At 54.9% G+C, this 57671-nt stretch carries 54 protein-coding genes and 4 tRNA genes (1 of these 58 running past the window's edge); 15 read left to right on the top strand and 43 right to left on the bottom strand.

What is annotated here, in order from left to right:
* Positions 1–334: 334 nt before the first annotated feature.
* Genes hemG through pepQ form a run of 4 tightly spaced genes read right to left on the bottom strand, consistent with a single transcriptional unit; the run spans position 335 to position 4327 of the window.
* Positions 335–877 carry a menaquinone-dependent protoporphyrinogen IX dehydrogenase gene (gene hemG, locus RW65_RS02165; protein ID WP_039055013.1) on the bottom strand — a complete coding sequence of 181 codons (543 nt, stop codon included), beginning with the start codon at positions 875–877 and terminating at the stop codon, positions 335–337.
* A gap of 11 nt (positions 878–888) precedes the next feature.
* A complete protein-coding gene (gene trkH, locus RW65_RS02170; protein WP_039055014.1) occupies positions 889–2340 on the bottom strand; it encodes a Trk system potassium transporter TrkH in 1452 nt (483 codons plus the stop codon).
* Between the two features lie 41 nt (positions 2341–2381).
* Complete coding sequence (locus RW65_RS02175; protein WP_039055015.1) at positions 2382–2996, bottom strand: IMPACT family protein; 615 nt, start codon at positions 2994–2996, stop codon at positions 2382–2384.
* Positions 2996–4327 (bottom strand): Xaa-Pro dipeptidase, encoded by a 1332-nt coding sequence (gene pepQ, locus RW65_RS02180; RefSeq protein WP_039055016.1) that lies wholly within the window; start codon positions 4325–4327, stop codon positions 2996–2998. Before pepQ ends, RW65_RS02175 begins: the two co-directional genes overlap by 1 nt.
* Before the next feature lie 189 nt (positions 4328–4516).
* Here pepQ and fadB point away from each other — a divergent pair, with 189 nt between their 5' ends.
* Together fadB and fadA are read left to right on the top strand one after the other, a co-directional pair.
* A complete protein-coding gene (fadB, locus tag RW65_RS02185) occupies positions 4517–6706 on the top strand; it encodes a fatty acid oxidation complex subunit alpha FadB (protein ID WP_039055017.1) in 2190 nt (729 codons plus the stop codon).
* 9 nt (positions 6707–6715) lie between these two features.
* Complete coding sequence (fadA, locus tag RW65_RS02190; RefSeq protein WP_039055018.1) at positions 6716–7879, top strand: acetyl-CoA C-acyltransferase FadA; 1164 nt, start codon at positions 6716–6718, stop codon at positions 7877–7879.
* A 184-nt stretch (positions 7880–8063) separates the two neighbouring features.
* On the opposite strand, the gene fre is transcribed toward fadA, so the two are convergent.
* Both fre and ubiD read right to left on the bottom strand, forming a co-directional pair.
* Complete coding sequence (gene fre / locus RW65_RS02195; protein WP_039055019.1) at positions 8064–8765, bottom strand: NAD(P)H-flavin reductase; 702 nt, start codon at positions 8763–8765, stop codon at positions 8064–8066.
* Positions 8762–10270, bottom strand: coding sequence for a 4-hydroxy-3-polyprenylbenzoate decarboxylase (gene ubiD, locus RW65_RS02200; RefSeq protein ID WP_197058857.1), 1509 nt, complete (start codon positions 10268–10270; stop codon positions 8762–8764). Before ubiD ends, fre begins: the two co-directional genes overlap by 4 nt.
* 170 nt (positions 10271–10440) lie before the next feature.
* Between ubiD and rfaH the strand changes: the two genes are divergently transcribed.
* Positions 10441–10929, top strand: coding sequence for a transcription/translation regulatory transformer protein RfaH (gene rfaH, locus RW65_RS02205; protein WP_039055021.1), 489 nt, complete (start codon positions 10441–10443; stop codon positions 10927–10929).
* 9 nt (positions 10930–10938) lie between these two features.
* Here rfaH and tatD read toward each other — a convergent pair whose 3' ends face one another.
* The 9 genes from tatD to udp all read right to left on the bottom strand — a co-directional run bounded on the left by tatD (position 10939) and on the right by udp (position 18869).
* Positions 10939–11721, bottom strand: a complete 783-nt coding sequence (gene tatD / locus RW65_RS02210; RefSeq protein WP_197058856.1) for a 3'-5' ssDNA/RNA exonuclease TatD — start codon at positions 11719–11721, stop codon at positions 10939–10941.
* 42 nt (positions 11722–11763) lie between these two features.
* Positions 11764–12528 (bottom strand): Sec-independent protein translocase subunit TatC, encoded by a 765-nt coding sequence (tatC, locus tag RW65_RS02215; protein WP_039055023.1) that lies wholly within the window; start codon positions 12526–12528, stop codon positions 11764–11766.
* 2 nt (positions 12529–12530) lie between these two features.
* The gene (tatB, locus tag RW65_RS02220; protein WP_039055024.1) at positions 12531–13055 is read right to left on the bottom strand and encodes a Sec-independent protein translocase protein TatB; all 525 of its coding nucleotides are present in this window, start codon (positions 13053–13055) and stop codon (positions 12531–12533) included.
* 3 nt (positions 13056–13058) lie between these two features.
* Complete coding sequence (gene tatA, locus RW65_RS02225) at positions 13059–13322, bottom strand: Sec-independent protein translocase subunit TatA (protein ID WP_039055025.1); 264 nt, start codon at positions 13320–13322, stop codon at positions 13059–13061.
* A 118-nt stretch (positions 13323–13440) separates the two neighbouring features.
* The gene (gene ubiB, locus RW65_RS02230; protein WP_039055026.1) at positions 13441–15081 is read right to left on the bottom strand and encodes a ubiquinone biosynthesis regulatory protein kinase UbiB; all 1641 of its coding nucleotides are present in this window, start codon (positions 15079–15081) and stop codon (positions 13441–13443) included.
* Positions 15078–15683 (bottom strand): ubiquinone biosynthesis protein UbiJ, encoded by a 606-nt coding sequence (gene ubiJ, locus RW65_RS02235; RefSeq protein ID WP_039055027.1) that lies wholly within the window; start codon positions 15681–15683, stop codon positions 15078–15080. Before ubiJ ends, ubiB begins: the two co-directional genes overlap by 4 nt.
* 11 nt (positions 15684–15694) lie before the next feature.
* Entirely contained in the window at positions 15695–16450 is a 756-nt protein-coding gene (ubiE, locus tag RW65_RS02240; protein ID WP_039055030.1) for a bifunctional demethylmenaquinone methyltransferase/2-methoxy-6-polyprenyl-1,4-benzoquinol methylase UbiE, read from the bottom strand.
* A gap of 66 nt (positions 16451–16516) precedes the next feature.
* The gene (gene rmuC / locus RW65_RS02245) at positions 16517–17974 is read right to left on the bottom strand and encodes a DNA recombination protein RmuC (RefSeq protein ID WP_039055031.1); all 1458 of its coding nucleotides are present in this window, start codon (positions 17972–17974) and stop codon (positions 16517–16519) included.
* Between the two features lie 133 nt (positions 17975–18107).
* A complete protein-coding gene (udp, locus tag RW65_RS02250) occupies positions 18108–18869 on the bottom strand; it encodes a uridine phosphorylase (RefSeq protein WP_039055032.1) in 762 nt (253 codons plus the stop codon).
* Positions 18870–19128: 259 nt separating this feature from the next.
* On the opposite strand from udp, the gene RW65_RS02255 reads away from it, so the two are divergent.
* Positions 19129–19935: a dienelactone hydrolase family protein gene (locus RW65_RS02255; protein ID WP_039055033.1), complete on the top strand. Its 807-nt coding sequence runs from the start codon at positions 19129–19131 to the stop codon at positions 19933–19935.
* 31 nt (positions 19936–19966) lie between these two features.
* Here the strand turns inward: RW65_RS02255 and RW65_RS02260 are convergent, their stop codons facing one another.
* The 4 genes from RW65_RS02260 to metE all read right to left on the bottom strand — a co-directional run bounded on the left by RW65_RS02260 (position 19967) and on the right by metE (position 26068).
* On the bottom strand, positions 19967–20995 hold the full coding sequence (locus RW65_RS02260; protein WP_039055034.1) for an ABC transporter ATP-binding protein: 1029 nt from the start codon (positions 20993–20995) through the stop codon (positions 19967–19969).
* Positions 20983–22695 carry an ABC transporter permease gene (locus tag RW65_RS02265; RefSeq protein WP_052250262.1) on the bottom strand — a complete coding sequence of 571 codons (1713 nt, stop codon included), beginning with the start codon at positions 22693–22695 and terminating at the stop codon, positions 20983–20985. The genes RW65_RS02260 and RW65_RS02265 overlap by 13 nt, the downstream gene beginning before the upstream one ends.
* Before the next feature lie 3 nt (positions 22696–22698).
* Positions 22699–23676 carry an ABC transporter substrate-binding protein gene (locus RW65_RS02270; protein ID WP_039055035.1) on the bottom strand — a complete coding sequence of 326 codons (978 nt, stop codon included), beginning with the start codon at positions 23674–23676 and terminating at the stop codon, positions 22699–22701.
* A gap of 130 nt (positions 23677–23806) precedes the next feature.
* Positions 23807–26068 (bottom strand): 5-methyltetrahydropteroyltriglutamate--homocysteine S-methyltransferase, encoded by a 2262-nt coding sequence (gene metE / locus RW65_RS02275; RefSeq protein ID WP_039055036.1) that lies wholly within the window; start codon positions 26066–26068, stop codon positions 23807–23809.
* 236 nt (positions 26069–26304) lie between these two features.
* On the opposite strand from metE, the gene metR reads away from it, so the two are divergent.
* Complete coding sequence (gene metR / locus RW65_RS21525) at positions 26305–27261, top strand: HTH-type transcriptional regulator MetR (protein WP_072037682.1); 957 nt, start codon at positions 26305–26307, stop codon at positions 27259–27261.
* Here metR and RW65_RS02285 read toward each other — a convergent pair.
* The 3 genes from RW65_RS02285 to pldB all read right to left on the bottom strand — a co-directional run bounded on the left by RW65_RS02285 (position 27146) and on the right by pldB (position 29968).
* Entirely contained in the window at positions 27146–28045 is a 900-nt protein-coding gene (locus RW65_RS02285; RefSeq protein WP_039055037.1) for a carboxylate/amino acid/amine transporter, read from the bottom strand. The genes metR and RW65_RS02285 overlap by 116 nt on opposite strands.
* A 104-nt stretch (positions 28046–28149) precedes the next feature.
* On the bottom strand, positions 28150–28950 hold the full coding sequence (gene yigL / locus RW65_RS02290; protein ID WP_039055038.1) for a sugar/pyridoxal phosphate phosphatase YigL: 801 nt from the start codon (positions 28948–28950) through the stop codon (positions 28150–28152).
* Between the two features lie 25 nt (positions 28951–28975).
* Complete coding sequence (pldB, locus tag RW65_RS02295; RefSeq protein ID WP_039055039.1) at positions 28976–29968, bottom strand: lysophospholipase L2; 993 nt, start codon at positions 29966–29968, stop codon at positions 28976–28978.
* Between the two features lie 110 nt (positions 29969–30078).
* On the opposite strand from pldB, the gene rhtB reads away from it, so the two are divergent.
* On the top strand, positions 30079–30699 hold the full coding sequence (gene rhtB, locus RW65_RS02300; protein WP_039055040.1) for a homoserine/homoserine lactone efflux protein: 621 nt from the start codon (positions 30079–30081) through the stop codon (positions 30697–30699).
* Positions 30700–30733: 34 nt separating this feature from the next.
* Here the strand turns inward: rhtB and rhtC are convergent, their stop codons facing one another.
* The 3 genes from rhtC to pldA form a co-directional block, all read right to left on the bottom strand.
* The gene (rhtC, locus tag RW65_RS02305) at positions 30734–31354 is read right to left on the bottom strand and encodes a threonine export protein RhtC (protein WP_039055042.1); all 621 of its coding nucleotides are present in this window, start codon (positions 31352–31354) and stop codon (positions 30734–30736) included.
* A 61-nt stretch (positions 31355–31415) separates the two neighbouring features.
* Complete coding sequence (recQ, locus tag RW65_RS02310; RefSeq protein ID WP_039055043.1) at positions 31416–33242, bottom strand: ATP-dependent DNA helicase RecQ; 1827 nt, start codon at positions 33240–33242, stop codon at positions 31416–31418.
* A 66-nt stretch (positions 33243–33308) separates the two neighbouring features.
* Positions 33309–34178 (bottom strand): phospholipase A, encoded by an 870-nt coding sequence (gene pldA / locus RW65_RS02315; protein WP_039055090.1) that lies wholly within the window; start codon positions 34176–34178, stop codon positions 33309–33311.
* Positions 34179–34337: 159 nt separating this feature from the next.
* Here pldA and yigI point away from each other — a divergent pair, with 159 nt between their 5' ends.
* The 4 genes from yigI to RW65_RS02335 all read left to right on the top strand — a co-directional run bounded on the left by yigI (position 34338) and on the right by RW65_RS02335 (position 36704).
* Positions 34338–34805 carry an acyl-CoA thioesterase YigI gene (gene yigI, locus RW65_RS02320; RefSeq protein ID WP_039055044.1) on the top strand — a complete coding sequence of 156 codons (468 nt, stop codon included), beginning with the start codon at positions 34338–34340 and terminating at the stop codon, positions 34803–34805.
* A gap of 55 nt (positions 34806–34860) precedes the next feature.
* Positions 34861–35757, top strand: coding sequence for an EamA family transporter RarD (rarD, locus tag RW65_RS02325; protein ID WP_039055045.1), 897 nt, complete (start codon positions 34861–34863; stop codon positions 35755–35757).
* An 88-nt stretch (positions 35758–35845) separates the two neighbouring features.
* Positions 35846–36319 (top strand): hypothetical protein, encoded by a 474-nt coding sequence (locus RW65_RS02330; RefSeq protein ID WP_231564349.1) that lies wholly within the window; start codon positions 35846–35848, stop codon positions 36317–36319.
* On the top strand, positions 36312–36704 hold the full coding sequence (locus tag RW65_RS02335; RefSeq protein WP_039055046.1) for a DUF2628 domain-containing protein: 393 nt from the start codon (positions 36312–36314) through the stop codon (positions 36702–36704). The genes RW65_RS02330 and RW65_RS02335 overlap by 8 nt, the downstream gene beginning before the upstream one ends.
* A gap of 38 nt (positions 36705–36742) precedes the next feature.
* Here RW65_RS02335 and corA read toward each other — a convergent pair whose 3' ends face one another.
* The 8 genes from corA to lptM all read right to left on the bottom strand — a co-directional run bounded on the left by corA (position 36743) and on the right by lptM (position 43647).
* Positions 36743–37693: a magnesium/cobalt transporter CorA gene (corA, locus tag RW65_RS02340; RefSeq protein WP_039055048.1), complete on the bottom strand. Its 951-nt coding sequence runs from the start codon at positions 37691–37693 to the stop codon at positions 36743–36745.
* A 153-nt stretch (positions 37694–37846) separates the two neighbouring features.
* Complete coding sequence (gene ysgD, locus RW65_RS23190; RefSeq protein ID WP_353598695.1) at positions 37847–37954, bottom strand: YsgD/CorL family protein; 108 nt, start codon at positions 37952–37954, stop codon at positions 37847–37849.
* 97 nt (positions 37955–38051) lie between these two features.
* Complete coding sequence (gene uvrD / locus RW65_RS02345; RefSeq protein ID WP_039055049.1) at positions 38052–40214, bottom strand: DNA helicase II; 2163 nt, start codon at positions 40212–40214, stop codon at positions 38052–38054.
* Between the two features lie 49 nt (positions 40215–40263).
* Entirely contained in the window at positions 40264–40980 is a 717-nt protein-coding gene (gene yigB / locus RW65_RS02350; RefSeq protein ID WP_039055050.1) for a 5-amino-6-(5-phospho-D-ribitylamino)uracil phosphatase YigB, read from the bottom strand.
* Complete coding sequence (xerC, locus tag RW65_RS02355) at positions 40980–41882, bottom strand: tyrosine recombinase XerC (protein ID WP_039055051.1); 903 nt, start codon at positions 41880–41882, stop codon at positions 40980–40982. Before xerC ends, yigB begins: the two co-directional genes overlap by 1 nt.
* Positions 41879–42586: a DUF484 domain-containing protein gene (locus tag RW65_RS02360; protein WP_039055052.1), complete on the bottom strand. Its 708-nt coding sequence runs from the start codon at positions 42584–42586 to the stop codon at positions 41879–41881. The genes xerC and RW65_RS02360 overlap by 4 nt, the downstream gene beginning before the upstream one ends.
* A complete protein-coding gene (gene dapF / locus RW65_RS02365; RefSeq protein ID WP_039055053.1) occupies positions 42583–43407 on the bottom strand; it encodes a diaminopimelate epimerase in 825 nt (274 codons plus the stop codon). The genes RW65_RS02360 and dapF overlap by 4 nt, the downstream gene beginning before the upstream one ends.
* 36 nt (positions 43408–43443) lie before the next feature.
* On the bottom strand, positions 43444–43647 hold the full coding sequence (gene lptM / locus RW65_RS02370; protein WP_039055054.1) for an LPS translocon maturation chaperone LptM: 204 nt from the start codon (positions 43645–43647) through the stop codon (positions 43444–43446).
* 137 nt (positions 43648–43784) lie between these two features.
* On the opposite strand from lptM, the gene cyaY reads away from it, so the two are divergent.
* Positions 43785–44105, top strand: coding sequence for an iron donor protein CyaY (cyaY, locus tag RW65_RS02375; RefSeq protein WP_039055055.1), 321 nt, complete (start codon positions 43785–43787; stop codon positions 44103–44105).
* 33 nt (positions 44106–44138) lie between these two features.
* Here the strand turns inward: cyaY and cyaA are convergent, their stop codons facing one another.
* Positions 44139–46682 (bottom strand): class I adenylate cyclase, encoded by a 2544-nt coding sequence (gene cyaA, locus RW65_RS02380; RefSeq protein WP_039055056.1) that lies wholly within the window; start codon positions 46680–46682, stop codon positions 44139–44141.
* A 311-nt stretch (positions 46683–46993) separates the two neighbouring features.
* Between cyaA and hemC the strand changes: the two genes are divergently transcribed.
* The 4 genes from hemC to hemY are packed head-to-tail and all read left to right on the top strand — an operon-like array spanning position 46994 to position 51047.
* Positions 46994–47935: a hydroxymethylbilane synthase gene (gene hemC / locus RW65_RS02385; protein WP_039055058.1), complete on the top strand. Its 942-nt coding sequence runs from the start codon at positions 46994–46996 to the stop codon at positions 47933–47935.
* Entirely contained in the window at positions 47932–48672 is a 741-nt protein-coding gene (gene hemD, locus RW65_RS02390; RefSeq protein WP_039055059.1) for a uroporphyrinogen-III synthase, read from the top strand. The genes hemC and hemD overlap by 4 nt, the downstream gene beginning before the upstream one ends.
* Positions 48673–48693: 21 nt before the next feature.
* On the top strand, positions 48694–49848 hold the full coding sequence (gene hemX, locus RW65_RS02395; RefSeq protein WP_039055060.1) for a uroporphyrinogen-III C-methyltransferase: 1155 nt from the start codon (positions 48694–48696) through the stop codon (positions 49846–49848).
* 2 nt (positions 49849–49850) lie between these two features.
* The gene (hemY, locus tag RW65_RS02400; protein WP_039055061.1) at positions 49851–51047 is read left to right on the top strand and encodes a protoheme IX biogenesis protein HemY; all 1197 of its coding nucleotides are present in this window, start codon (positions 49851–49853) and stop codon (positions 51045–51047) included.
* Between the two features lie 605 nt (positions 51048–51652).
* Here hemY and RW65_RS02405 read toward each other — a convergent pair.
* The 9 genes from RW65_RS02405 to wzxE form a co-directional block, all read right to left on the bottom strand.
* Positions 51653–51729: transfer RNA gene (locus tag RW65_RS02405), tRNA-Pro, on the bottom strand.
* A 38-nt stretch (positions 51730–51767) separates the two neighbouring features.
* Positions 51768–51854: transfer RNA gene (locus RW65_RS02410), tRNA-Leu, on the bottom strand.
* A gap of 28 nt (positions 51855–51882) precedes the next feature.
* Positions 51883–51958 (bottom strand) — tRNA-His (locus tag RW65_RS02415).
* A gap of 69 nt (positions 51959–52027) precedes the next feature.
* Positions 52028–52104 (bottom strand) — tRNA-Arg (locus RW65_RS02420).
* Between the two features lie 103 nt (positions 52105–52207).
* Positions 52208–53593, bottom strand: a complete 1386-nt coding sequence (gene thrP, locus RW65_RS02425; RefSeq protein WP_039055062.1) for a bifunctional threonine/serine APC transporter ThrP — start codon at positions 53591–53593, stop codon at positions 52208–52210.
* 256 nt (positions 53594–53849) lie between these two features.
* On the bottom strand, positions 53850–54590 hold the full coding sequence (wecG, locus tag RW65_RS02430; protein WP_039055063.1) for a lipopolysaccharide N-acetylmannosaminouronosyltransferase: 741 nt from the start codon (positions 54588–54590) through the stop codon (positions 53850–53852).
* Between the two features lie 12 nt (positions 54591–54602).
* A complete protein-coding gene (gene wzyE / locus RW65_RS02435; RefSeq protein ID WP_039055064.1) occupies positions 54603–55955 on the bottom strand; it encodes an ECA oligosaccharide polymerase in 1353 nt (450 codons plus the stop codon).
* Positions 55952–57031, bottom strand: coding sequence for a TDP-N-acetylfucosamine:lipid II N-acetylfucosaminyltransferase (locus tag RW65_RS02440; protein WP_039055065.1), 1080 nt, complete (start codon positions 57029–57031; stop codon positions 55952–55954). Before RW65_RS02440 ends, wzyE begins: the two co-directional genes overlap by 4 nt.
* A protein-coding gene (gene wzxE / locus RW65_RS02445; protein ID WP_039055066.1) for a lipid III flippase WzxE crosses the window boundary here: on the bottom strand, positions 57028–57671 show its 3' portion. It continues 607 nt past the right edge of the window; only the last 644 of its 1251 coding nucleotides appear in the window; its start codon lies beyond the right edge, outside the window; the stop codon is at positions 57028–57030. Before wzxE ends, RW65_RS02440 begins: the two co-directional genes overlap by 4 nt.

Genomic DNA, 57671 nt, shown 5'->3' on the forward strand with positions numbered 1-57671 from the left:
ACTTCGTAATGAATTACGTGTTCACTCTTGAGACTTGGTATTCATTTAGCGTCCGAAGACGTTTAAGAATCCAGTCATCTGAGTGCCCACACAGATTGTCTGATAAATTGTTAAAGAGCAGTGCCGCTGCGTTTTTTGCTGCGGCGCGGGTTGCGTATATTACGTTTTCCCGCCGTGAAGTCAACTGTTTATTTTCAGATTTCTTCACCTGACCGGCCGGTTTGTTTGCCGTTGTGCCGTGTCAGTGGAGGCGCATTATAGGGAGTTAATTCCGGCTGACAAGCATAAATTTAAAAAAAATTACCGTTCGCTTAATTTTACGGCGCAACGGTCGCTAATCGGCCAAAGTGCGCTTTAACTGAGCGATTTCGCGGGCAAAAACCGCCACCTGCTGCCAGTCGGTATACACCACTTCCTTACTGGAATCCGTTTCACCGCCGGTCATCTTCATAATCAGTTGAATCATCAGGCGGTCATACCAGCGGTAATGGGGATAGCGCAACGCACCGGCAAACACCGCACAGTGATCGGGTTGCCAGGGTGAGGAGAGTAAAAATTTGCGCGTATAGCTATTCGTTTGCGGCGAACTCTTCTCGGGTTTACGCGCCACCAGGTTAACAGAGTAGAACGCACTCGGCCGCGCATTTAGCTGTTGCAGATGCTTTTTTACGAAATCATTCAGCGCCGGGTGATAATGGCCATAACGAATAGACGCACCAATCACCACGCGTTCATAATTTTCCCATGCTATATCCGGCGTGCGATTTAGGTTCACCACATCCGCATACAGGCCAAGCTCTTTCAGTTCAGAAGCCAGGTAAGAGGCAATTTCCCGCGTTTGCCCATCCCTGGTTGAAAATAGAATTAATGTTTTCACGTAACGCTCCCTTACTCGCGCCAGAAGGTCGGGGTAAACAGGACCAACAGCGTAAAGACCTCAAGACGACCAAACAACATGTTCGCAATAAGGATCCACTTCGCCACCGGGTTCATACTGGCGAAGTTGTCAGCCACCACCCCCAGCCCCGGCCCGAGGTTATTCAGCGTGGCGACTACCGAGGCGAAAGCCGAAAAATCATCGACGCCGGTAGCGATAATCGCCAGCATGCTAACAATAAACACCAGCGCGTAAGCGGAGAAGAATCCCCACACGGCTTCAAGAATCCGCTCCGGCAGTGCGCGATTACCCAGTTTAATGCTGTATACCGCATTCGGATGCACCAGACGTTTTAGCTCGCGATTACCCTGCTTGAAAAGCAGCAGGATGCGGATCACCTTCAGACCACCGCCGGTAGAACCGGCGCAGCCGCCGATAAACGCCGAGCACAAGAGCAGTACCGGTAAAAACAGCGGCCAGCGGGAAATACTGTCCGTGGTAAAGCCAGCGGTCGTCGCCATTGATACCACCTGGAAGAAAGCCTGATTTAAGGTGGTCATTGCCGAGTTGTAGACATTGTGGAACCACAGCACCGCGGTGCAGATCACCACCAGCGTCAGCTGCACGCCAATAAACATTCTGAATTCAGGATCGCGCGAATACACTTTCAGGCTGCGCCCGCTCAGTAATGAGAAGTGCAGGCCGTAGTTACAGCCGGAGATCAGCAAGAAAATCGCAATAATGGTGTTGATGGTCGGGCTATCGAAGTAGCCCACGCTGGCATCATGGGTTGAGAAACCGCCAATAGCGATGGTCGCGAAGCTATGGCCGATCGCGTCAAATGCGGGCATCCCGGCGAACCACAACGCCAGCGCACAGGCGACGGTCAGCAAGACATAAATAAGCCACAGGGTTTTGGCCGTTTCGGCTATACGTGGGCGCATTTTGTTGTCTTTCAGCGGGCCGGGCATCTCGGCGCGGTACAGCTGCATGCCACCGACGCCCAGAATCGGCAGTATCGCCACCGCCAATACGATGATCCCCATCCCGCCGAACCACTGCAGCATCTGCCGGTAAAAGAGAATGGCATGGGGCAGTGAATCCAGACCAACGAGGGTTGTCGCCCCGGTTGTGGTCAGGCCAGAGAAGGATTCAAAAAAGGCATCCGTTACCGTCAGGTTTGGGCTTTCGGAGAAGATAAACGGCAGCGCACCCACGCTCCCCAGCACCGTCCAGAACAGGACGACAATCAAAAAGCCTTCGCGGGATTTCAGCTCTTTTTTCTCGCGGCGGTTCGGCCACCACAGCATGGAGCCAATGGCCAGCGCAGCGAGAAAGGTTTGGGTGAAAGCTCGCCCGGCGCCATCACGGTATATAAGGGCAACCAGTCCGGGTAAGATCATCGTTCCGGAAAACAGGATAACCAGCAGTCCAACGATTCGGGTTATGGCGCGAAATTGCATCTCTGCCGCTTCCTTAGGTGTTCATAAAATCAGGTGGGGGATTATTCTTCAGTTTTTAACAATTGCAATGCGCCACGACTAAAATCAGCAAGCCTTGCTGAAAAAGCGTCCAGTCTGCTGTAAGGAAGCGCCACCCGCAGATGTACGGAAGCCTGATATTCGCTGGCGACAATTTTCCCCTCAAATTGTCCCAACAGCGTTTCCACTCCGGCCAGCTGCGCGTAATCGCACCACAAAGTATATTCGGTTAATGGCATTTTGCGGGTCGTGGTTAGCAGGCTTAACGCCTGCTGCACACCGCCGCCATAGGCTTTTACTAAACCGCCCGTTCCCAGTAGCACCCCGCCATAATAACGCACCACTACAGCAGTGATTTCACCCACACCGCTGCCCATCAGCTGTGAGAGGATCGGTTTACCTGCCGTACCCGCCGGCTCACCATCATCAGAAAAGCCCAGCTGCTGCGAATCATCAGGCGCACCGGCAACCCACGCCACACAATGATGGCGCGCGTCCGGATGCTCAGCCCGAACGGTGTCGACAAAGGCTTTTGCCGCGTCAACGCCGTCGGTATGCGCCAGCAAGGTGATAAAGCGGCTCTTTTTGATCTCCTCGCTAAAGGTGACCGGTGCCGCCGGGATCGGCCAGCTCTCCATTACGCGAGCTTCTGATCCCGCGTCATGTTTTCAATGCCGTTTTCGTGGATCACCACGTTATCTTCGATACGGATACCGCCAAACGGTTTCAACGCGTCAATTTTCTGCCAGTTGAAGTGTTTGCTGAGCGGGCCATCGCGCCAGGTTGCCAGTAACGACTCGATAAAGTAGATACCCGGCTCAATTGTCACCACCATACGCGGCTCCATCACGCGGGTGCAGCGCAGGTAGGGATATTTCGACGGCGCAGCCAGATGCGTGCCGCGGTCATCCTGCATAAAACCGGCGACGTCATGGACCTGTAAACCCAGCGGGTGACCTATACCGTGCGGCATAAACGGTCCGGTAATGTCCTGTTCGACCATCGCCTCTTCACTGATATCGGTGATGATTTGATGGCGACGCAGCAGTTTCGCAATCCGCTGATGGAACTGTACATGGTACTCAACGTAATTGACGCCCGCTTTCATAGTGTCGATCAGCGCCAGCTGTTCTTCATTAACGTCTTTCACCAGCTGCGCATAATCCGTATCGCTGTTCGCCGCCCAGGTGCGCGTCAGGTCAGCGGCATAACCGTTATATTCAGCTCCCGCGTCCAATAGAAAACTACGCATTTCCGCCGGTGCGCGATGATCAAGCTTCGTGTAATGCAGTACCGCGGCGTGTTCGTTCAGCGCCACAATATTCCCGTAGGGAACATCAGTGTCGCGGTGACCGGTAGCGGTCAGGTACGCCAGGTTGATATCGAACTCGCTCATCCCCGACTGGAAAGCTTCATGAGCCGCACGATGACCCATTACCGCTGTTTTCTGCGCTTCACGCATACAGGCCAGTTCATAATCGGTTTTATAGGCGCGGTAATAGTGTAAGAAGTCGATCACCTCTTTCGGGTTGATATTGCTCGCGGCAATATCGAGGCTTAACGCACGCTGTGGAACCGGCCCAATATAGGCGATGTTGCCGCGGGCGGCGGGCAGCTGGCTGCCAATATCGTCCGCTTTCGGTAGCGCAATAACCTCGACCTCTTCGGTCCAGAAACTGGTCGGCAACGGCTCGACGTTGTGCCAGTAATCAACGGGCAAATAAAACCACAGCTTCGGTTTATTCACGCCATCCACCAGCAGCCAGCAGTTCGCGACCTGCGTGACCGGTACCCAGGCTTTGAATTGCGGGTTCACTTTAAACGGATAAGCATGGTCATCAAGAAAGACATTCAACAGTTCGCCGGAATGAATAAGTAACGCGTCAAGTTGACAACGCGCTAAGACATCCCGGGTACGCTCCTGCAAAGTAACAATATGATTTTTATAAAGTTCAGCCAGCGAGTCCATCGTTTTTCCTTCTGTTTCTTGTGACCTCAAGTTTTCGCATCTTAGCACACCTGCCCATAACTGAGTGATTTCCGCCGAGCGTGATCGGCGCTGCATTTTTTTAATGACTTATTTGCAATTTATTAACATAAAAACCACACTCCGCTTCATCTGGTACGACCAGATCACCGTTGGATTCAGGAGACTGACATGCTCTACAAAGGCAATAACCTGTACCTCGACTGGCTGGAAGACGGCATCGCCGAACTGGTGTTCGATGCGCCTGGCTCAGTTAATAAGCTTGATACCGCCACCGTTGCCAGCCTCGGCGAAGCGCTGGACGTGCTGGAAAAGCAATCGGATTTAAAAGGGCTGCTGCTGCGCTCAGAAAAAGCGGCCTTTATTGTCGGCGCCGATATCACCGAATTCCTCTCCCTGTTCCTGGTACCAGAAGAACAGTTGAGCCAATGGTTGCACTTTGCCAATAGCGTCTTTAACCGTCTGGAAGATCTGCCGGTCCCCACCCTTTCCGCAGTGAATGGCTATGCCCTCGGCGGCGGTTGTGAATGCGTGCTGGCAACAGATTACCGCTTAGCCACGCCAGATCTGCGCATTGGTCTGCCGGAAACCAAACTGGGCATTATGCCAGGCTTTGGCGGCTCGGTGCGTATGCCGCGTCTGCTGGGCGCCGATAGCGCGCTGGAGATTATTGCCGCCGGTAAAGATGTTAATGCGGAACAGGCGCTGAAAATCGGTCTGGTTGACGGCATCGTCAAGGCAGAAAAACTGCGTGACGGCGCAATAGCCGTTCTGCGTCAGGCGATTAATGGCGATCTTGACTGGAAAGCAAAGCGCCAGCCGAAGCTGGAACCGTTGAAGCTGAGTAAAATCGAAGCCACGATGAGTTTCACCATTGCGAAAAGCATGGTGATGCAAACGGCCGGGAAACACTATCCGGCACCGATTACCGCGGTGAAAACCATTGAAGCGGCAGCGAAATTTGGCCGTGAAGAGGCGCTAAAACTGGAAAACCAGAGCTTCGTCCCCCTGGCGCATACCAATGAAGCCCGCGCGCTGGTCGGCATTTTCCTCAACGACCAGTACGTCAAAGCGCAGGCGAAGAAACTCACCAAAAATATTGAAACGCCGAAACATGCGGCGGTGCTGGGCGCAGGCATTATGGGCGGCGGTATCGCTTACCAGTCCGCCTGGAAAGGCGTGCCGGTATTAATGAAAGATATCAACGAGAAATCTCTCGCGCTGGGCATCAACGAAGCGGGCAAGCTACTAAACAAACAGCTGGAACGCGGCAAGATCGATGGCCTGAAGCTGGCGAATGTTATCGCAACCATCCAGCCAACCCTGGAATACGCTGGTTTTGAGCGCGTCGATGTGGTGGTTGAAGCGGTTGTTGAAAACCCGAAAGTGAAAAAGGCGGTACTGGCAGAAACGGAAGAGAAAGTGCGGACGGATACGGTGCTGGCTTCCAATACCTCCACCATTCCTATCAGCGAGCTGGCAAGCGTACTGAAGCGCCCGGAGAATTTCTGCGGCATGCATTTCTTTAACCCGGTGCACCGTATGCCGCTGGTTGAAGTCATTCGCGGCGAGAAAACCTCCGAAAGCACCATTGCGAAAGTGGTCGCCTGGGCGAGCAAAATGGGCAAAACGCCGATTGTTGTTAACGACTGTCCGGGTTTCTTCGTTAACCGTGTGCTGTTCCCTTACTTCGCCGGTTTTAGCCAGTTGCTGCGCGACGGTGCGGATTTCCGCAAAGTCGACAAAGTAATGGAAAAACAGTTCGGCTGGCCGATGGGCCCGGCTTATCTGCTTGATGTGGTCGGCATTGATACCGCGCATCACGCTCAGGCGGTGATGGCGGCAGGCTTCCCGCAACGCATGCAGAAAGATTACCGCGATGCGATTGACGCTCTGTTCGATGCTAATCGCTTTGGGCAGAAAAATGGCCTTGGTTTCTGGCGTTATAAAGAAGACAGCAAAGGCAAGCCGAAGAAGGAAGAGGACAGCGCGGTCGACGGCATGCTGGCAGAAATCAGCAAAGGTAAACAGGATTTCAGCGACGAGGAGATTATCGCGCGCATGATGATCCCGATGGTCAATGAAGTGGTGCGTTGCCTGGAAGAAGGCATTATCGCAAGCCCGGCAGAAGCCGATATGGCGCTGGTCTACGGCCTTGGTTTCCCTCCGTTCCACGGTGGCGCGTTCCGCTGGCTGGATACTGTCGGCAGCGCGAAATATCTCGATATGGCACAGCAGTATCAGCATCTTGGCCCGCTGTATGAAGTTCCGGCCGGGCTGCGTGAAAAAGCGCGCCATAACGAACCTTACTACCCTGCGGTTGAACCTGCGCGCCCGGTGGGCGATTTGAAAACGGCTTAAGGAGTCACAATGGAACAGGTTGTCATTGTCGATGCGATTCGTACCCCGATGGGCCGTTCAAAAGGCGGCGCATTCCGTCATGTGCGGGCAGAAGATCTCTCCGCGCACCTGATGCGTAGCCTGCTGGCGCGCAACCCGGCGCTGGACGCGACCGCTATCGACGACATTTACTGGGGCTGCGTGCAGCAGACCCTGGAACAGGGCTTTAACATTGCCCGTAACGCCGCGCTGCTGGCGGAGATCCCCCACTCGGTGCCCGCCGTGACGGTTAACCGTCTGTGCGGATCTTCAATGCAGGCGCTGCACGATGCTGCGCGCATGATCATGACCGGCGACGCGCAGGTCTGTCTGGTTGGCGGTGTGGAACATATGGGCCATGTGCCAATGAGCCACGGCGTGGATTTTCATCCGGGTATGAGCCGTAACGTAGCGAAAGCGGCGGGTATGATGGGGCTGACGGCGGAAATGTTATCGCGTATGCACGGCATCAGCCGTGAAATGCAGGATACCTTTGCTGCGCGTTCACATGCCCGCGCCTGGGCGGCAACGCAATCCGGCGCATTTAAAAATGAGATCATCCCCACCGGCGGTCATGACGCGGACGGGGTGTTGAAGCAGTTTAACTACGACGAAGTTATCCGCCCGGAAACCACCGTCGAAGCGCTGTCAACGCTGCGCCCGGCTTTTGATCCGGTCAGCGGCACCGTCACTGCCGGTACCTCATCCGCCCTGTCCGATGGCGCATCCGCCATGCTGGTAATGAGCGAAAGCCGCGCCCGCGAACTGGGCCTTACGCCGCGTGCGCGCATTCGTTCTATGGCGGTTGTTGGCTGCGATCCGTCAATCATGGGTTATGGCCCGGTACCAGCGTCCCAACTGGCGCTGAAAAAAGCCGGGTTATCTGCCAGCGATATCGATCTGTTCGAGATGAATGAAGCTTTTGCCGCGCAGATCCTGCCGTGTATTAAAAACCTGGGCTTGATGGAGCAGATCGACGAGAAGATCAACCTCAATGGCGGCGCGATAGCCCTCGGCCATCCGCTGGGCTGCTCCGGAACACGTATCAGCACCACGCTTTTGAATCTGATGGAACGCAAAGATGCACAGTTTGGTCTGGCAACCATGTGCATTGGTTTAGGTCAGGGGATCGCGACGGTGTTTGAGCGCGTGTAACGCGTGAGGTGAGTTAAAGACTGGGCCGGTAATCGCATCATTCCCCGACGGCATAAACGGTACTGCCGTCGGGGAGCGCATCAGCCAGTGCAGCAATATCCGCCCTGGCGAAGTGAAAAGTTAGTTGCCGTTCTTCCCGCCTGTCAGGGGCGGGCTTTTTAATGCGGTTTGGAAACGACGGCGATTAGATAAACGCGAACGCATCGCCAAACAGGCGATCCTCACGCGCACCGCGCTCATTACAGAACAGATCGCGGGCGATTTTTGCCATTTCGAAACGGCCTGCAATATAAATATCGTGTTCGGCCAGCGAACCAAAATCCTGCAACACCGCAGCCAGCACCGTGCCTGAACGCCCGCGCCACTCCGCTTCCGGCTGTTCGACCACCGGCACCACCCGCAGATGCGGATGATCTACCGACAGCGCTTCAAGCTCGGCCAAATCGTAAAGATGCTTCTCTTCCCGGCCGCCCCAATAAATGGTGATATCGCGATGAGGGTTTTGCTTAAGCGAGGTCAACAGAATAGAGCGAACATATGAGAAGCCCGTGCCGCCAGCAATCAGCACTATTGGACGCTCTTCATCATCACGCAGCCAGGCATCGCCGTGGGGAATATCGATAACGATTTCCCGGTCTTTCAGAATGCGATCCATCACCGCCATGGCGTAGAGATTCAGCTCGGAGGCGCCAATATGCAGTTCAATAAAATCGTGCTGATCCGGCGTGGAAGCCATAGAGAATGGGCGCTTGTCTCGCTCATCCATCACCACCATCAGGTACTGGCCCGCGCGGAAAGAAAAAGCCGCTTCCGGCACTAAACGGACACGATATACGGTATCAGTGATGGCATCTACGGAGGTCACTTTACAGCTTAAGGTTGTCATGCGCTCTCTCTGTCGGGTCTATTTTCGTCATTCAGTATGGCCAAATCATCCCAGATGGCGTCGATTCTCGCCGTCACTTCCGGGTCTTTCTTAATAGGGCGGCCCCATTCACGCTGGGTTTCCCCCGGCCATTTGTTAGTGGCATCCAGTCCCATTTTGGAGCCCAGCCCGGAAACCGGCGAGGCAAAATCCAGGTAATCAATAGGCGTATTTTCTACCAGCACCGTATCCCTTGCCGGATCCATGCGGGTGGTGATCGCCCAAATCACATCGTTCCAGTCGCGCGCGTTGACATCGTCATCGCACACGATAACAAACTTGGTGTACATAAACTGACGCAGGAAAGACCAGACACCCATCATTACGCGCTTAGCATGGCCCGCGTACTGTTTCTTGATGGTGACCACCGCCAGGCGATAAGAGCAGCCTTCCGGCGGCAGATAAAAATCAACGATTTCGGGAAACTGCTTTTGCAGAATAGGCACGAACACTTCGTTGAGCGCCACCCCAAGCACCGCAGGCTCATCCGGCGGGCGGCCGGTATATGTGGAGTGATAAATCGCATCTTCACGCTGCGTAATATGGGTAACGGTGAACACCGGGAAACTATCGACTTCATTGTAATAGCCGGTGTGATCGCCATAGGGCCCTTCCGGCGCCATCTCACCCGGCTCAATATAGCCTTCCAGCACGATTTCTGCACTGGCGGGAACTTCAAGATCGTTCGATACGCACTTCACTACTTCCGTTTTCGTCCCGCGCAGAAGCCCGGCGAAAGCATATTCAGAAAGGGTATCCGGCACCGGCGTTACCGCGCCAAGAATGGTTGCCGGATCGGCACCCAGCGCCACTGCGACGGGGAAACGTTCCCCCGGATGCGCCGCCTGCCACTCCTGAAAATCCAGCGCGCCGCCACGATGGGAAAGCCAGCGCATGATTAATTTATTTTTACCGATCAGCTGTTGGCGATAAATCCCGAGGTTTTGGCGCTCTTTGTGCGGCCCGCGCGTCACGGTTAAGCCCCAGGTGATCAACGGCGCAGCATCTTCCGGCCAGCACTGCATAATCGGGATTTTGCGCAGATCGACCGCGTCGCCCTGCACCACTTTTTGCTGGCATGGCGCGCCACGCAGCCGTTTGGTTGGCATGTTCAGCACTTGCTTGAACTGCGGCAGCTTATCGAAGAGATCGCGGAATCCTTTTGGCGGTTCGGGTTCTTTCAGAAACGCCAGCAGCTTACCCACTTCACGCAGGGCGCTGACATCCTCCTGCCCCATTCCGAGCGCAACCCGTTTCGGCGTGCCAAATAAATTGCACAGCACCGGCATGGTGTAACCTTTCGGATTTTCGAATAGCAACGCCGGGCCGCCCGCACGCAGGGTACGATCGGCTATTTCCGTCATTTCCAGATAAGGGTCAACCGGCAGAGTGATGCGCTTCAGCTCGCCCTGCTGTTCAAGCAGCGTCAGGAAGTCGCGTAGGTCGTTGTATTTCATGCGGTCTATTATCGCCTCCAGGTAAGGGGCATATTATACGGTGTTCGCCGGGCGGTTGCTGTATTTTTGTTAAATCCGCGTGAATTACAACGCCATCTTTAGCCACGAGTTATAATCAACTTAGCCATCACGCTGCGGTTTTGATATTCTTGCGCCCGAACTTACGGAAATGAGTGTTTATGCGATCCTGGTATCTTCTTTACTGCAAACGTGGCCAGCTTCAGCGCGCCCAGGAACATTTAGAACGCCAGACGGTCAGCTGTCTGACGCCTATGATCGCACTCGAAAAAATGGTGCGCGGCAAGCGCACAACGGTCAGCGAGCCGCTGTTCCCAAACTATCTGTTTGTCGAGTTTGATCCCGAGGTTATTCACACTACCACCGTTAATGCCACGCGTGGCGTTAGCCATTTCGTCCGCTTTGGTATGCATCCAGCCACCGTGCCGCAATCCGTTATTCAGCAGCTTTCGCTCTATCAGCCGGAAGGCATTACCGATCCTGACACGCCCTATCCTGGCGATGATGTGGTGATAACCGAAGGCGCCCTCGAAGGGATTCAGGCTATTTTTAAAGAGCCGGACGGCGAAGCGCGTTCCATGCTGTTATTACACCTGCTCAATAAGCAGGTGCTACAAAGCGTCAAAAATACGGACTTCCGCAAGGCCTGATTCGCCGCGTTAAAAATTCACACCAAATAACTGCCGCACGTTGCGATCCGTCACGGTACTTAGCCATTGGGCATCTTCGCCGCGAAGCTTCGCAACGGTGGCAAGAATATGCCCTAACACGGCAGGTTCATTACGCCGTGATGTAGGTTTTGGCTGTAGATCCCGCGGCAAAAGATACGGCGCATCGGTTTCAATCAACAGCCGTTCAGCGGGAATAATCGGCACCACTTCGCGCAACTCCAGCCCGCGTCGCTCATCACACACCCAGCCGGTGATACCAAGGTAGAGACCGCGTTCGAGGCACTCCCGCGCTTCCTGCGCCGAGCCGGTAAAGCAGTGCAGCACCGCGCCGGGCAGTTTATCCAGCCACGGATCGAGCAGCGCCAGGAAGCGTGGATGTGCATCGCGGCAGTGTAAAAATACCGGCATATTGAGCTCGGCGGCCAGCGCCAGTTGCGCCTCAAAAGCGTACTCCTGCTCCTGCGGCGTTGAGAAGTTACGGTTGAAATCCAGCCCGCATTCGCCCACGGCGACCACCTCTTTTGTGGCGGCTAACAGGCGGATCGCCTGCGCGGTTTCCTCCGTCCAGCCGCTGCTGTCGTGAGGATGCACCCCAGCCGTCGACCAGCTCTGAGGATAATGCTGCGCCAGCTGCTGCGCCTGCTGGCTTTCATGCAGATTCGTTCCCGTCAACAGCATACCCGCTACACCCGCCGCGTGCGCCCGCGCCACGATCTGATCCCGGTCGTGAGCAAACTGGCTGCTGGTTAAATTCACACCAATATCAAACATGCTTTTCCCCATACAACAACCGCCCTGGCGGGCGGCTGAATGTTACTCTTCGTTGGCTTCTGTTTCGCTCTCGTCATCGGGCACCCGACGTTTGCCAACGTAGAAGCGCGCGAAGAAGACGCCGACTTCAAACAGGCAATACATCGGTATGGCCAACAGCGTCTGCGAAAAGACATCCGGCGGCGTCAGTAACATGCCAACCACGAACGCGCCCACCAATACGTACGGGCGTTTTTGACGCAGATCCGCTGGCGTGGTGATGCCCATCCAGCATAACAGCACAATGGCGACCGGCACCTCAAATGAGACGCCAAAGGCCATAAACAGCGCCATCACGAAGCTAAGGTAGCTGGCGATATCGGTGGAAACCTGCACGCCTTCCGGCGCGGTATGGGTCAAAAAGCCGAAAGCCAGCGGGAAAACCACGAAGTAGGCAAACGCCATACCGATGTAAAACAGCAGCGAGCTGGAAACCAGCAGCGGCACCACCAGACGGCGTTCATGTTTATACAGCGCCGGTGCGACAAATGCCCACACCTGATACAAAATGACCGGCGCGGAGAGGATCAGCGACACCATAAAGGTCAGTTTGATTGGCGTAAAAAACGGCGAGGCGACATCGGTCGCAATCATGGTTGCGCCCAACGGCATCTGTTTAATGAGCGGCGCGGAAACCAGTTGATAGATATCATTCGCGAAGTAAACCAGCGCGAGGAAAATTACGATCACGGCGATCATGCAGTTCAGCAGTCGCTTACGTAATTCAATAAGATGTGCGATCAGCGGTTGGGTATCGTCTACAGCCATGTTCAGGATTTATCACTTGAAGAAGGTGTGGAGTCGGAAACCGGCGCGGCCTCTTTGTGTGCGGTAGCCACCTGCGGCGCTTTTTTCTCTTCTGCGACGTCGGGCACCTGCTGCGGCGAGCTGGCCTGATGCTCAGCGGCGGCAGGCGTTACGCCTTCGTGCTGCGCTTCGTTATCTTTTACCACCGGATTGTGAATGGTATGGGCTTCATCGCTCGCTTTTTCCGCGTCGTTAGCGCTATACGAGCGCTTCATCGATTCTGCGGCGTGACGCAATTCGTCCATCGACTGTTTTAATTCCGGCGTCAGGTTTTCCAGGCTCGCTTTTTCCACCTTTTTCAGGCTGTCCTGGAACTCCTGCAATTTCAGTTCCTGCGTCAGTTCATTCTGCACCGTTGTCGCCAGCGAACGCAGCGCACGAACCCAGCCGGCTACCGTGCGCACAGCGACGGGCAACCGTTGCGGCCCGAGGACCACAAGGCCAATAACGAAAACCAGCAGCAGTTCGCCAAAACCTATATCGAACACGAATTACACCTGCTCTTTGTCGTGACGTTTTTCGTCTTTTTTAACGTCGTCGGATGGTTTGCTTTCGGAGAGAGATTTTGTTGTAAAATCTGCATCCTGCACCGATTTATCCTGCTTTTCCCCTTTATCGTCATCGCTCATGGCTTTTTTAAAGCCTTTGATGGATGCGCCAAGGTCAGAACCAATCGAGCCAAGCTTTCGGGTGCCGAACAGCAGCACAACGATAACCGCAATAATCAACAACTGCCAAACACTGATACCACCCATACATAGTCCTCTGTAACAGATGATGTTAAAAATAGGCCCCAGTATACACTTTATCCTTCGAACTGCCTCTTTACTGACAGCTTCTGTGTATCAGACCACAACCAGGCTGGTGGTTCGCTTAACGCGTTTTATACCAACCTAAAATCCAGGCCAAACCGCCGCCCGCCATAAGCCAGGCGGGAGTAAAACCCCATTCAGGACGATTGATCAGCAATAAAGTCCCGCTCAATAGCAGCGTAGCGCCAATACCAAACAGATAACGTGATTGCCCTTGCCGCACATGGTTGACATGCAGTTCATTGGCGATTCTATCCACGCTCTGCTGAATATGCCTGCCTTGTTGCAATCCGTTGAAGATCAGTTCGGGAATTTCCGGCATTTTTTCAATCCAGAACGGGCCTTTCTCTTTTATCGCCCTGACCAGAGCGGGAATGCCCACCTGATCTTTGATCCAGGTTTCAAGAAAAGGTTTCGCTGTTTTCCACAAATCGAGCTGGGGGTAGAGCTGTCGACCGACGCCTTCAATATAGAGCAGCGTTTTTTGCAACAGCACCAGCTGCGGCTGCACTTCCATATTAAAGCGACGCGCCGTATTAAACAGGTTAAGCAGCACATGGCCGAAGGAGATTTCCGCCAGCGGCTTTTCGAAAATCGGCTCGCAGACGGTACGAATGGCGAATTCAAACTCTTCGACGTTGGTATCGGGCGGAACCCAACCGGAATCGACGTGCAGTTCCGCTACTTTACGATAATCGCGGTTAAAGAAGGCGATAAAGTTCTCCGCCAGATAGCGCTTATCTTCTTTGTTCAGCGAGCCGACAATGCCGCAATCAATGCCAATATACTGCGGATCTTCCGGGTGCTCGTAGCTCACAAAAATATTGCCCGGATGCATGTCCGCATGGAAAAAGCTGTCGCGGAAAACCTGGGTGAAAAAGACCTGCACACCGCGCTCCGCCAGCAATTTCATATTGGTGCCGTTTTTCTCCAGTGCGGCAATATCGGAAACCGGAATGCCGTAAATGCGCTCCATCACCAGCATATCCTGGCTGCAATAATCCGAATAGATTTCCGGCACATACAGCATGGGGCTGTTTTCGAAGTTGCGGCGCAGCTGGATAGCGTTAGCGGCTTCGCGCAGCAGATCCAACTCATCGATAAGCGTCTTTTCATACTCACGTACAACTTCGCGCGGGCGCAGACGGCGACCATCGGGTAACAGATGCGGCACCCAGCCCGCCAGGCGATAGATCAGTTTCAGATCCGCCTTGATAACCGGCATGATATCGGGGCGAATAACCTTAATCACCACCTCTTTGCCGTTCTCTTTCAACCGTGCCGTGTGTACTTGCGCGATAGACGCCGAGGCCAGTGGTTCAATAGAGAAATCGTCAAACCAGGTTTCCACCGGTATATCGCCCATCGCTTTTTCAATCTGCTTTTTGGCCAGATGACCATCGAAAGGGGCAACGCGATCCTGCAGCATTGCCAGCTGATCGGCAATCAGTGGCGGAAAGAGATCGCGGCGGGTTGATAGCATTTGCCCGAACTTAATCCATACCGGACCCAGCTCCTGCAAAGCAAGACGCAGGCGTACACCCAGCTCTTTTTCTTTATGCCGGTTCGGCATCCAGAACAGTGTCCGCCGCCAAAGCCGCAACGGCAGGGTGAGACGCATAATGGGAATGAGTTCATCAAGACCGTAGCTTAAAAAAGTCTGAATGATGAAGTAGAGGCGCCGTATTTCTCCAGGCGTCATTTGCCCTCCAGTTTATCCAGGCGTTTAGCCAGAGCTTCTACCGCCCGTTGTACGGCAGCCGTTTCTTCAGCAAACCAGGCCACTTCCAGCGCTCCCGGCGCAACACGCCACTCTTCCGTTAACACGTCGGCGACATAACGCTGCTGGCGTTGAAAGCGATGGCGCATAAAACGCGCGCCGCCGCGCAGAAATTTCGAGATGCCCTCGGCGGCAATATCCCCGGTCCAGGGCGCGAGAATTTCAGCAGCATCAAATTCGGCTAAATCCATCAGCGACACCAGATTTTGCACAACCTGAATATCTCCCTGCACTTCCAGCTCGCCGCTGCGAATAAGCGCCGTCAGTTGCTGGCGGTCTTGCAGCTTCGGCAGCACGCGCAGTTGGGTCAGTACGGTACAGTCGGCTTCGCCTTCCCACTCGCCTAACACATCAATCTGCCGCTCGCTGAACACCAGCACAAACGGTGAGGAGAACTCCTGCAGCGACACACGCAACACCTTGCCATACAAACGCTGGCGCGCGCTTTTCAGTGCGCCTTCGCGGTATAAGAACGTATTCAGTACGCGTTCGATGCCGGCGGCAACCATCGGCTTAAAGGGCATACGCACTCCTGTCAGAATTTGTAGCCACGGTGCAGGGCAACAATCCCGGCGGTCAAATTGTAGTAATCCACGTTTTCAAAACCGGCATCCTGCATCATCGCTTTCAGGGTATCCTGATCGGGATGCATGCGGATCGACTCCGCCAGATAGCGGTAACTTTCCGCGTCGTTTGCCACCATCTGACCAATGCGCGGCAGAATATGAAAAGAGTAAGCGTCGTACACTTTGCTCAATGGCTCAATGACCGGCTTGGAAAATTCCAGCACCAGCAGACGACCGCCTGGTTTCAAAACACGAAACATCGAGCGCAGCGCTTTCTCTTTTTCCGTCACATTACGCAGACCAAAGGAGATAGTGATGCAATCGAAGGTATTGTCCGGGAAAGGTAATGCTTCGGCATTGGCCTGAACGTATTCAACATTGCCAATCACGCCGAGGTTGCGCAGCTTTTCGCGCCCCATTTTCAGCATTGAATCATTGATGTCTGCCAGCACAACCTGGCCGGTTTCGCCGACAAGACGGGAGAACTTCGCCGTCAGATCGCCGGTACCGCCCGCCAGATCGAGCACTTTTTGCCCGCGACGTACGCCGCTGCAATCAATCGTAAAGCGTTTCCATAAACGGTGGATGCCCATCGACATCAGGTCGTTCATCACGTCATATTTGGATGCAACCGAATGGAAAACATGCGCCACCATATCCGCTTTATTTTCCTTGGCGACGGTCTGAAAACCAAAGTGGGTTGTCTCTTTTGAATCTTCCGCCATCTTAGTGCCTGCTCATTAAGAATATGTTTTTGAAGTGTATCAGATTGCAGACGATTGCCCTACGTTTCAACCACCCGTAGAGACCTGCGCACCCGGCTCGTTGTCCGCCTGCTGGCTTGCTAATGTATTGTCTTCAAAGCGATCGAGAGAGTCGTTTTGCCCCGATCGCAGACGAAACTCTTCGTCCTGCGCCTGGGCTTCAGACGCCAATTCCGGATTAATCTCGCGTTTGATTTCCACACCCAGCCCGCGAAATGCTTCCGCCTGGGCCAGCAAATTCCCGCGCCCCGAACTGAGTTTTTTCATCGCCTGCCGGTAGTTATCCTGGGCTTTATCCAGACTCTGGCCAATGGATGACATATCGTCAACAAACAGGCGCATTTTGTCATACAGACGGCTCGCCCGTTCTGCGATCTGCTGGGCATTGCGGCTCTGGTGCTCGTAACGCCACAAATTAGCGACGGTGCGCAGCGCCACCAACAGCGTCGTCGGGCTGACCAGCATAATGTTATTTTTCAACGCTTCGGTGATCAATTCAGGCTGTCTGTCGAGGGCAATTAAAAAAGCAGGCTCAACGGGGATAAACATCAGCACATAATCCAGGCTGCGCAGCCCCGGCAACTGCTGATAATCCTTACGTCCCAGCAGGCGAATATGGTTGCGCACAGAGGCGATATGCTCCTGCAGCGCGCCTTCGCGGGTAAATTCATCGTCGGCATTGAAGTAACGCTCGTAGGCCACCAGCGTCATTTTAGCGTCGATGACCACATCTTTGCCCTGCGGCAAACGGACAATTACGTCCGGCTGCATCCGGGCGCGGCTGTCATTCTCAATGCTGACCTGGGTTTCATACTCATAGCCTTCGCGCAGACCGGAGGCTTCCAGCACGCGCGTTAGCACCACTTCGCCCCAGTTACCCTGGGTCTTGTTATCGCCTTTCAGCGCGCGCGTCAGGTTAATCGCCTCCTGCGCCATTTGCGCATTCAGCTGTTGCAGGTTGCGGATCTCATGAGCCAGCGTATGACGCTCGCGGGCTTCCTGACCAAAGCTCTCCTGCACCTGGCGGCGAAAACCATCAAGCTGCTCGCGCAGCGGCGTTAGCAAGCCGTTCAGGCTTTGACGGTTCTGTTCATCGACGCGGCGGTTGCTGTGCTCAAAAATACGGTTCGCCAGGTTTTCAAACTGTTCACTCAGCCGCTGCTCGCTGCTGTGCATCTGGCGCAGCTTCTCTTCGGCGTGTAGCTGCGTGGATTCGAGCCGGGTTGTCACTTCCCGCAGATCCGCTTCCAGCGAGCTATTAATATGCTGCAGGCTGCGCAGTTCGTTATTGAGCAGCTCACACTCTTCGCGCCAGTGGTCATTTTGCACAATCTGCTGACGTGCGGCGCTCAGCTCGCTGAATACATCACGCTGCTCGGCGAGCAAATCCGCCTGCTGCTGCGCCCCGCGCCAGCTCGCCGCCAGCCAGCCGACCAGTAAACCCGCCAGCGCAACGGCTGCCATGACGATGATTGAAGTGTCCACCACGCCTCCTGAGTGATAACGCATCCGGGGGGAATTGTGCTGTATAAACGTCCAGTTTGGAAGGGGTATTCCTGCGAAGCATTACGCAAAAAGAAAAGGCCGAACGCGTCGGCCTTTATTTGAGATGGGGGAACTACAGCAGGCGGCGGGCGGCTTCTACAACAATTTTCACCGCGTGGCTTTCGGTCTGCTTCATGGTTTCAGCATTCGGGATCTCTTGCTGGGTGCGGTTAACAATCACCCCGGCCACCATCCCGGCGCGCAGACCCTGACTTGAGCACATGGTCAGCAGCGTGGCGGATTCCATTTCATAGTTCATCACGCCCATGGATTGCCACTCTTCCATCGAGCCTTTAAAGCGGTTCACGACGCGACCGGAGAAGGTGTCGTAACGCTCCTGACCCGGATAGAAGGTATCAGAAGAGGCGGTCACACCGATGTGTTTAGTTGCGCCAATCGCATCCGCTGCCGCGACCAGCGCGGTAGTGCAAGCGAAATCCGCTACCGCCGGGTACTCCATCGGTGCAAAGTGCAGGCTGGCACCATCCAGACGCACGGATGCGGTAGTGATCAGGACATCGCCGACGTTGATATGCGGCTGAATCGCGCCGGTTGTCCCCACACGCAGGAAAGTACGAATGCCGAGCTGCGCCAGCTCTTCAACGGCGATAGAGGTTGACGGTCCGCCGATACCGGTCGAGCAAACGATAACCGCTTTGCCGTCCAGCTCTGCGCGCCAGCTGGTAAATTCACGATGGGATGCCAGGTGGACCGGCTTATCCATAAGCGCCGCGATCTTTTCCACACGCTGCGGATCGCCAGGGACGATGGCCAGCGTAGCCCCTTGTAAATCGTTTTTGGTGAGGCCGAGATGAAAAACATCAGACTTGGACATAACAGACTCCTCTGTGGTCGGTTTTATCAGTAGAGGCAAAAAGATACTTTACAGAACGCACGGGCACGATTTCGTGACTGACATCACCATGAATAAAAATGGTTGCATATGATTTCCATAAAATAGTGATTCAAATCACATTATAAAGTTACATCCAGCCACTCAGCAGCAAAGATAGACTACGTTGTCGCGATTTGCGCGCGCGGCAGGTCTTCCCGTCTATAGTTATTGAAGCGCTAAAAAAGGTATGGAGAATGCCATGACAACCAATAACCCATCAGGCTTTGCACCTGCGGCTTCACCCGTTGCATCAACCGTCGTTCACACCTCCGAAGACGCTGTGATCGCGGGCGAAACGTCTATTCCGACCCAGGGCGAAAACATGCCCGCTTTTCATGCCCGGCCGAAAAATGCCGAAGGTCCGCTACCGATTGTGATTGTGGTACAGGAAATTTTTGGCGTACATGAGCATATCCGCGATATTTGTCGCCGTCTGGCGCTGGAAGGTTATCTGGCTATCGCGCCGGAACTTTACTTCCGTCAGGGCGATCCGAACGATTTCGCCGATATTCAAACCCTGTTCAGCGGCCTGGTAAATAAAGTGCCGGATGCGCAGGTGCTTGCCGATTTAGATCATGTTGCCAGTTGGGCGGCACGTAACGGCGGTAATGCGCACCAGCTGTTGCTGACGGGTTTCTGCTGGGGTGGCCGCATCGCCTGGCTCTACGCCGCGCACAATCCGCAGTTAAAAGCGGCAGTGGCCTGGTATGGCAAACTGGTGGGGGAAAAATCTCTTAACTCGCCGCACCATCCGGTGGATATTGCCACCGAGCTTACCGCACCGGTGCTCGGATTGTATGGCGCGCAGGATACCGGTATTCCGCTGGAAAGCGTAGAAACGATGCGCCAGGCCCTTAGAGCCGCGAACGCCACGGCGGAAATTATCGTCTACCCGGAAGCGGGTCACGCGTTCAATGCCGATTATCGTCCGAGCTACCACGCAGAATCCGCCGCCGACGGCTGGCAGCGGATGCTGGACTGGTTTGCGCAGTACGGGAATAAGTGATGTTACGCGCCGGGTTGATGCCCGGCGCCCTTCATGCCGTTTCCAGACGCCAGCCCTGCTTCAAGCGGACGCAAACGGTCTGATACGCTGGCAGCGGCGCGAAATGAAACGCGCTCAGGCTCTGCCCATCACGCAGACGTAATTCAAGCAGATAGCGCTCACCCTGATAGATGCAGCTTTGCACTTCAGCGCTCAGCCCTTCGTCCGTTATCTGCACATGCTCGGGACGCACCAGTACCGGCTGGTGAGACGTTCGGTCACTCTCTGTCAGACCCGTATGCAGCTGCGCGCCATCTAACTGTTGTGCACTCGCCGACGTTGCCAGCATCAGCACGCTGCCTTGACCAATAAACCGTGCTACCCAACCGTTTTGCGGCCGCTGGTACAACTCTTGTGGCGTGCCCCACTGCATAAGCTCGCCGCGATGCATCACCGCAATATGGCTGGCAAGGGCCATCGCTTCCGCCTGATCGTGGGTGACATAGATAAAAGTAGCGCCAGTGCGGCGATGAAAATCGCGAAAGGTCTGTTCCATAGTGGCGCGCAGATGGCGGTCAAGATTCGCCAATGGTTCATCAAGCAGCATCACCTGCGGTTCTGCCACCAGACAGCGCGCCAGCGCCACGCGTTGACGTTGTCCACCGCTAAGCTCCTGCGGCGAACGTTCGGCAAACGCCCCCAGCTCGACGACCTCCAGCGCGTCCATCACCTGCTTATGGCGTGCCGCACCGTTCACTTTACGCAACTTCAGCGGATAGCCGACATTCTCGGCCACCGTCATATGCGGCCACAGGGCGTAAGACTGAAATACCATTCCCATATCGCGCTGCTCTGGTGGCGTATGCCGCGTTTTATCTGCCAGCAACCGATCCCCCAGCCACACGCGGCCGTCGCTAAGCTGCTCCAGCCCGGCGAGGATGCGCAGCGTGGTGGTTTTCCCACAGCCGCTCGGCCCCAGCAGTGCGGTAAACGCCCCCTCGGGAAGGGTCAGATCCAACTCGCGCACCACGCTCTGCCCGGCAAAATCTTTACTCAGGCGCTCCAGCCTCAGCTCTGCCATGGGATCACTCCTTTCGGTAAATAACGACCCAGCGCGCCGAGCAGCAGCATCACCAGTGCGACAAGGGCGACAATCAGGACAGAAAGCGCCGATGCCAGTACCTTGTTCCCGCTCTCGTCGAGGTTAAAAATTACTACCCCCAGCGTCTCGTTGCCAGCGCTCCACAGCAGCGCCGACACGGTCAGCTCATTGACCGCAGTGAGAAAGACCAGCAGCGCGCCGGCAAACGCCGCAGGGGCAAGCAACGGCAGTACAATATGACGCAGCCGCCGGGAGAAATTGGCACCCGCCAGACTGGCAGCCTCCTCCATTGCCGGATCAAGTTGCAGCATGCTGCTGTGTACCGGCTTCAGGCAAACCGTGAGAAAACGAGCAAGGTAGGCAAAAAAGATAATCCCTAGCGTGCCGATCAGGCTGATTTCCAGCACCGGCAAGGGCCTGGCAAACAGCAGAATGCAGGCAATCGCCAGCACCACGCCTGGCAGCGTATAGGGAATGTCGATCATACTGTGCAACCAGCGCAGCGGTCGGCTCGGGTAGCGCACCAGCAGCCATGCCAGCGGCAGACTGATAAGCATCAGGATCGCGGCGGCAGAGATCGATAACAGCAGGCTGTTGCTCAGAGCACGCAACGTGGCGCTTTGTGAGTCGAAGATGCTGTGCCAGGCCGCAAAGGTCAGCGTCTGGCTGTTGAGCGGTACGCCAAGGGTTGGTACCAGCGAGGTCGCCACCAGCGCCAGCAACGGGGCAAGGAGAATGGCGCACAGCACCGTTCCCAGTAGCATTTCAGTCGCCCGCCGCCATTTACCCAGCGTAAAACCCAGCGCGCGCCCCGCCATACCTATCAACGGCAGTGCATAACGGCGCTGCATGCGCCCTTGCAGCGTCACGATACCAATCGCCAGTACGCCCATCAGCACCGATAGCGCCGCCACTTCATTCAGCATGGACGGACCAAAGCTGGAGAGGGTCTGATAGATATGCACCGGCAGAACAAAGTAGGAGATCGGGATACCGAGCATGGCCGGAATACCAAAATTCCCCAGCGCCGAGACAAAGGCGATGGCCGCACCGCCCCATAATGCGGTGCGACACAGGGGTAATACGATGTCGAAGAACACCCGCCACAGCGATGCACCATGCAGCCGGGCAGCTTCGATATGCTCTTTTGGCAGGCATTGCAGTTGGGTGCGCAGGGCCAGAAACACCAGCGGCGCATGCTGAATACCAAGCAGTAACGCAATGCCATTCGCCGAATAGAGCGGATTCTCGCTGCCGAAGCCTGGCGCGATGCCGAGGCTATTAAGCAAAATGCTGCCGGGGCCAAACAGTTGCAGCCAGCTTAATGCGGTGATTTGCGGCGGGATCATCATCGGCAGCATAAACAGAAACACCCACATCTGTTTACGGCGGATATCCGTTAACGCCAGGCAAAAAGCAAACAAGCTACCCAGCAATAGCGACAGTATTGTGCCAAGTCCGCTGGTATACAGGCTGTGCCACAGCGCAAGCCAGGTGGCGGGATTGCTCAGCACACGCCACAGGCTGCTGTCGCTGCCGAGCCGCCAGTCCACCAGCGCAGAAATCAGCAACCGCAGGCTGGGCAGCAGGCTCAGTAATGCGACCAGGCACAATAACAGCCAGAGCAGCCCTTTTGTCGGGCCGCTACTGTTACGCTGAGGCAAGGTTATGCCGCTCATTACTTAGCGGTTTCCGAACAGGTCGGCAAAGCGCTTTTTGTTGCTTTCGGTATCGGCGAGCGCTTGCGCGGCATCAAACGGCATCAGTTTTATGCTGTCGCGCGGCGGGAAACCGGCGGGCACAGGCAGATTACCGTCGGCGGGCAGGTAGCCCTGGGAGAGCACCAGTTTTTGTCCTTCGTCCGAGAGCACAAAATCGATAAACGCTTGCGCCGCCTGCGGATTTTTCGCCTCTTTCATCATCGCTACCGGCTCGGTAACAATGCTGACGCCCTCTTTCGGGAAGACGAAATCAATCGGCGCGCCTTTGGCTTTTTCGCGGATCGCCAGATAATCCACCAGCACGCCGTAAGCTTTACTGCCGGAGGCAATCGCGCTCATCACCGCGCCGTTACCGCTTTGCGGCATCGCGCCGTTCCCTTTGAGCTTCTCATAATATTGCCAGCCGAGCGCCGGATCGTTCATTAGCGTCGCCTGGTGGATCTGCGCGGCACCGGAGTACAGCGGGCTGGGTAGCGTGGTCATGTTTTTCAGCTCCGGCTTTAGCAGATCCTGCCAGGACGTTGGCTTAATCGGAGCTTTGGTATGATAAGCAATGCCGGTGGTAATTAATTTGGTGCCGTAGTAATAACCGTCTTTATCGTACAGCTGGGCATTAAAGCGCGCCGCTTCGGGAGATTTATACGCTGCCAGCAGATTTTTTTGCTTCAGAGATTCCATGGTCACGCTATCGGCAAGCAGCAGCACATCCGGGGCTGCGCCTCCGGCGGCTAGCTCAGCCTGCAGTCGCGCGGTGAGTTTACTGGTTCCATCGCGGATCCATTTCACTTCAATGTCGGGGTGCGCTTTTTCAAAAGCACCGACCGTCATCTGGGCATCTTCGTTGGGTTGGCTGGTATAGAGCGTCAACGTGGATTTGGCGAACGCCGACGTGGTAATGATGGCCAGCACTATCGACGCCAGCACACTTTTTTTCCTCATGGTGCAATCCCCTCTGTTTTCGTTGCGACGATTAAAACAAGGCAGTTTGACAGAAATGTTACAGAAGGGATGTTAGCATGTTACATAGAAATAACGCACCGCCGGTTTCGCTGCGGCGGCGCGTTACGCCTTATTGTTGACGCAGGTTTTGCGCCGCTTTCACCATGTTCGCCAGTGCGCTACGGGTTTCCGGCCAGCCACGGGTTTTCAGGCCGCAATCCGGGTTTACCCACAGACGCTGGGCCGGGATACGCTGCGAAGCTTTCTTCAGCAGGGCCTCGATCCACTCGACGCTCGGCACGTTCGGCGAGTGAATGTCGTACACGCCCGGCCCGATTTCGTTCGGGTACTCAAACTCTTCGAAGGACTCCAGCAACTCCATATCGGAACGTGAGGTTTCTATGGTTATCACGTCGGCATCCAGCGCGGCGATAGAATCCATGATGTCGTTAAACTCGCAGTAACACATATGGGTGTGGATCTGCGTCTCATCTTTTGCCACGGCGGCGTTAATGCGGAATGCCTCCACGCCCCAGGCGAGATAAGCATCCCATTCGCTGCGGCGCAGCGGTAAACCTTCGCGCAGCGCCGGTTCGTCGATTTGAATGATGCCGATGCCCGCTGCTTCCAAATCCGCCACTTCATCACGCAGGGCCAGCGCGATTTGTTTGGCGATGGTTTCACGGCTCACATCTTCACGCGGGAAGGACCAGCACAGAATGGTCACCGGACCGGTCAACATCCCTTTTACCGGTTTGTTCGTCAGCGACTGGGCATACTTCGCCCACTCGACCGTAATCGCTTCCGGGCGGCTGACATCGCCAATCACCACCGGTGGTTTTACGCAGCGCGAACCGTAGCTTTGTACCCAACCGTTTTGGGTAAAGACGAATCCATCGAGGTTTTCACCAAAGTACTCGACCATGTCATTACGCTCGGCTTCGCCATGCACCAGCACGTCCAGCCCCAGGCGCTCCTGCTCCACAATCGCCTGTTTGATATGTTCAGCGATACCGGTCCGGTAGTTGCCCGCGTCCAGTTTGCCTTTTTTGAACTCCAGACGCAGGCCGCGAATTTCAGTGGTCTGCGGGAAGGAACCAATGGTGGTGGTTGGCCATATCGGCAGGTTAAAGCGCTCGCGCTGGGCTTTTGCACGCGCGCCGTACGGGCTATTGCGCTGGCTGTCTTTGTCGGTAATGGCCGCCAGACGCTGAGCCACCGCGCTGTTATGCACGCGGGTTGAGTGGCGACGCGCCTGAATCGGAGCGCTCCACGCGGCTAATGGCTGGGTGTTACCGCTGTTTAGCGCATCACGCAGCAGCGCCAGTTCATGGCACTTTTGCAGCGCGAAAGCGAACCAGCTCTTTACTTCCGCATCCAGGCGGGTTTCAACGTTCAGATCGATTGGGCTATGCAGCAGGGAGCAGGAGGACGCCACCCACAGCGGGCGTTTACCCACGATATCTTTAATTTGTTGATATTTCTCGCTCAGGTCGGCACGCCAGACGTTACGGCCATTGACCAGACCGGCGGAGAGCAGCCAATCAGCGGGCAGACGCTGATGCAGCTCGGCGACGTTATCTTTGCCATGGACCAAATCAACATGCAGACCCTGCACCGGCAGCGCAACGATGGTATAGAGGTTTGGCGTGACGCCTTCAAAATAGGTGGTCAGCAGCAGTTTAAGCTGGCCTTTTAGCGCCTCATAAGCCGGTTTGTAGGCATCCAGCCATGCCTGCGGCAGCTCAAGTACCAGCGCCGGTTCGTCGATTTGTACCCACTTGATACCGCGTTTCGCAAGCTCGGCGAGCACCTGCTGGTACACCGGCAAAATGTCATTCAGCAGGCTTAAGCGATCGAATTGTTCGCCTTTCACTTTCCCCAGCCACAGATAAGTCACTGGACCCAGCAGCACCGGTTTCACGTTATGGCCCAGCGCCAGTGCTTCGTCGACTTCGTCCAGCAGCTGTGTCCAGCTGAGTTTGAACTGTTGGCCTTTGCTGAATTCCGGCACCATATAGTGGTAATTGGTGTTGAACCATTTGGTCATTTCCGCCGCTGCCGCCGGTTCTCCGCTCGGTGCACGTCCACGGCCGATGCGGAACAGGGTATCGATATCGACAGAGCCGTCTTTGTTCTGATGACGAGCCGGCACATTGCCCAGCAGCAGGCTGGTGGTCAGAACATGGTCGTACCAGGCGAAATCGCCCACCGGCAGCAGATCAATCCCTGCCTCTTGTTGCTGCTGCCAGTGCCGGGCACGCAACTCGCGCCCTACCGCCAGCAGCTCTTCACGAGAACTGTTTCCCGCCCAGTAACTCTCTTGCGCCTTCTTCAACTCGCGACGCAGGCCAACGCGAGGGAAACCGAGGGTGTGATTAAGTATTGTCATTTTTAGCCTCTTAAAATGGGTGAATCCGAAGGATTTCGGATTAAGGGAAGGCGGCAAACTCATGAATCCCCAGGAGCTTACTCAAGTAAGTGACTGGGGTGAGTGAGTGCAGCCAACGCACCATTAATTCGAAAGACGAAGGATTTTTTGGACGTCCAGATGTTTACACATCCATATTGTGTAGGTACTGTATAATCCTCAAGCGCAAAATGTTCATGCCGGAGTGAAGGACTTTCATGATCGAAATTAAGCATCTGAAAACGCTACAAGCGTTACGAAACAGCGGGTCGTTGGCAGCCGCCGCGGCGACGTTGCATCAAACGCAGTCCGCGCTTTCCCACCAGTTCAGCGATCTGGAACAGCGCCTTGGCTTCCGGCTTTTTGTGCGTAAGAGCCAACCGCTGCGCTTTACGCCGCAGGGTGAAATTCTGCTGCAGCTGGCGAATCAGGTTCTGCCGCAGATTAGCCGCGCGTTGCAGGCGTGTAATGAGCCGCAGCAAACCACGCTACGCATCGCCATTGAGTGTCATAGTTGTATTCAGTGGCTAACGCCCGCGCTGGAGAATTTCCGTCAGGCCTGTCCGCAGGTCGAAATGGATTTTAAATCTGGCGTCACCTTTGATCCGCAACCCGCCCTGCAGGAGGGTGAACTGGATCTGGTGATGACCTCGGATATTTTGCCGCGCAGTGGTCTGCACTATTCGCCGATGTTTGATTTTGAAGTGCGGCTGGTGCTGGCACCGGATCACCCACTGGCGGTGAAAGCACGTATCACGCCGGACGATCTCGCCAGCGAAACCCTGCTTATCTACCCGGTGCAGCGCAGCCGCCTTGATATCTGGCGTCACTTCTTGCAACCGGCCGGTATCAGCCCGTCGCTAAAAAGCGTCGATAACTCGCTGCTGCTGATTCAGATGGTTGCCGCGCGCATGGGCATTGCCGCGCTACCGCACTGGGTGGTGGAGAATTTTGAGCGCCAGGGTCTGGTGGTAACCAAAACCCTGGGCGAAGGATTGTGGAGCCGGCTGTACGCCGCCGTACGCGACGGCGAGCAGCGCCAGCCGGTAATCGAAGCGTTTATTCGCTCGGCGCGGAACCACGCTTGCGATCATCTACCCTTTGTGCGGAGCGCGGAGCGACCCAGCGGCGATGCACCCACAGCGAAGCCATTATTACCGCACCCCCCATTATAAAACTCGGCCAGTGCGGCTGTTCCTGCCAGATAGCGAGGTTTACCAGCAATCCGGCGGGAACATGCACATTGTTCATGATGCCGAGAGTTCCGGCATCCACCTGGGTCGCGCCGTAGTTCCACATAAAATAACCCAGACCGGATGCCACCACGCCCAGCCACACCAGCACGCTCCATTGCAGCGTGGTGGTCGGCAGTTTTTGCGGGTTACCCATCACAAACCACGCCACCGCAGCCACGATGAACGCGCCAAGATAAAACCAGGCGAAAGCGTTGTGCTGCGGCATCGGACGGGTTTCCATCAAGCGCTTGTAGCCCACCATACCAATGGCAAAGCTGATATTGGCCAGCTGTACCAGAATCAGGCCAATCCAGAAATGGTCGCTCACTTTGTCGTAGCGAATAATCGCCGCGCCAATCACCGCCAGGCCCGCGCTGAGGGCGTAGCTCCAGCGCAGCCTGCGCTTGCTCAGCAGATCGTAAATCAGGGTGATATAGAGCGGTGTGAAGACGGTAAACAGCAGAAATTCTGACACCGTCAGGTAGAGATACGCCTGGAAGCTGAATAGATACATAATTCCCAGCTGCAGCGCGCCCACCAGCATATAGAGGCTAAGGGTTTTGAGATGATGCCCGCGCGCGCGCAGAAAGGGTAAAAAAACCAGCGCCGCCAGCCCCACGCGCATCAGCACGGAAAAGTAGCTGTCGACATGGCCCGCAAGATATTCGCCAATCAGGCTAAAAGAGAACGCCCACAGGATAGTGGTGATGATAAGTAACGCCACAATGCATGTCCCGGTAAAAAACGAACAGGCATTGTAGCGAACTCAGTTGCGCAAAGTTTGAGTATTTGGTTGACGAGTGATTACTTTAAAACCAGTCGTCAATATTAATCGAGAAACAGCTTACGCAGGTAGTTTGGTACGGCGTTATCCGCGTTGGTGCCGATCACTTCCAGTTCCGGATGCAGCTCTTTCAGACGCTGATGGGCATTACCCATAATGCAGCCCTTGCCCGCCATCGACAGCATCTCGGCGTCGTTCATGCCGTCGCCAAAGGCAATACACTCTTGCAGGCTGTAGCCCAGCGCGCCAGCAACTGCTTCGAGAGCGTGCCCTTTCGATACGCCACCCGCCATCACTTCCAGACAGGTTAAGGTGGAAAAACTGACATTGACGCGATCGCCCCAGCGCGCGTTGATCGCCTGCTCCAGCGGCAGCAGTTTCTCGTGACTGGTGCAGGTGAAGAAAACCTTGCTGATCCCTTCCGGCTCGAGTAAACCCGGTTCATATAAGGAGTACTGGAACACGGCTTCTTTGAAAAAGCGCATATCTTCCGGTCGGTGGCGGTTCATAAACCACTCATCATCACGATAAACGTTGGTGACGATATCCGCATCGTTGTGCATGACGCCAAAGAGATCGGAAGCGATATCGCGATCCAGATTATGCGTAAACACCAACTGGCCGTCGGTATCGTGGACGCGCGCGCCATTGGAGGTGATCATATAGGCTTTAATGCCCAGATTGTCGCGGATCTGGCCGACATCCACATGGTGGCGGCCGGTGGCGAAGACGAAGTTGACGCCGCGCGCGGTAAGCAGTTTTAACGTTTCTTTGGCGAACGGCGACAGTGTGTGATCGGGGGAAAGCAATGTGCCATCTAAATCAGACGCAACAACCTGGTACATAAGAAAATTTAACCTCAATAATTCATTAGTTATGCCGATCGAAGAAGTCGACGATGGCGTTGAGCGCGACCGAGCGCATAGCGTCCTTTTCGAAAAGGATCTCATGGTACGCGCCGTTTATGACCAGCGGCTTACCCCCTTCACAAGGGTGCCCCGCTGCGGCGCGAAGTTCGCAAAAGCGGTCATGCATGCGGTTATCCACCACATGCTCTTGTTCTGCCTGAATAATCAGAGTCGGCGTGGCGTCTTTTTCCACCCCCGCCAGCGCATGTTCGCCCGCCAGAATCCCTTCGCGTACCCAGTGCCAGGTTGGCCCGCCAACACGTAGCTTGGGTTCGTCAGCATAAAAGCGCAAATTTCTGCGGTAGCGCTCCCGGCTATGGGTTAATACGTTGATAGCGAACGGCAGCGGCCGCCAGCTGCCGGTACCAATCGCGTAATCATCGCGAATATTCGGGTAGCTTTCTGCCCACTCCAGTAGCGGGCGCACCATCCACTCGGGAAGGCGAATAATAATGCCGAACATAGGCGCGCACAGCGCGATTGCGTCGCAGGCGTGTGGATGACGTTGTAAAAACAGTGTGGAGATCGCGCCGCCCATCGAGTGGGCGAGAATGTAGCGTTTACGCCACGGTCCGCTGGCAACCTCCTGCTCCCAGAACGCCGCCAAATCGTCGACATAATCGCTGAAATTCACCACATGACCGCGATGAGTATCCGCCAGCATGCGGCCGGATCGGCCCTGGCCGCGATGGTCAATAATCAGTACGTCATAACCCTGATGGAACAGGTCATAGGCCAGCTCAGCATATTTCACATAGCTTTCGATACGACCCGGGCAGATAACGATGACGCGATCGTTATCCTGCGCGCGGAAACGGACAAAACTTACCGGCACATCGTCCACGCCGGTAAAGACCGCTTCTTCCCGCGCCCGCCAGAAATCCATTAGAGGCCCCATGGTAAAAGCCGCGAACGCTTTTTCTCTGGTTTCCCATGCCCTTTTTTGCCGAAACATTGGGATCTCGCCCCTTTTCGCCCTGTAAAATCGTTTTTTTTGTGATCAATAGCAAATTCCGCTGACAATAGCGTATTGTGGCATAAAAACAGACAACCAGGGAGTTCCTGATGACCTTCGAATGGTGGTTCGCCTACCTGCTAACATCTATAATTTTGAGCCTCTCCCCCGGTTCGGGCGCAATCAATACCATGACTACCTCGATTAGCCACGGCTATCGCGGCGCGGCAGCTTCCATTGCCGGGCTGCAAACGGGTCTTGGGATTCATATTGTGCTGGTGGGCGTTGGTCTGGGTACGCTGTTCTCACGCTCGGTGCTGGCGTTTGAAGTGTTGAAATGGGCGGGCGCGGCCTACCTTATCTGGCTCGGTATTCAGCAGTGGCGCGCCGCCGGCGCTATCGATCTCAACACGCTGGCCAACGTACAATCCCGCGGACGTTTGTTTAAACGCGCGGTTTTTGTCAATCTGACCAACCCAAAGAGCATCGTTTTTCTCGCGGCCCTGTTTCCGCAATTTATCGTGCCGCACCAGCCGCAGGTGATGCAGTATGCGGTGCTCGGTATTACCACCATTGTGGTGGATATTATTGTGATGATTGGCTATGCGACGCTGGCGCAGCGCATTGCGAGCTGGATTAAAGGCCCACGGCAAATGAAGGCGCTGAACAAAGTGTTTGGTTCGTTGTTTATGCTGGTCGGCGCGCTGCTGGCATCGGCAAGGCACGCCTGAGAAGCGAGCCGGATAGAAACTATCCGGCTGTTTTTTAGCGAGAGATAATTAAGTGAATACCGAAACCGGCGAACAGCGCGCCGGCAAAACCATCAATCCACTTCGCCAGGCGCTGATAACCGCGACGAATTTTCGGTAAAGCAAACAGGCTTGCCACCACGGTAAACCAGGCGAAAGTCTCCAGCGCGATCAGCATAAAGATGCCCCAGCGCGCACCTGCGCCGACGCTATCGCCCACGAAGAGGGAAAATACCGAGCCGAAGTAGATAATCGCTTTCGGGTTGGCGAGATTGGTCAGCAGGCCTTTGATAAAGCTCCGACCGCTGGCCGCCAGCTCGACCTGCGGTGCATCGCCGCTTTGCTGCTCTTTCTTAAGCGCACCGCGCAGCATCTGGTAGCCCATCCAGCAGAGATAAAGCCCGCCGCCGACCATAATAATGTTATGCAGCCAGGCCATTTTCGCGAGGATCAGGTTCAAACCGAGCAGCGCCACGCCGGCCCAGATCATTACGCCAACGGTAATACCGAGCACGCCCATCATCGCTTCTTTGCGTGAGCGGCTAACGGCGGTTTGGGAGACAAAGAAGAAATCGGGGCCGGGACTCATCAGCGCCACAATGTGTACCAGCGCCACGGTCAGAAAAAGCATGAGCATAATTAACTCGCGGGAAAAATGTTCAGTGGGCCATTATCCTGCCACTTTTTCACCAGAGTGACTACTCTTCTTCGCCGTCGACATGAGAGCGGATCAGCGCCATAAACTCGCGGCCGAAACGCTCCAGTTTGCGCGTACCCACGCCGTTGACGCTAAGCATTTCCCCCGGCGACAGCGGCATTTGTTCGGCCATCTCAATCAGCGTCGCGTCGTTAAACACGACATAGGGCGGGATATTCTCTTCATCGGCAATCGCTTTGCGCAGTTTACGCAGCTTGGCGAACAGCTTGCGGTCATAGTTGCCCACCGCCGCTTTCTGCATCACTTTCGATTTCAACGCCACCATGCGCGGCACCGCCAGCATTAGCGGAACTTCACCGCGCAGCAACGGGCGTGCGGCTTCGGTCAGCTGCAGCGCCGAGTGGCTGGCAATGTTCTGCGTGGCGAAGCCCAAATGGATCAGCTGACGAAAAACGCTCACCCAGTGTTCATGGCTGTGCTCACGCCCGATGCCATACACCGGCAATTTATCGTGCCCATACTCGCGGATACGCTGGTTGTTGGCCCCGCGCAGCACTTCCACGACATAGCCCATACCGAAACGTTGATTAACGCGGTAGATAGCCGACAGCGCTTTTTGCGCGTCCTGCAAACCGTCGTACTGCCGCGGCGGATCGAGGCAAATATCGCAGTTGCCGCACGGCTCCTGCCGACCCTCACCAAAATAGTTGAGCAGCACCAGACGACGGCAAGTTTGTGCTTCGGCAAAAGCACCCATCGCATTGAGCTTGTGCCGCTCAATATCCTGCAGCGGGCCGGCGGGCTTCTCTTCCAGGCAGCGGCGCAGCCATGCCATATCCGCCGGATCGTAAAACAGCATCGCCTCCGCAGGCAGGCCATCACGCCCGGCACGACCGGTTTCCTGATAGTAAGACTCGATATTGCGTGGAATATCAAAATGCACCACAAAGCGCACATTAGGCTTGTTAATGCCCATCCCAAAAGCGACGGTGGCCACCACGATTTGCAAGTCGTCGCGCTGGAACTGCTCCTGCACCCGCGCCCGGACGGCATTTTCCAGCCCGGCATGGTAGGCCGCCGCGCTAAAACCACGGCTTTGCAAACGCGCGGCGGTATCTTCAACCTTTGCCCGGCTGTTGCAATAAATAATACCGGACTTGCCGCGCTGCTCCTGCACGTAACGCAGTAGCTGATCGAGCGGCTTAAATTTTTCCATTAGCATGTAACGGATATTCGGGCGATCGAAACTGCTGACCTGGATCAGCGGGTCGTTAAGCCCCAGCAGACGTTCGATATCGCGGCGGGTGGTGTCATCGGCGGTAGCGGTAAGCGCCATAAAAGGCACGGACGGCAGCATCTGGCGCAGTTGGCCCAACGCAGCATATTCCGGGCGGAAATCGTGCCCCCACTGAGAAATACAGTGCGCTTCGTCAACCGCCAGTAAGACCGGGTTCCACTGGCGCAACTGGTCGAGGAAGTTGTCGAGCATCAGACGCTCGGGCGCGATATAGAGCAGGCGGATCTGGCCGTTTCGACAGCCGTTGATCACCTCAAACTGCTGTTCGCGGCTCTGGGTTGAGTTCAGACACGCCGCCGCAACGCCGTTCGCCAGCAGCTGATCGACCTGATCTTTCATCAGCGAAATAAGCGGCGAAACCACCACCGTTAAGCCGCCCAGCACCAGCGCAGGGATCTGATAACAGAGGGATTTCCCACCGCCGGTCGGCATTACCACCAGGCAATCGCGACCGCTGAGCACGGTGTCGATAATATCCTGCTGGCCCGGGCGAAATTGCTGGTAGCCGAAGGTCTCTTGCAAAACCTGTTTCGCCAGCGCTTCCTGATCCAATACTTCCGCCTGTGCCACTGAGACCCCGTCTAGCCAAAATAAAACAGGCGCTATTTTCAGCGCCTGTGAGAGAAACTGCAACGCTTAAAACAGATCGTTTAGCATTACACCAACGCCAACACGTGTCTGATTGAAGTTATAGTCAATCAGCGACTCGCCGTACCCGCTGTAGACCTGGGTATAGAAGCGTACATGTTTGGTGATGGGATAGCTTACCCCAATCTCCGCGCCACCGTAGCCGGTATTCCAGTTATATTGCCCTTTTGCGCTGAGGATCGCATCGCCCAACTCATAGCCAATTTTCAACTGGTAATAACCCATATACTTGGTGATGTTTGGATTGTCCTCAACCGAGCCCACGACATACCAGGGTTTAACTTCTACCATCCAGTTGCCGTGCTGCGCCATTAATCGCGCATAGGCACGGTTCCAGCTGCGGGATGTCGGATCGGAACGCCCGTTCGAATCATGGTTATAACCAAACTCAACGTCGCGCAGGGTCCAGCCAGCAAACTCATAATCCGTGGCAAAGCCGAGGAACAGCTGCGGCTCATAGTTCGTTTCACGGAACGGTGCCGACTGGCTGCTGTTTGACAGCTGCCACCAGGATTTTTGCGTGTAGGAAGCGCCGAACACCGAGTTTGGCCCGAGAATCCCGCGCCAGAGCGGAAACGCCAGGCTGAGCTGGAATTTCACTTCATCTTTCCGGGCATGATCGGACCAATTATAGGAGCTGATCGCTTCTTTATTCAGATCGCTGGTGTCGGTATACAGCACATAGTTTGTTTCATACGGGTAGAGTGTGAAAGGATTGTCATGCTCAAGTAATAAATTGGCGATGACGCTACCGCGCACGGCTGGCGCATCATGCACTTCTTTTATTGTCGCTTCTTGCGCATAAGCCATAAAGGGCAGTGCAAGCACTGCTAAAAACCAACCCAGAGAGGTCCGCATCGGTTTGCTGCTCCAAATCATATTGTTGAACTGACGAATTTTCCCGCAGGTATTCTACATATTTATTGCGACAGTGCGCAGCTATCCGCTCTGAAAGTGGAAAACAACAATCGATAGGCATAATATCAACATTTCATTAACTCATCGGATCAGATAGCTATGTCAGTTGTTCTCACAGCGGAAGAAGTCCTGAAGAAGGTCGGCGAAATCTTCGTCTATCACATGCCGTTCAATCGTGCGTTAGGGCTGGAGCTGGAGCGCTATGAAAGAGATTACGCGCAGCTGTGTTTCAATAACCAGCCTATGATGGTCGGCAACTGGGCACAAAGTATTTTACATGGCGGAGTGATCGCTTCTGCCCTCGATGTTGCTGCGGGCCTTGTCTGCGTTGGCAGTACCCTAACCCGCCATGAAACCATTAGCGAAGAGGAGCTGCGCCAGCGTTTGTCACGAATGGGCACTATCGATTTGCGTGTTGATTATCTGCGCCCGGGGCGCGGTACGCGCTTTACCGCCAGCAGCAGCCTGCTGCGCGCGGGCAATAAAGTGGCCGTCGCGCGCGTGGAGCTTCATAACGAAGAACAGCTCTATATCGCCAGCGCGACCGCCACCTATATGGTGGGGTGAGCCTGAGATAAAATTCGGGTACCATGAGCATTCATTTCAGCCAAGAGTTCTCCCGATGGATGCAAAACAGACGCGGCTGGGCGTGATTCTCGCCCTGGCCGCTTATTTTATTTGGGGTATCGCCCCGGCCTATTTCAAAACGATTTGGTTTGTTCCGGCGGACGAGATTCTGACGCACCGGGTGATCTGGTCGTTCTTCTTTATGCTGGCGTTAATCAGCGTCAGCCGCCAGTGGGGCAGCGTAAAAGCCCTGCTAAAAACGCCAAAAAAGATCCTGCTGCTGGCGCTGTCCGCCGTGCTGGTGGGCGGTAACTGGCTGCTGTTTATCTGGTCGGTAAACCATAACCATATGCTGGAAGCGAGCCTGGGCTACTTTATTAACCCGCTGGTGAATATTCTGTTGGGCATGCTTTTTTTGGGTGAGCGCTTTCGCCGCATGCAGTGGCTGGCGGTGCTGCTCGCCGCCACCGGCGTGCTGGTTCAGTTGTGGACTTTCGGCTCACTGCCGCTTATCGCCCTTGGGCTGGCCTTTAGCTTTGCTTTTTATGGCCTGCTGCGTAAGAAGATCGCGGTAGAAGCGCAAACCGGCATGCTGATAGAAACGCTGTGGCTGCTTCCGGTTGCGGCGGTCTGGTTATTTGGTATCACCGATACCCCAACCAGCCATATGGGGCAAAACAGTCTGTCACTCAACCTGCTGTTGATGGCCGCAGGCGTGGTGACTACCGTACCGCTGCTCTGTTTTACCGGTGCGGCCACGCGGCTTCGCCTGTCGACCCTCGGCTTCTTTCAATATATTGGCCCGACGCTGATGTTCCTGCTGGCGGTGCTCTTTTATGGCGAACATCCCGGCGCGGATAAAATGGTGACCTTCGCCTTTATTTGGCTGGCGCTGGCAATTTTTGTGCTGGATGCCATTTATACCCAGCGCGGGCTACGCAAACGTGCCTGATTAAATAGACGGGCGGAATAGCCGCCCGCCCCCTACAAAATTTAGGAGGAAACGATTTAGTTAATCGCTAAACGGGACATGGAGTGGTATGTTCCCCCCCCTTCGCTTTAATGCCATTCAGGATGAATCACGCATGTTTCGCAGGATTTTTTTGCCGTCGGGCAAAACGTGCCTCGCGCGTGGGCCGTATATCCTAACCTTTTTGCTTCTGCATATTCTCTTTTTAACTATCGCTTTCAATGTCGCTTCGTTACCGGTGCTGCCGCTGGTGTGCTTGGTTCTCTATACGTATTTGAAACTAAATACCAACGCGCAACGCTTTAGAGACAGCGGCCAGAAAGGACGGTATATCGTCATTATATCGTTGCTGGTTTATGTCGTAGCGCTCGGGATTACGCGCGCCAACATAACGAGTGATGATGATTGTCTAAACCTTGGCATCAGAATCTATTTTGGCTACGACTTGCTGGTGTTTGTGTTTTTTATGCTCGCACCGACGCAATTAAACCAACAAGGTCATTCCACGGACAAGGTGTCCATTTCAGGAGGGAAAAATGAGTGATATCAGCACTTATGATTATAAAAATGACAACACACTGAGCGAGAAATGGAAATTCCGTTTCGCGTTTTATGAGAAGAATGGTTATCCCGGTTTCTGGAAGATGACTCCTGCCTGGAAAAGCGCATTTAAAGAGATAGGGTTCTGGCAGAAGCGCCGCGTCTCGATGAATCTCTTCGCTTACGCTTTCTCATTTATCTATTTAATGATTCTTGGTCTGTGGAAAAAAGCCACTCTGGTATTAGTACTTAATCTGGTGACGTTTATTGTTGCCGTACTTACCGGTCTTGGTCCGCTGATGTTAGTCGTTAACGGTTATATCGGATGGCGAGCCAATATCTGGTATTACGAATATAAAGTGAAAGGCATCCAGACCTGGAGCCTGTAACAAAAAAAGGTTCAGCATCGTGCTGAACCTTTTTTGTTTTACAGCCAGTTACGCCGTTTGAAATAGAGATATGGCGCCAGCCCGGCAAGGATCATAAAGATGATTGCGCCAGGGTAGCCGAAGCTCCAGTGCAGCTCGGGCATAAACTCAAAGTTCATCCCGTAGCTGGACGCCACCAGCGTCGGCGGCAGGAACACCACCGAGACCACCGAGAAGATCTTGATGATACGGTTCTGTTCGATATTGATAAAACCCATCGCCGCCTGCATCAGGAAGTTCACTTTCTGGAAAAGGGATTCGTTATGCGGCAACAGAGATTCGATATCGCGCAGGATCTCGCGCGCCTGCTCAAGCTGACCGGCCGGTAAACGCGCCTTGCGTACCAGGAAGTTTAACGCGCGCTGGGTATCCATCAGACACAGACGCACTTTCCAGCCGATATCTTCCTGTTCCGCCAGCGTCGAGAGTGCTTCGTCATACTCGTCGCCCTGCTGGCCTTCCATAATCACGCGGCTCAGCTTTTCCAGATCGCTGTAGATGTTTTCGATTTCATCCGCCAGCTGTTCGATTTTGGTTTCGAACAGATCCAGCAGCAGCTCATAAGCGTTACCGTCGACCATCTCCTGGCTGCGGGCGCGCATACGATAGAGGCGAAAAGCGGGCAGTTCGCGTTCACGCAGCGTAAACAGGCGGCCTTCACGAATGGTAAAAGCCACCGTTGAGTTACCTGCATGATCTTCCGCATCTTCGAAAAAGAAGAAGGAGTGAATGTGCAGGCCGTCTTCGTCTTCAAAAAAACGCGCCGAGGCCTCAATGTCTTCCAGTTCAGGGCGGGTGGCCAGATTCTGACCCAATTCCGTTTGCACGCGGGTACGTTCTTCATCGTCCGGCTCGACCAAATCAACCCAAACAGAGCTGGCGAGATGTTTGATTTCGTCAGCCTCAAGGCGGGTTAAACGATTGTTTTCCAGTTGAAATGCGCTCAGCATAGCCGGGACTCCCAATGCAAAAAATATTGGACAGTTCGGTGGGCACACAAAGAAACAAATTGGGTTTCAGACCATTAAACAGCCTGACTCAGCGCGACGGGAATAGAACGGGTCGCTGACAACCTCTAAGGCCATCAGCATAAGGAGATAGCCTTAGGAGTTGTTCCTGAAAACCAGGAAATTGAGCCAGTATCTACTGGGTGTGTCCAAGGCGAATGTCCTCTTAGCGTGATCGTGCGCGCATGTTACGCCAGCACTCAAAAGGCGTCAACACGCAACGAAACGCGAAAGAGCATTATTTGCCCTTCAGCGTATAAGGCTAGCAGAGTATTACAAAAAAATGATATTTTTCTGAATGTTACACACTTTCTAGCTTCGCGTAAGCCGCCACCAGCCATTTAATGCCCTGCCCCGGAAAAGCCACCTGCAAACGGCTGTGCTCACCGCTGCCTTCCATGTTTACCACCGTACCTTCACCAAATTTCGCATGACGCACGCGCTGACCCAGGGTAAACCCGGTATCGCTCTGCGCCACCGGCGTACCCATGCGCTGGTGGCTGACGGGGCGGCTAATACTGGCGCGCAGGCGCACCTCTTCAACGCACTCTTCCGGCAGCTCGCCGATAAAGCGCGACGGGCGATGATAGACCTCTTTGCCGTACAAGCGGCGCGTTTCCGCGTAGGTCAGAGTCAGTTTTTGCATCGCGCGGGTCACGCCGACGTAGGCTAAACGGCGCTCCTCTTCCAGCCGTCCGCCTTCGTCCAGCGACATCTGGCTCGGGAACATGCCCTCTTCCATACCGACAATATAGACCTGCGGAAACTCCAGCCCTTTCGCCGAGTGCAGCGTCATCAGCTGTACCGCGTCCTGCCAGGTATCCGCCTGCCCTTCGCCCGCTTCCAGCGCGGCGTGAGAGAGAAATGCCTGCAGCGGCATCAAATCTTCATCTTCTTCGTTGTAGCTGAACTGGCGCGTGGCGGTGACCAGCTCTTCTAAGTTTTCGATACGCGTCTGGCCCTTCTCGCCCTTCTCCTGCTCGTACATCATGCGCAGGCCGGAATCACTGATCACCCGATCCGTTTGCACATGCAGGGGCATATCCGCCGTCTCCTGCGCCAGCGCGTCAATCAGTTCAAGGAAACGTTGCAGGGCGCTTGCCGCGCGCCCCGCCAGCGCTTTTTCCTGCAGTAGCTCGCGCGTCGCCTGCCATAACGTCAACTGACGATCGCGGGCGGTTTGCCGCACCACGTCCAGCGTACGATCGCCGATACCGCGCGTCGGCGTATTCACCACGCGTTCATAGGCGGCATCATCGTTACGGTTGGCGATCAGGCGCAGATAGGAGAGCGCATCTTTAATTTCCTGACGCTCGAAGAAGCGCATACCGCCATAAATACGGTACGGCATGCTGGCCTGCAGCAGCGCCTCTTCCAGCACGCGCGATTGGGCGTTGCTGCGATAGAGAATGGCGCACTGGGCGAGCTGCCCGCCGTTATCCTGCCAGGCTTTGATGCGATTGACGACATAACGCGCTTCATCCAGCTCGTTAAACGCGCAGTAGAGGGAAATCAGCTCGCCCTCGACGCCTTCGGTCCACAGCTTTTTACCCAGACGACCATTGTTATTCTCAATCAGGGCGTTTGCCGCGCTGAGAATATTGCTGGTCGAACGGTAGTTCTGCTCAAGGCGGATGGTCTGCGCACCGGGGAAATCTTTCAGGAAACGCTGGATGTTTTCCACCTGCGCGCCGCGCCAGCCATAGATCGACTGGTCATCATCGCCGACGATCATCACTTTGCCGGTATCGCCCGCCAGCAGGCGGATCCACGCGTATTGAATGTTGTTGGTATCCTGGAATTCATCCACCAGGATATTGGTAAAGCGTTCGCGGTAGTGCTGCAAAATATGTGGTTTGTTGAGCCACAGCTCATGGGCGCGCAGCAGCAGCTCGGCAAAATCCACCAGCCCGGCGCGATCGCAGGCCTCCTGATAGGCCTGGTAGACTTTCTGCCAGGTCTGCTCAACGGGGTTGCCGAAGCTCTGAATGTGATGCGGGCGGATGCCTTCATCTTTCTGGCCGTTGATGTACCACATCGCCTGACGCGGCGGCCACTGCTTTTCATCAAGGTTCATCGCTTTGATGAGGCGCTTGAGCAGACGCAGCTGGTCTTCGCTGTCGAGAATCTGGAAATCCTGCGGCAGGTTGGCATCCATATGGTGCGCGCGCAGCAAGCGGTGCGCCAGACCGTGGAAAGTCCCGACCCACATTCCGCCCTGCGAGGTTCCCATCAGTTGGCCGATACGGTGGCGCATTTCCGCCGCCGCTTTGTTGGTGAAGGTGACCGCCATAATCGAATAGGGCGAAGCATTCTCCACGGTCATCAGCCAGGCGATACGGTGTACCAGCACGCGTGTCTTACCGCTTCCCGCCCCTGCCAGCACCAGCATATTGCTGCGCTCGGCGGCTACGGCGTCGCGCTGTTTGTCATTGAGGCTGTCGAGCAGATAAGAAACGTCCATTGGCACCGCCGCGAAATATTACTGTGAATTTATACAGAACAGCTGGTGATTATATCAGCGTAGTGAGGGATGCCAACCGCGAAATTTCAATGTGCGGCAGCAAGCGGCTGTCGCTGGCTTGTAGCAAATCTGCGCCTTCCGGCTTAATCCAGCATGCCTGCATACCGCAGCGAATCGCCCCGGCGACATCGGTGGTCAGATCGTCGCCCACGTGCAGGATATCGTTTATCGCCACGCCCAGACGCTCAGCAGCCAGTTGATACATATCACCAAAAGGTTTTGAGCGGCCGTGCGGCCCGGCACGCAGTACGAACTGAAAATAGTTGCCAAGGCCAAACAGCTCCGGCTGCGCGTTACCGTTAGTGATCGCCACCAGCGGCCACTTTTTAGCCAGCTTTGCCAGCGTATCGTGCGTTTCTTCGGGCACATCAATACGGCTGCGCCATTTGGCAAAGTTAACCATCGATGCATTAGCGCCTTCGGCGGCTTCTTCTGCCGTTAACCCGGCGTTGAGCATCGCGTGTTCCACCGCGCGTCGGCGCCATTCGGTCACATCGTGGTAAATATCCGGCTCGGTTTCCCGCAGCGACTGACGTAAACGCTGGAACTCTTTGTTTTCCAGCGAGCTTAACGCCGGGTGATAACGCTGCACAAACGCCAGCGCTTCCTGCTCTGTCCGCTGGATAACCATCCGGTTGTCATAAAGGGTGTCGTCCAGGTCGAAGGTGAGTGCAGCAATGTGACCCAATGGGCGGTAAAAACGCATTATTTCCCCCGTTTGGCGCGCGGGTGCGCCGCATCGTAAACCGAAGCAAGATGTTGAAAATCAAGATGGGTATAAATCTGGGTAGTCGATAAATTGGCATGGCCGAGCAGCTCCTGCACACCGCGCAGATCGCCGCTCGACTCCAGCAAATGGGTCGCAAACGAGTGGCGCAGTTTATGCGGATGCACATGACTGTTCAGGCCCTGTTTGATACCCCATTCAGCGAAGCGCTTTTGTACGTTGCGCGCCGAGATACGTTTGCCAAGCTTCGACAAAAACAGCGCATTCTCTTCCGCACCGAACAGCCCACGCAGATCCAGCCAGTGCTCAATCCACGCAACCGCGTTGCTGCCTATTGGCAAACGACGCTCTTTGCTGCCTTTGCCCACCACCCACACTTCAGCGCTTTCCAGATCCAGATGGTTGATATCCAGATTCACCAGTTCTGACAAACGCAGGCCCGCGCCATACATCACTTCCAGCATCGCGCGATCGCGCACGGCCAGCGGATCGTTAAGATCGATATCCAGCAGGCGGCTCATATCATCAACATCGATATTTTTTGGCAGATGACGGGCCGCTTTAGGGGAAGAGATGCCTTTTGCCGGATTGGCGGCCAGCTCACCCTGACCTATCATCCAGTCAAAGAAACTGCGCAGCGCAGACAGCCGCAGCGCCAGGCTTGAGGCACCAAGCCCGTGGCGTCGGCTACGCGTGGCAATGGCGCGTACCATTGCAGCATCACATTGTTGCCAGCTTTTCAGACCGAGTTCGGCGGTTAAAGCAATAATGGCATCAAGCTGACGCTGATAGTTTAAAACGGTGATAGGGCTGAGCTGACGTTCTACGCTGAGGTAGCGCAGAAAACGCGTCACGTGTGATAACAGTGGGGAATCATTCATAGGCGTTGGATCCAGCGCTCCAGCAGATCCGGCAGTAACTGCGCGATCGCTTCCAGCAACTGGGTGCCTTGTCCCTGCTGATAATGGTGAATATCGCGGCTGCTGAATAACACGACGCCGAGATCGCCATCCTCCCCCATCATCGACAGCGCGACGGAACCAATCGCTTTCGCCTCCGGCAGCAGCAGCAGCAGTTCCGGCCCGTTTAACGGCCCAAGATAGTGATGTCGCTGGCCAAGGCGCTGAATACGCAGCGGCTCAAAAGCCTGCCGGGAGAGCGTAAGATGAGTAAATTTCGACGGTGCGCCAAGACGCCAACGATCGGGGAACAGACGAATAGTCGCGCCTGCCAGCCCTAAATCGCGCGCCCAGCGATGGAAGCGGTTGAGCAACTCATCAAGGCTCGGCGCGGATGCCAGCCGCCCTTGCAGACGCAACAAGCCATAGAACAGACCTTCATTGGCGCTGGCCTGTTCCATCAATAGCGTCATGTTCTCTTCCAACACGTTGATATGGTTGCGCGAACGCGCCATGTGCCATTCCACCAGCGAAACCGTTTCGCGCACCGCATGCGGCACACGCATCTGTTCCACCAGCCGTGCATTGCGGATAAAGAAATCAGGGTTACGCAGCAGATACTCAACGACTTCGCGGTCATCCAGTTCCGTAAACGTCTCCTGTAATTCTTCCCCTGGCTGTTTCATAACTGAATAAATCCGTCGTAGACATGTGCCGCCGGGCCAGTCATATAGAGCGGTTGGCCCGGTCCTTTCCATGCGATATCAAGCCGACCGCCTGGTAATTCCACACGAACATTTTCTGCCAGCAAGCCCTGCTGGATGCCGACAGCCACCGCCGCACAGGCTCCACTACCGCAGGCGCGGGTTTCGCCCGCGCCGCGTTCATAGACGCGCAGGCGAATGTGCTCCGGCTTCACGATCTGCATAAAACCGATATTCGCCCGTTCCGGGAATCTTTCGTGGCTTTCCATTAACGGGCCCAGCGTGTCGACTGGCGCGGTCGTGACGTCATCGACCTGGATTACGCAGTGCGGGTTGCCCATTGAGACAACGCCGCATAATACGGTTTGCTCCGCCACTCGCATGATATAAGTCTTTTCCGCTTTGTTTGCGCGAAACGGCACCTGCGAGGGTTCAAAGTTCGGCTCGCCCATATTCACGCGCACCAACTCATCTTCCGTTACGCTTAATACCATACGTCCGTTGGCGGTACTGACGCGGATATCACGTTTATTGGTTAGCCCTTTCAGGCGAACAAAACGGGCGAAGCAGCGCGCACCATTACCGCACTGCGATACTTCGCTGCCATCGGCGTTGAAAATCCGATAGTGAAAATCCAGTTCAGGATCGTAAGGCGGTTCGACCACCAGCAGCTGATCGAATCCAACGCCAAGATGACGATCCGCCAGACGACGGATCAGCTCCGGGGAAAAAAAGACATTCTGCGTTACCGCGTCGACGACCATAAAATCGTTGCCAAGGCCATGCATCTTTGAGAACTGCATCATCTACTCCATTTGCGCGGATACAGAACGCTAACCTCAGTTATTCACCTGGCTCGGCGAGCCGTCATTACCACGATCGTTTTTATTCGGCGTAGTCGGCTGAATGGTGCTGTTTTGCGGTTTAGTGGGCGGCGGCGCGTTTTTGTCTGCGGGCGGGAAATAGAGTGGACCTTTCAGACCACAACCCGTCAGGCTAAACAGCGTTAGCAGTACGGCCAGCGTGCGAAAAACATCTTTCATTATAAGTTGCCTGTAAGTTCGTTCTTTCTGCTTTCTATCATCGCAGGAGAAGACACAAAAGCAAGAGTTTGCGCGTTTCGGGCATCGGGAAATGTTTCGCGTTATACTGCTGCCATCATAAAAAACGGGAAAAGAGAATGAACGACAGTGAATTTCATCGCCTTGCCGACGGCCTGTGGCTGACCATTGAAGAACGCCTGGATGACTGGGATGGCGACAGCGATATCGACTGCGAGATCAACGGCGGCGTGTTAACCATTAGCTTTGAAAACGGCAGTAAAATCATCATTAACCGCCAGGAGCCGCTGCACCAGGTGTGGCTGGCAACGAAACAAGGCGGCTACCACTTTGATCTGAGAGACGACGAATGGGTTTGCGATCGCAGCGGCGAAACCTTCTGGGATTTGCTGGAACAAGCGGCAAGCCAGCAGGCGGGAGAAAGCGTCACTTTCCGCTGAGCTCAATTGCCCGGCGCTGTCCGGGCAAATCATTTAGGAGAAGTACTGCTGCAACAGCGGCGCATCGTTATCCTGATTGGCCGGCGTCGCGGTACTGATCGTCTGATTACGGAACGGTATCACCTGCGTGCGCCCGTCGACGTTAACAATCTGGTAGAACTGCGGCAGGTTGAAGTTGATAAAGCTGGAGCCGTAAGTGAAGCGATCGTGCGAGGAAGAGTAGAAACGGCTCACGTCGCGTACCAGCTCCTCTTTGCTGCCTTCACAATGATGATAAACTTCCGCACGGTTGCTCTCATCCAGAATATAGATGTTAAAGCCCTCTTCGCCGGCCTCTTCAAAGAAGAACTGGATTATCCCTTCACTGGCAAAGCCATCCACCACCGCCGGTAATTCGACATGATTGGTTTCCACCTGCACCGAAAGGCCGTGCAGCTTGTTGTGGGAGATCGCACCGTAAAACTCAATCGCATTTTCCAGCTTCTGCACGGAAACATTCAGGCGTTCAAAGAACAGACCCCAGGTCTGACCGGCAACGCGTAAGGCTTTGAAACGTCCGGTATCCTGGCGAGTGCTGGAGAGTCGCAGCTCAATGCATTCCGACACCAGCTGTTGCACACGGGTGCGGATAAGTCCGCGTAAATGCTGGCTGTAACAGAACACTTCCACACTATCCGGCGGCGCGGCATCCTGATGCATTTTACCCAGAATGGTTTTCAGCGCTTCGATCATCGCCTGCTCGCCGTTGAAATGCAGGGTACGCACTTCATTCCACGAGTTGCGATAAAGCAGATCGACGCTGCCCACCAGGCAATTTTGCTGTTCGCCAAAGCTAAAGACGTCAAGCTTGCGGAAATCAAAGTGTACAACCTGGTTACGAAACGCCGCTGTAGGGTCATATTCCAGGTTAACGATGATAGCCAGATGACGAATTTCGCAAGGGCTGTAGAGCGCTTTCGCCGTCGGCGCAGGCAGCCGCAGCGGGAAGTGGTGCGAAACATCTGCCACCATCTCCTGCAGCTTCGGCAAATCAACGATGCCATTGCCTTTAATAAACAGATGCGTGCGTGAGGTCAGCAGACCGTTAAACCATGCCCAGGCCACCAGCTTATTCAGGTAGCGGTTATATTCCAGCGGCTGATGGCTGACGATCGAATCCATGTTGGGCGCGCGATTATAGAGGTACCAACCGGTACGGTTGGCACGGCCCGGCGGCACATGGATAAAGGTTAAATTCGGTTCGGAAAGATCCGGCGAAATCTGCGGGTTGACCAGCGTGACTTTACCCGGCAGGGCTTCAAACGCCGCGTACAGTTTACGGGTCAATACGCCGATATCCTGCGGGCTGGCGGAAACGCTTAAGTTGTTACGCCGCGCAAAGCGAATCAGGTTGCGGTAGCTCTGCATCATCGCATCAAGCAGTTCGTTGTGCGCTTCGCGTACCTGATCGATTTTCCAGTTGGCGCGGTTATCCAGCATTGCCAGGCGGGCTTCATCCCAGCCCCACTCTTTCACCAGCTGCGAAATCACTTCCCGACGCCAGCCAACGCACGCGCGCTCACGACTCAATTTTTCGCACACTTTCAAATAGAAACAGCGGCGAACCAGGTCGAGACGCGTGGTGTCTTCAATCGCCACCAGATACGCCGTGACCCGTTCCAGCATCATGCAGTAGTGATCGAGACCAAAGGAGACAATCTCGCCATCATGCAGGCGCTGTTTAATATCTTTCGCCAACAGACGGGTGTTGGGATACTCCCAGGAATAGGCTTCCAGCAGCAGCGTTTTCAACACGGCTTTATAAGGCGAATCGATGCTTTTATAGAGCTGCCACAGGCTGGCACCAAAATACTCTTCCGCCGGCAGGGAGCTTAAGCCGCCCAGATCGAGCCATTCGTTTGGCGTCAACACGCCCTGCGCATAGAGCGACATAACGTAATCGTCGTAATGCTCTTCTTCTTCTCCCGGCACCATATTCCACAGAATACGCTTACCGGCGAGGCGCACAGCGGTACGGTAAAATTCGTCCAGCAACAGGATATGCTGCGTAGAACCGCAATCCTCACTGCCGAGGTTGCCGCTTTCATTGTGGCGGAAGCGGTTTTCATCCACCAGGAAGAAGCTCACTTCCACGCCGAGGGAAGCCGCCCAGCTCTCAAGCAGGCTGCATTTACGCTGCAGCAGCTGACGCTCTTCATTATCCAGCCAGGATTGATGGCAGACCCAAATATCCAGATCCGAAGAGCAGCTTTGCCCAACGGAGGAGGTGCTGCCCATTGAATAGACACCGGTGATCGGCAGTTCGCCTTTCGGCGAGATCTGCGGCGGCATACCGCGCTGCAGCTCAAGCTCGTTCAGGAAGTGAAGTTGGTTTTCATCAGGCGTGTAAAAGCAAATGCCCTGGGGAACGTTACCTTCAAGGTAGCCCGGCATCAGCGGATGATGGTAATGCAGTAATGTCGGCAGCAGACTGTATACCTGCTGAAAAGCAGGTCCCATGGCAGCAAGCGCGCGATCCACACGCAGTTGATTGATGGCATCCAGTCTCTGTTTCAGAGTCTCAATATAGAGGTACAAGACATATCGCCTGATGTTTACAGAAAATTCACAATAACCGTCACCTTTTTTCCGCCCTTATCTTTATAGGGAAGCGACGAAAAAATGGTCTAAAACGTGATCAATTTAACACCTTGCACATTGACCGTAAAGAAAGATGCGCTACAAACCAGTGTAGCATTAAACGTTCGCTGTAAATTCCGAATTACGGTTCTGCTATGCCTTCATTGCAGAGGTGTCGCCTCCTCATGTCCGCGCAAACCACCGCGAGCACTGACACCCCAAAGCAACAATGTTAGGATGGTCAACGGACGATAAGGACGGTAACAAGCATGTTAGACAATGTTTTAAGAATTGCCACACGGCAAAGCCCTCTTGCGCTCTGGCAGGCACACTACGTTAAGCAACACCTCGAGGCGAACCACCCAGGGCTTGCGGTTGAACTGGTGCCAATGGTCACGCGCGGAGATGTGATTCTCGATACGCCGCTGGCGAAAGTGGGCGGTAAAGGCCTGTTTGTCAAAGAGCTCGAGCTGGCGCTGCTTGAAAACCGTGCCGATATCGCCGTGCATTCAATGAAGGATGTGCCGGTCGATTTCCCCGACGGGCTTGGCCTGGTGACCATCTGCGAGCGCGAAGATCCGCGTGACGCGTTTGTCTCAAATCACTACAACTCGCTGGATGACCTGCCCGCTGGCAGCATTGTCGGCACCTCCAGTCTGCGCCGTCAGTGCCAGTTAGCCGAGCAGCGCCCGGATCTGGTTATTCGATCCCTGCGCGGCAATGTCGGTACGCGCCTGAGCAAGCTTGATAACGGCGATTATGACGCGATTATTCTCGCTGTCGCCGGACTCAATCGCCTTGGGCTGGGTTCCCGCATACGCGCCGCGCTAGCGCCGGAAATTTCACTGCCTGCGGTCGGTCAGGGCGCGGTGGGTATCGAGTGTCGTCTGGACGATACGCGCACGCGCGCGCTTCTCGCACCGCTGAATCACGACAGCACCGCCGTTCGCGTCAAAGCGGAACGCGCTATGAATACGCGCCTCGAAGGCGGCTGTCAGGTGCCGATTGGCAGCTATGCTGAATTGATTGAGGGTGAAATCTGGCTTCGTGGCCTGGTTGGCGCACCGGACGGATCCATAATGGTGCGAGGCGAGCGTCGCGGTCCCCTGGAAGAAGCCGAGCAGCTAGGCATCTCGCTGGCGGAAGAGTTACTGGACAATGGCGCACGCGCTATTTTGGCTGAAGTTTATAACGGAGACGCCCCTGCATGAGTATCCTGGTTACCCGCCCCTCCCCGGCGGGGGAAGAATTAGTACGCCGACTGCGTACGCTAGGGCTGGTAGCCTGGAACTTTCCATTGATCGAATTTACGCCGGGACGCGAACTGGGCTTGCTGCCCGCGCACCTCGCCGCGTTAACCGCAGACGATATGGTGTTTGTACTGTCGCAGCATGCCGTCTCTTTTGCCCATGCGTACCTGCAACAAAGAGCACTGCACTTTCCGGTCGAACCCCATTATTTCGCGATTGGGCGCACGACCGCGCTGGCGTTGCATACCGTAAGCGGTATTGATGTACGCTACCCCTTCGATCGGGAAGTCAGCGAAATGTTGCTACAATTACCTGAATTACAAAGTGTTCAGGGCAAGCATGCACTAATCTTACGCGGGAACGGTGGGCGCGAATTGCTGGCGGAAACGCTGACGGCGCGCGGCGCTATCGTTGAGTTTTGCGAATGCTATCAACGCAGCGCAAAACAGTATGACGGCGCAGAAGAGGCGATGCGCTGGCATACTCGCGGCGTAACAACGCTGGTGGTCACCAGCGGCGAAATGTTGCAGCAACTCTATTCACTTATTCCTCCCTGGTATCGGGAAAATTGGTTACTTCGCTGCCGCCTGGTGGTGGTCAGCGAACGCCTGGCGCACCTCGCCCGGGATTTGGGCTGGCAGGACATTCAGGTCGCTGACAATGCCGACAACGATGCGCTGCTTCGCGCATTACAATAACTCTCATAATGGGAAGCCATAATGACGGAACAACAACACTCCTCCGCCGAGGTTACAGAAACCAATGCGGCTGACGGCGCAACGCCGCCGCCGGAGAAAGTAGAGAAGAACGCACGCGCGTACAAAACCAGCCTTGCTCTTAGCGCGATCGCCATCGCGATAGCACTGGCCTCCGGCGTCGGGCTTTATGGCTGGATGAAACAACAGACGGTAACGTTGCATTCCAATGATAACGAACTCGCCGATCAGATAATTGCCCTGCAGCAATCGCAGGATAAGCAGCGCACTGCGCTTGAAGGCGTCCTCAAACAGCAGAGTAGCGATTTAGCTGCGGCTAAACACCAGAACGAGGTGCTGGCGAAGCAACTCGAGGAAGTGCAGCAGAAAGTAGCGACCATTTCCGGTTCTGACGCCAAAACCTGGCAGCTGGCGCAGGCGGATTTCCTGGTGAAACTGGCCGGGCGCAAACTGTGGAGCGATCAGGATGCCACCACGGCGGCGGCATTGCTGAAAAGCGCCGATGCAAGCCTGGCAGATATGAACGATCCCAGCCTGATTACCGCCCGCCGCGCCATTACGGAAGATATTGCCAGCCTGGCGGCCATTAGCCAGGTGGATTATGACGGCACGATCCTGAAACTGAATCAGCTCTCTAACCAGATAGATAATTTGCCACTGGCGGACAATAACGATGATGATTCGCCGATGGATACCGATAGCGGCGAGCTTTCCAGCTCTCTTAGCGAATGGCGGGTAAACCTGCAAAAAAGCTGGCAGAACTTTATGGACAGCTTTATTACCATTCGCCGCCGGGATGACACTGCCGTGCCGCTGCTCGCGCCGAATCAAGATATCTATTTGCGTGAAAATATCCGCTCGCGCCTGCTGGTTGCCGCACAGGCTGTGCCGCGCCATCAGGAAGAGACCTATAAGCAAGCGCTGGATAATGTTTCAACCTGGGTACGGGCTTACTACGATGCCGATGACGCCGCTACCAAAGCGTTTCTTGAAGAAGTGGATAAGCTGAGCCAGCAAACTATCGCCATGGATCTGCCGGAATCACTGCAAAGCCAGCCGATTCTGGAAAAACTGATGCAAACACGCGTACGCAATTTGATGGCGCAGCCCACCGTCGCGGCTGAGCCGGCCGCCGCCAACGCAGCACAAGGAGAGTAACCATGTTAAAAGTGCTGTTACTCTTTGCACTGTTGATCGCCGGGATCGTCCTCGGCCCGATGCTTGCCGGGCATCAGGGTTATGTGCTGATTCAGACCGATAACTACAATATTGAAACCAGTGTCACCGGGCTGGTGATTATCCTGATTCTGGCCTTAGTGATTATCTTTGCCCTCGAATGGCTGCTGCGTCGTATTTTTCGCACCGGCTCGCATACTCGCGGCTGGTTCGTCGGCCGCAAGCGCCGTCGCGCACGGAAACAGACCGGGCAGGCGCTATTGAAACTGGCGGAAGGCGATTATCAGCAGGTTGAAAAGCTGATGTCGAAGAATGCCGATCATGCTGAACAGCCGGTAGTGAATTATCTGCTTGCCGCAGAAGCAGCCCAGCAGCGCGGCGATGAGATACGCGCCAATCAGCATCTGGAGCGTGCAGCAGAGCTGGCGGAAAAGGATCCGATTCCGGTCGAAATCACTCGCGTGCGCTTACAGCTGGCGCGCAACGAAAACCATGCTGCGCGCCACGGTGTGGACAGGTTGCTGGAAGTCACTCCGCGTCATCCGGAAGTATTGCGTCTGGCGGAGCAGGCTTATATCCGTACCGGTGCGTGGACTTCGCTGTTGGATATCCTGCCCTCAATGGCGAAAGCCGACGTGGGCGAAGAGGAACATCGCGAGCGTCTACAGCAGCAAGCATGGATTGGCATCATGGATCAGGTGCGCGCCGATCGGGGCAGCGATGGGCTGAAAAACTGGTGGAAAAATCAGAGCCGCAAAACCCGTCACCAGGTAGTGTTGCAGGTAGCTTTGGCCGAGCACTTAATTGAGTGTAACGATCACGATACTGCACAACAGATCGTGCTGGATGGTCTGAAGCGTCAATATGACGATCGGCTGGTGATGGTTATTCCGCGTCTGCGCACCAATAACCCGGAGCAGATCGAAAAAGTCCTGCGCCAGCAGATTAAAACGCAGGGCGATCGCCCGCTGCTGTGGAGTACGCTGGGGCAATCATTGATGAAGCATGGCGAGTGGCAGGAAGCCAGTTTTGCGTTCCGTGCCGCGTTAAAACAGCGTGCGGACGCATTCGATTATGCCTGGCTTGCTGATTGCCTCGATCGTCTTCATCAGCCGGAAGAGGCCGCAACCATGCGCCGCGACGGCCTGCTGCTGACACTGGAAAACAACCCACCCGCTTAATCCGCTCTCATTCGAGCCGCAGGTAAACCAGAACGCCTGCGGTTCGAAATTTCCCCTTTCAGCCCATAAAAAAACGCCTGCCGGAATATTCAGGCAGGCGTTAAAACAGGTCTTTGACAACTAAATGGGTGCTTCACTCAACGTTATGTCCATGGTGTTTGATGAGGCCGAAGCGACATCTGTCTGTGGACGATAAGCACCGTAAACGGCTCTGCGTCATTCCTGAGTTTATGAAGCCCTAAGGCGAACATAAGAGATGGAATGAGCATCTACTCGTATATTATTGCACATACCGTGCCAGAACTGCATTAACAAATGCCACGTTCCGCAAGCTTTTAAAATAGTAGCAAATTCTTGGTTTTTTCCCGCCGATGACCCTGGCTTTCCTTACATAAATGGCTGAATTGTCGCTATAAAACGACACATATCGGTTAAATAAAAATTATCTATTTAAATCAAATGAATAGATGTCTCTTTCGAGCGACATCGCCAGCAAGGATTGTCGTAATGCAGCAACAGAGAGCAAAACAGGGTTTCGAGAGAAGGCGAGGAGATATGAGAGGAGATAAAAAACAAAAAACCCCGCTTTACGCGGGGTTCAAAATTGGTCGGCGAGAGAGGATTCGAACCTCCGACCCACTGGTCCCAAACCAGTTGCGCTACCAAGCTGCGCTACTCGCCGTTTTACTGCTTTTTGAATTTTTTGTTCAATCTAAGTTGTGGTGCGAGGGGGGGGACTTGAACCCCCACGTCCGTAAGGACACTAACACCTGAAGCTAGCGCGTCTACCAATTCCGCCACCTTCGCATTCCACGAAACTTGTACTGCTAAATAATGGGGTGGCTAATGGGACTCGAACCCACGACAACTGGAATCACAATCCAGGGCTCTACCAACTGAGCTATAGCCACCACTGTAAATCTTTTCACGCGGTCTCGTGATAATTCACGAACCACCGCAGCTCAAGCGCCGGGTTTAAATGGCGCGCCCGACAGGATTCGAACCTGAGACCTCTGCCTCCGGAGGGCAGCGCTCTATCCAGCTGAGCTACGGGCGCGTAGCGCCGTTGCGGGGGTGGATAGTACGGACTTCGGGCGCGGCTGTCTAGTGCTTTTTTTAAAGAAAATGCGCGTTTGGTTATGCTTTGCGCATTTTGCCTCTTATTCGCCCACTCGCTGGCTAACGGTATGCCGATTGAGGCCAAATACCTTATAAATAACCGTAACCGCGGCGAGGAAGATAATGCCGACAAACAGCGACATACGCGTATCTTCGTTGAATCCCATACCGACCAGCACACACAGCAGAAACGCCATCGTTAACCAGTTAGCCCACGGGAACAGCATCGAGCGGAACGGGTGGCTGGCGATAGCCTCTTTATGCGCCTTACGGAAACGCAGCTGGCTTATCAATATCACAAACCACGGCACCATCCCCGGCAACACGCTGGCGCTGTAGACGTAAACAAACACGCGCTGCGGGTTGGGGATAACATAGTTCAGGCAAGAACCGACCAGCAGAATAATGATGGAGATCGCCACGCCCATCGCCGGAACGCCGTTTTTCGACACTTTTCCTACCGCTGCCGGCAACTGACGATTCTGCGCCAGGGCATACAGCATACGACCGCAGCTATACATACCGCTGTTACAACCCGAAAGCGCCGCCGTCAGCACGACAAAGTTGATGATGCCTGCCGCCGCAGTGATACCGATTTTGGCAAAGGTCAGGACAAACGGACTGCCGTTGGCACCGATTTCGTTCCACGGATAAATGGTGACGATAACAAAGATGGCACCCACATAGAAAATCAGAATGCGCCACAGCACCTTGCTGACCGCGCTACGCAGGGTTACCTGCGGGTTTTTCGCTTCACCGGCGGTGATACCAATCAGTTCAACACCCTGGTACGAAGCAACAACAATACAGAGCGCGGTTAAGAAGCCTTTCCAGCCGCCGGCGAAAAAGCCGCCATGTTCGGTGAGATTGCCAAAGCCAATGGAGTGACCGCCGTTGCCGAAACCGAAGAAGATCACCCCCAGACCGACAATAATCATCACAATAATGGTGGTGACTTTGATCATCGCAAACCAGAACTCAATCTCACCATACAGACGTACCGCCGCCAGGTTAGCCAACGCGACCAGCCCCACCGCAATCAGCGCGGGTATCCATTGGGCAAGATCCGGGAACCAGAACTGGACATAAACGCCAATCGCGGTAATTTCTGAGATGCCCACCGCCATCCACATAAACCAGTAAGACCAGGCGGTGAGATAGCCAAAAAACGGGCTCATATAGCGATGCGCATATACCGCGAAAGAACCGGCAACCGGCTCGAGATACAGCATCTCGCCCATAGAACGCATGATAAAGAAGACGAAGAGACCGGCGACGATATACGCCAGCAATACCGACGGCCCCGCCCATTTAAGCGTGCTGGCGGCACCCATAAACAGGCCTACGCCTATGGTGCCCCCAAGGGCAATTAATTCGATGTGACGAGACTCCAGACCACGCTGAAGCTCTGGTTTGTTTTCGGCCATAAATCCTCTGTTGTGTTTGCGTCATTCTGTACCCGCTTGGCGGGTTATTGTTATGAGTTTTCCCTCAGCTCATAACAGGCCATGCTGCACCGACCCGGAAATGGCTGGCGCAAAACACCACGGCGTTGCAATGAGTGAGCGAATGGTTTCTTAAAAAGAGGGAAATGGCAAACGATGTATAAAAAAAGTTGGCACAATGCACAATAAAACAGCAACCAGAATGAAAAAGGCAGCGGATTACGCCGCCCGCAGGATATTACAGTTTTCCGCAATAGTGCCAGCGCAGGTAACGCAGCAGGCGAAGCTGGCGTTTCAGCCGCGTCGGCTGTGATAACAAGCGATAGAGCCACTCCAGCCCTAAATGCTGCCACACTTTCGGCGCGCGTTTTACATGTCCGGTAAAGACATCGTAGGTACCGCCCACGCCCATATAGAGTGCCGCGGGCCAGACAGCGCGGCAGTCGCGCATAAAAATCTCCTGCTTCGGCGAGCCCATCGCGACGGTGACGATTTTTGCCCCGCTGTCGCGGATGCGCTCAAACAGCCCTTGCCGCTGCTCTGGGCTAAAATAGCCGTCCTGGCGGCCAACGATATTCACGCCCCACTGCGCACGCAGCTTCTGCTCCGTCTGCGCCAGCACCTCAGGTTTACCACCCACCAAAAAGACGGGCGTGCCTGCCGCGCCGGCGCGGGCCATCAGTCGCTCCCACAGATCGGCACCCGCTACGCGAGAAACCTGCGCTTTAGGGAATTTTTTGCGCAGCGATCGCACCACGCTGATGCCATCGGCATATTTGAACTCTGCGGCATCAATCAGGGCGCGAACCTGGGCATCATCTTCCAGCGTCAGCATCTTCTCGGCATTAATCGCCACCAGCGTGCCCTGCCGGATGTCGCCATCCGCATAGAGAAAATCCAGCGCATGCTGCATATCGCGCCAGCCCACTAATTTCAGACCGCGCAGGTCATACAGCGGCGCTGCCGTCTTATCAGTCATGTTAAATCCTTTTCACAGCGGGGAGAGGGGTTTCACCGCGCGGGTGTCGCGATTATGAATAAGCCCGGCACTGTCAAATAGCCAGTACAGCAGCTTCGCCACTAACAAGCAGAGACCGAAAATGGCGATAAAGAACACCACACGGGAGGCAAACGCATCCAGCCCTTCACGCGCCAGTACAATCATGTTGAAAATCGCGCCGAAGCAGAAGCTATACAGAATGGCCGCTTTATAACGGTTGGTTTCCCGCTTCCCTAAAGTGTATAGCCAGTCGAACCATTTAATAATAAGCCCCACCACTACCGCGCCAGGCAGAATAAACCCCGCCCCGCCCATTACCACCAACGAGCCTATTAGCGTCGGCGAAATTGCCAGCCCTGAGTGATTGTTCAGCACTTCCCAGGTGAAGTAGTTCGCCGTATTGAGCACGATACCGGGCCGGGAAGGCCAGAGCCAGGAGGGAATAAACACGTAGAAGTCGCGCGCAATCGGTGCCAGCCCTTGAAAATCAATTTTGTCGTAGTTTTGCAGCAGCAACGACAGGTTTTCCCACGGCGAGAAGGTGTCGCGCGTCAGGTACAAAAAGGTGTAAAAGGCTTCGTCACCGCTGACATCCAGGCCATAGCGTTTTAACGCCAGCCAGAACATACCGACAATCCCCAGCACGCCTGCGGCAACCAGCATCCAGAGGGAGATCCAGCCGCGGATAATGCCAATAAACAGGAAAATAGCGAAAGCGATGATGATATTGGCGCGCGTACCGCCGACAATCATATAGGTCAGCAGACCAAACGCTACGGTGCTTACCAGGAAGAACAGCCACGCCTGCGCGCTCTGGCGCAGGAAGTAAATCACCAGCATCGCCGGGATAAAGAAATAGAAGAAACGCTTTAACGCGACGCCAGAGACTTCGCTGGAGAAAATCTGGCTATAGGAGTGCAGGCGAAACAGCAAAAAGCCGTTGTGCATAAAGAAGATGCCGACGCTCACCAGTGCGATGACCATCAGCATTACCCACGTCAAATGTGCTTCCACCCGGTTGATAGTGAACAGCGGACGCCGCGATGCGTGTTCGGCTTTCGCCCGCAACCGCGTTTTGTACGTCACGTAGTAAACGCCATAAAAACAGGCCGCCGCCAGCAGCGACTGCATCATTATCCCCGGCGGCGCGACGGCCACGTTAAAGCGAAACACCAGCACGCAGGTCAGCGGAAAGCCGAAGAAAAAAGTCAGCAGAAATAGCAGCGAAAAGAAGACGTTAAAATTAAAACGGACGCGGCGGAATTCGAACCAGCTCAGCGTACCGATAAACAGAGTAGCCAGTAGCCAGAGAATAAACAGTCCGCAAAATTCTAGTGGGCTCATCCGACGATCCCCGCAGCCATACGCAACGTTTTATGCCACAGCGCAATGTAGTTGGGGCTAAAAAAGGTAATGGCATTTTTATCTACCGCCACCAGTTGCCGCCTGGCTTCACGGATCACCGCTTCGTTTAGGGTATCGCTGGTAAACAGCACCGGAATATCTTCCGCCACCATATCGCGCCAGAAGGGATTCTTGCGGTTAAGCACGCAGGGAACCCCGGCCTGAATCAGCAGGCACAGGGTGCCGATTCCCTGCTGGCGGGCAAAAATAAAATAGCCCACATCGCACTGCCCGAGCAGCGTCAGATAGGCATCAAACTCCATTTTCTCATGCAGAATACGCAGGTTTTCTGCGCTGAACAGCGCCAGCCCGGCGCGGCGTACCGCCTCAATATAGCTTTCGTTATTTGCCGGGTAGCCCATTGGCACAATAATATTTACCGTGTCGCCAAACTGGCGGTGGATCGCCTGCAATGCGCTGATATGCTCATTGCTTGGGTCGCCGGAATTACCGACCAGAATAGTCAGTTTGCCATCCCGCTGCAGATCGTGCGCCATGGTGTTCAGGGCCGGATCCATACGCGTGGGAAAATAGAGCAGTTCACCACGCACATCAGGGTGACGCTGGCCAAACCAGGCCAGATCGCCACGGGTAGCAAAGATGCAGCCCACGCGGCGCTGTGCTAAACGACGCAGCGGGTAAAAGAGGCGAAATTTGAGGCTACGCGAGGTTTCATACAGATCTGCTCCCCAGGCGTGCCAGTAGAACTGCTCGCGCTTGATAGCGCCGCGCAGTAACGCCAGCCATAAGCCAAAGTTGAACTGTCCGTGAAAGAAGAAGCGTTGCTGGCGATCGGCTTTCGCTCGTTCCATCACCGCTTTCGCCAACGCTTTTTTGTCTGCATAAAAGTGCAGCGTTAACGCCGGCCAGGCTGCGCTTTGCTCTTCGTCGCGGCCAACAAGCATAAACTCACGGGCAAACTCGCCCGCCGCCGCAAGGTGTTGGTTAAAAAACCGCAGCACAGTCTGGTTATGGTGTGGGATATCCGATCCCAATACGTGAATCAGTGCAGTCATGCCTTCTTACGCCAAATCAAAAAAACGCCACAACAGAGGGCGAAATAAATAATGTAGGTAGCCATATAGGCCTGGGCCGCCCCGGCCGCGCCATGGGCCGGGATCAGCAGGTGCGAAAACAGCGTCAGCAGCGTAAACTGGCTCACTTCCGCCAGAATATAAAAGCGCAACGATGCTTTGGAGATAACCAGGTAACCAAATACGTAAGCGCCCACTTTCAACACGTCGCCGACCAACTGCCAGGCGAAGAGATCGCGCATGGCGGTAAATTTATCGGAAAACAACAGCCAAATCGCCACATCACGCAACAGCCAGACGCAAAGGCTCACCGCCGCCACCGCCGGTAAGACAAAACGCAGCGATTTGCTGATTTCGCGGGCGATCTCCGCCTTTGTCGTCAGTCTGGATAATGTGGGTAACAGATAAACGCTAAACGAGGCGGTGATAAATTGTAAATAGGCATCGGAAATACTGCTTACGCCCTGCCAGATCCCAACATCATCCCAACTATAGTGCGACGCCAGCTGGTTTCGCATCATCACGTAGGCCAGAGGCATGGTCACCGAGGTGATCAACGCCATCAAGGTAAACTTGCTTAGCTGCCCGGCCAGACCGTTATCCCAGCGCGGCGCAAAGTAGG

It is taken from the genome of Enterobacter sp. Bisph1 (genome assembly GCF_000814905.1).
Classification (GTDB): Bacteria; Pseudomonadota; Gammaproteobacteria; order Enterobacterales; family Enterobacteriaceae; genus Kosakonia.

Excerpts from the sequence above, each read along its gene's own strand:
- trkH (WP_039055014.1), bottom strand. The coding sequence starts at position 2,340 with ATGCAATTTCGCGCCATAACCCGAATCGTTGGACTGCTGGTTATCCTG.
- RW65_RS02175 (WP_039055015.1), bottom strand. The coding sequence starts at position 2,996 with ATGGAGAGCTGGCCGATCCCGGCGGCACCGGTCACCTTTAGCGAGGAG.
- pepQ (WP_039055016.1), bottom strand. The coding sequence starts at position 4,327 with ATGGACTCGCTGGCTGAACTTTATAAAAATCATATTGTTACTTTGCAG.
- fadB (WP_039055017.1), top strand. The coding sequence starts at position 4,517 with ATGCTCTACAAAGGCAATAACCTGTACCTCGACTGGCTGGAAGACGGC.
- fadA (WP_039055018.1), top strand. The coding sequence starts at position 6,716 with ATGGAACAGGTTGTCATTGTCGATGCGATTCGTACCCCGATGGGCCGT.
- fre (WP_039055019.1), bottom strand. The coding sequence starts at position 8,765 with ATGACAACCTTAAGCTGTAAAGTGACCTCCGTAGATGCCATCACTGAT.
- rfaH (WP_039055021.1), top strand. The coding sequence starts at position 10,441 with ATGCGATCCTGGTATCTTCTTTACTGCAAACGTGGCCAGCTTCAGCGC.
- tatD (WP_197058856.1), bottom strand. The coding sequence starts at position 11,721 with ATGTTTGATATTGGTGTGAATTTAACCAGCAGCCAGTTTGCTCACGAC.
- tatC (WP_039055023.1), bottom strand. The coding sequence starts at position 12,528 with ATGGCTGTAGACGATACCCAACCGCTGATCGCACATCTTATTGAATTA.
- tatA (WP_039055025.1), bottom strand. The coding sequence starts at position 13,322 with ATGGGTGGTATCAGTGTTTGGCAGTTGTTGATTATTGCGGTTATCGTT.
- ubiB (WP_039055026.1), bottom strand. The coding sequence starts at position 15,081 with ATGACGCCTGGAGAAATACGGCGCCTCTACTTCATCATTCAGACTTTT.
- ubiJ (WP_039055027.1), bottom strand. The coding sequence starts at position 15,683 with ATGCCCTTTAAGCCGATGGTTGCCGCCGGCATCGAACGCGTACTGAAT.
- ubiE (WP_039055030.1), bottom strand. The coding sequence starts at position 16,450 with ATGGCGGAAGATTCAAAAGAGACAACCCACTTTGGTTTTCAGACCGTC.
- udp (WP_039055032.1), bottom strand. The coding sequence starts at position 18,869 with ATGTCCAAGTCTGATGTTTTTCATCTCGGCCTCACCAAAAACGATTTA.
- RW65_RS02255 (WP_039055033.1), top strand. The coding sequence starts at position 19,129 with ATGACAACCAATAACCCATCAGGCTTTGCACCTGCGGCTTCACCCGTT.
- RW65_RS02260 (WP_039055034.1), bottom strand. The coding sequence starts at position 20,995 with ATGGCAGAGCTGAGGCTGGAGCGCCTGAGTAAAGATTTTGCCGGGCAG.
- RW65_RS02265 (WP_052250262.1), bottom strand. The coding sequence starts at position 22,695 with ATGAGCGGCATAACCTTGCCTCAGCGTAACAGTAGCGGCCCGACAAAA.
- RW65_RS02270 (WP_039055035.1), bottom strand. The coding sequence starts at position 23,676 with ATGAGGAAAAAAAGTGTGCTGGCGTCGATAGTGCTGGCCATCATTACC.
- metE (WP_039055036.1), bottom strand. The coding sequence starts at position 26,068 with ATGACAATACTTAATCACACCCTCGGTTTCCCTCGCGTTGGCCTGCGT.
- metR (WP_072037682.1), top strand. The coding sequence starts at position 26,305 with ATGATCGAAATTAAGCATCTGAAAACGCTACAAGCGTTACGAAACAGC.
- yigL (WP_039055038.1), bottom strand. The coding sequence starts at position 28,950 with ATGTACCAGGTTGTTGCGTCTGATTTAGATGGCACATTGCTTTCCCCC.
- pldB (WP_039055039.1), bottom strand. The coding sequence starts at position 29,968 with ATGTTTCGGCAAAAAAGGGCATGGGAAACCAGAGAAAAAGCGTTCGCG.
- rhtB (WP_039055040.1), top strand. The coding sequence starts at position 30,079 with ATGACCTTCGAATGGTGGTTCGCCTACCTGCTAACATCTATAATTTTG.
- rhtC (WP_039055042.1), bottom strand. The coding sequence starts at position 31,354 with ATGCTCATGCTTTTTCTGACCGTGGCGCTGGTACACATTGTGGCGCTG.
- pldA (WP_039055090.1), bottom strand. The coding sequence starts at position 34,178 with ATGCGGACCTCTCTGGGTTGGTTTTTAGCAGTGCTTGCACTGCCCTTT.
- yigI (WP_039055044.1), top strand. The coding sequence starts at position 34,338 with ATGTCAGTTGTTCTCACAGCGGAAGAAGTCCTGAAGAAGGTCGGCGAA.
- rarD (WP_039055045.1), top strand. The coding sequence starts at position 34,861 with ATGGATGCAAAACAGACGCGGCTGGGCGTGATTCTCGCCCTGGCCGCT.
- RW65_RS02330 (WP_231564349.1), top strand. The coding sequence starts at position 35,846 with ATGTTCCCCCCCCTTCGCTTTAATGCCATTCAGGATGAATCACGCATG.
- RW65_RS02335 (WP_039055046.1), top strand. The coding sequence starts at position 36,312 with ATGAGTGATATCAGCACTTATGATTATAAAAATGACAACACACTGAGC.
- corA (WP_039055048.1), bottom strand. The coding sequence starts at position 37,693 with ATGCTGAGCGCATTTCAACTGGAAAACAATCGTTTAACCCGCCTTGAG.
- uvrD (WP_039055049.1), bottom strand. The coding sequence starts at position 40,214 with ATGGACGTTTCTTATCTGCTCGACAGCCTCAATGACAAACAGCGCGAC.
- yigB (WP_039055050.1), bottom strand. The coding sequence starts at position 40,980 with ATGCGTTTTTACCGCCCATTGGGTCACATTGCTGCACTCACCTTCGAC.
- xerC (WP_039055051.1), bottom strand. The coding sequence starts at position 41,882 with ATGAATGATTCCCCACTGTTATCACACGTGACGCGTTTTCTGCGCTAC.
- RW65_RS02360 (WP_039055052.1), bottom strand. The coding sequence starts at position 42,586 with ATGAAACAGCCAGGGGAAGAATTACAGGAGACGTTTACGGAACTGGAT.
- dapF (WP_039055053.1), bottom strand. The coding sequence starts at position 43,407 with ATGCAGTTCTCAAAGATGCATGGCCTTGGCAACGATTTTATGGTCGTC.
- lptM (WP_039055054.1), bottom strand. The coding sequence starts at position 43,647 with ATGAAAGATGTTTTTCGCACGCTGGCCGTACTGCTAACGCTGTTTAGC.
- cyaY (WP_039055055.1), top strand. The coding sequence starts at position 43,785 with ATGAACGACAGTGAATTTCATCGCCTTGCCGACGGCCTGTGGCTGACC.
- hemC (WP_039055058.1), top strand. The coding sequence starts at position 46,994 with ATGTTAGACAATGTTTTAAGAATTGCCACACGGCAAAGCCCTCTTGCG.
- hemD (WP_039055059.1), top strand. The coding sequence starts at position 47,932 with ATGAGTATCCTGGTTACCCGCCCCTCCCCGGCGGGGGAAGAATTAGTA.
- hemX (WP_039055060.1), top strand. The coding sequence starts at position 48,694 with ATGACGGAACAACAACACTCCTCCGCCGAGGTTACAGAAACCAATGCG.
- hemY (WP_039055061.1), top strand. The coding sequence starts at position 49,851 with ATGTTAAAAGTGCTGTTACTCTTTGCACTGTTGATCGCCGGGATCGTC.
- thrP (WP_039055062.1), bottom strand. The coding sequence starts at position 53,593 with ATGGCCGAAAACAAACCAGAGCTTCAGCGTGGTCTGGAGTCTCGTCAC.
- wecG (WP_039055063.1), bottom strand. The coding sequence starts at position 54,590 with ATGACTGATAAGACGGCAGCGCCGCTGTATGACCTGCGCGGTCTGAAA.
- wzyE (WP_039055064.1), bottom strand. The coding sequence starts at position 55,955 with ATGAGCCCACTAGAATTTTGCGGACTGTTTATTCTCTGGCTACTGGCT.
- RW65_RS02440 (WP_039055065.1), bottom strand. The coding sequence starts at position 57,031 with ATGACTGCACTGATTCACGTATTGGGATCGGATATCCCACACCATAAC.